General features: G+C 71.0%; 49 protein-coding genes (1 of these 49 cut by a window edge). 15 read left to right on the top strand and 34 right to left on the bottom strand.

Annotated elements, in window-relative coordinates; translation table 11 throughout:
- Positions 1-137 precede the first annotated feature (137 nt).
- On the bottom strand, positions 138-812 hold the full coding sequence (locus AC07DS_RS33485) for a helix-turn-helix domain-containing protein (RefSeq protein WP_479151478.1): 675 nt from the start codon (positions 810-812) through the stop codon (positions 138-140).
- 31 nt (positions 813-843) lie between these two features.
- Entirely contained in the window at positions 844-1,743 is a 900-nt protein-coding gene (locus AC07DS_RS33480) for a universal stress protein (RefSeq protein ID WP_479151419.1), read from the bottom strand.
- A gap of 207 nt (positions 1,744-1,950) precedes the next feature.
- Here AC07DS_RS33480 and AC07DS_RS33475 point away from each other — a divergent pair, with 207 nt between their 5' ends.
- Together AC07DS_RS33475 and AC07DS_RS33470 are read left to right on the top strand one after the other, a co-directional pair.
- Positions 1,951-3,672, top strand: coding sequence for a SulP family inorganic anion transporter (locus tag AC07DS_RS33475; protein ID WP_479151418.1), 1,722 nt, complete (start codon positions 1,951-1,953; stop codon positions 3,670-3,672).
- 105 nt (positions 3,673-3,777) lie between these two features.
- Positions 3,778-4,467 carry a response regulator gene (locus AC07DS_RS33470; RefSeq protein ID WP_479151416.1) on the top strand — a complete coding sequence of 230 codons (690 nt, stop codon included), beginning with the start codon at positions 3,778-3,780 and terminating at the stop codon, positions 4,465-4,467.
- Position 4,468: 1 nt separating this feature from the next.
- On the opposite strand, the gene AC07DS_RS33465 is transcribed toward AC07DS_RS33470, so the two are convergent.
- The gene (locus AC07DS_RS33465; RefSeq protein ID WP_479151414.1) at positions 4,469-5,662 is read right to left on the bottom strand and encodes an ABC transporter substrate-binding protein; all 1,194 of its coding nucleotides are present in this window, start codon (positions 5,660-5,662) and stop codon (positions 4,469-4,471) included.
- A gap of 181 nt (positions 5,663-5,843) precedes the next feature.
- A complete protein-coding gene (locus AC07DS_RS33460) occupies positions 5,844-7,283 on the bottom strand; it encodes a gamma-aminobutyraldehyde dehydrogenase (RefSeq protein ID WP_479151412.1) in 1,440 nt (479 codons plus the stop codon).
- Between the two features lie 170 nt (positions 7,284-7,453).
- Here AC07DS_RS33460 and AC07DS_RS33455 point away from each other — a divergent pair, with 170 nt between their 5' ends.
- The 7 genes from AC07DS_RS33455 to AC07DS_RS33425 all read left to right on the top strand — a co-directional run bounded on the left by AC07DS_RS33455 (position 7,454) and on the right by AC07DS_RS33425 (position 14,169).
- Positions 7,454-7,975: an Lrp/AsnC family transcriptional regulator gene (locus AC07DS_RS33455; protein ID WP_385167009.1), complete on the top strand. Its 522-nt coding sequence runs from the start codon at positions 7,454-7,456 to the stop codon at positions 7,973-7,975.
- A complete protein-coding gene (locus tag AC07DS_RS33450) occupies positions 7,960-9,342 on the top strand; it encodes an aspartate aminotransferase family protein (protein ID WP_479151410.1) in 1,383 nt (460 codons plus the stop codon). Before AC07DS_RS33455 ends, AC07DS_RS33450 begins: the two co-directional genes overlap by 16 nt.
- A gap of 191 nt (positions 9,343-9,533) precedes the next feature.
- On the top strand, positions 9,534-10,274 hold the full coding sequence (locus AC07DS_RS33445; RefSeq protein WP_479151408.1) for an ABC transporter ATP-binding protein: 741 nt from the start codon (positions 9,534-9,536) through the stop codon (positions 10,272-10,274).
- Entirely contained in the window at positions 10,256-11,623 is a 1,368-nt protein-coding gene (locus AC07DS_RS33440; protein ID WP_479151406.1) for a hypothetical protein, read from the top strand. Before AC07DS_RS33445 ends, AC07DS_RS33440 begins: the two co-directional genes overlap by 19 nt.
- A gap of 128 nt (positions 11,624-11,751) precedes the next feature.
- Entirely contained in the window at positions 11,752-12,159 is a 408-nt protein-coding gene (locus AC07DS_RS33435) for a VOC family protein (protein ID WP_479151404.1), read from the top strand.
- Between the two features lie 37 nt (positions 12,160-12,196).
- Entirely contained in the window at positions 12,197-13,321 is a 1,125-nt protein-coding gene (locus tag AC07DS_RS33430; RefSeq protein ID WP_479151402.1) for an LOG family protein, read from the top strand.
- 161 nt (positions 13,322-13,482) lie between these two features.
- Positions 13,483-14,169, top strand: a complete 687-nt coding sequence (locus AC07DS_RS33425; RefSeq protein ID WP_479151401.1) for an LAETG motif-containing sortase-dependent surface protein — start codon at positions 13,483-13,485, stop codon at positions 14,167-14,169.
- 65 nt (positions 14,170-14,234) lie between these two features.
- On the opposite strand, the gene AC07DS_RS33420 is transcribed toward AC07DS_RS33425, so the two are convergent.
- The 6 genes from AC07DS_RS33420 to AC07DS_RS33395 form a co-directional block, all read right to left on the bottom strand.
- A complete protein-coding gene (locus AC07DS_RS33420; RefSeq protein WP_479151400.1) occupies positions 14,235-15,029 on the bottom strand; it encodes a maleylpyruvate isomerase family mycothiol-dependent enzyme in 795 nt (264 codons plus the stop codon).
- 24 nt (positions 15,030-15,053) lie between these two features.
- Entirely contained in the window at positions 15,054-16,076 is a 1,023-nt protein-coding gene (locus AC07DS_RS33415) for an ABC transporter ATP-binding protein (RefSeq protein ID WP_479151398.1), read from the bottom strand.
- Entirely contained in the window at positions 16,076-17,677 is a 1,602-nt protein-coding gene (locus AC07DS_RS33410) for an ABC transporter permease (protein ID WP_479151397.1), read from the bottom strand. The genes AC07DS_RS33415 and AC07DS_RS33410 overlap by 1 nt, the downstream gene beginning before the upstream one ends.
- 41 nt (positions 17,678-17,718) lie before the next feature.
- Complete coding sequence (locus AC07DS_RS33405; RefSeq protein WP_479151396.1) at positions 17,719-18,828, bottom strand: thiamine ABC transporter substrate-binding protein; 1,110 nt, start codon at positions 18,826-18,828, stop codon at positions 17,719-17,721.
- A gap of 225 nt (positions 18,829-19,053) precedes the next feature.
- Positions 19,054-20,160 (bottom strand): dual-specificity RNA methyltransferase RlmN, encoded by a 1,107-nt coding sequence (rlmN, locus tag AC07DS_RS33400; protein WP_145885472.1) that lies wholly within the window; start codon positions 20,158-20,160, stop codon positions 19,054-19,056.
- A gap of 50 nt (positions 20,161-20,210) precedes the next feature.
- Positions 20,211-20,780 carry an ATP-binding protein gene (locus tag AC07DS_RS33395; protein WP_479151393.1) on the bottom strand — a complete coding sequence of 190 codons (570 nt, stop codon included), beginning with the start codon at positions 20,778-20,780 and terminating at the stop codon, positions 20,211-20,213.
- Positions 20,781-20,966: 186 nt separating this feature from the next.
- On the opposite strand from AC07DS_RS33395, the gene AC07DS_RS33390 reads away from it, so the two are divergent.
- From AC07DS_RS33390 to AC07DS_RS33380, 3 genes are all read left to right on the top strand, one after another.
- Complete coding sequence (locus AC07DS_RS33390; RefSeq protein WP_479151392.1) at positions 20,967-21,614, top strand: TetR/AcrR family transcriptional regulator; 648 nt, start codon at positions 20,967-20,969, stop codon at positions 21,612-21,614.
- Between the two features lie 160 nt (positions 21,615-21,774).
- On the top strand, positions 21,775-22,104 hold the full coding sequence (locus AC07DS_RS33385) for a deoxyxylulose-5-phosphate synthase (RefSeq protein WP_479151391.1): 330 nt from the start codon (positions 21,775-21,777) through the stop codon (positions 22,102-22,104).
- Positions 22,101-22,886, top strand: a complete 786-nt coding sequence (locus AC07DS_RS33380) for an SMI1/KNR4 family protein (protein ID WP_479151390.1) — start codon at positions 22,101-22,103, stop codon at positions 22,884-22,886. The genes AC07DS_RS33385 and AC07DS_RS33380 overlap by 4 nt, the downstream gene beginning before the upstream one ends.
- 32 nt (positions 22,887-22,918) lie before the next feature.
- Here AC07DS_RS33380 and AC07DS_RS33375 read toward each other — a convergent pair whose 3' ends face one another.
- On the bottom strand, positions 22,919-23,908 hold the full coding sequence (locus AC07DS_RS33375) for a helix-turn-helix transcriptional regulator (protein ID WP_479151389.1): 990 nt from the start codon (positions 23,906-23,908) through the stop codon (positions 22,919-22,921).
- 93 nt (positions 23,909-24,001) lie between these two features.
- Here AC07DS_RS33375 and AC07DS_RS33370 point away from each other — a divergent pair, with 93 nt between their 5' ends.
- Positions 24,002-24,400, top strand: a complete 399-nt coding sequence (locus AC07DS_RS33370; protein WP_479151388.1) for a VOC family protein — start codon at positions 24,002-24,004, stop codon at positions 24,398-24,400.
- Between the two features lie 167 nt (positions 24,401-24,567).
- Here the strand turns inward: AC07DS_RS33370 and AC07DS_RS33365 are convergent, their stop codons facing one another.
- The 5 genes from AC07DS_RS33365 to rpsB form a co-directional block, all read right to left on the bottom strand.
- Positions 24,568-25,746 carry a phosphatidate cytidylyltransferase gene (locus tag AC07DS_RS33365; RefSeq protein ID WP_479151386.1) on the bottom strand — a complete coding sequence of 393 codons (1,179 nt, stop codon included), beginning with the start codon at positions 25,744-25,746 and terminating at the stop codon, positions 24,568-24,570.
- Positions 25,746-26,303 carry a ribosome recycling factor gene (frr, locus tag AC07DS_RS33360; RefSeq protein WP_145883418.1) on the bottom strand — a complete coding sequence of 186 codons (558 nt, stop codon included), beginning with the start codon at positions 26,301-26,303 and terminating at the stop codon, positions 25,746-25,748. The genes AC07DS_RS33365 and frr overlap by 1 nt, the downstream gene beginning before the upstream one ends.
- A gap of 184 nt (positions 26,304-26,487) precedes the next feature.
- Positions 26,488-27,246, bottom strand: a complete 759-nt coding sequence (gene pyrH, locus AC07DS_RS33355; RefSeq protein ID WP_067010707.1) for a UMP kinase — start codon at positions 27,244-27,246, stop codon at positions 26,488-26,490.
- A 203-nt stretch (positions 27,247-27,449) separates the two neighbouring features.
- The gene (gene tsf, locus AC07DS_RS33350) at positions 27,450-28,286 is read right to left on the bottom strand and encodes a translation elongation factor Ts (protein WP_479151383.1); all 837 of its coding nucleotides are present in this window, start codon (positions 28,284-28,286) and stop codon (positions 27,450-27,452) included.
- A gap of 151 nt (positions 28,287-28,437) precedes the next feature.
- A complete protein-coding gene (gene rpsB, locus AC07DS_RS33345) occupies positions 28,438-29,373 on the bottom strand; it encodes a 30S ribosomal protein S2 (protein WP_479151381.1) in 936 nt (311 codons plus the stop codon).
- Positions 29,374-29,644: 271 nt separating this feature from the next.
- On the opposite strand from rpsB, the gene AC07DS_RS33340 reads away from it, so the two are divergent.
- Complete coding sequence (locus AC07DS_RS33340; protein WP_479151379.1) at positions 29,645-30,208, top strand: murein hydrolase activator EnvC family protein; 564 nt, start codon at positions 29,645-29,647, stop codon at positions 30,206-30,208.
- Between the two features lie 67 nt (positions 30,209-30,275).
- On the opposite strand, the gene AC07DS_RS33335 is transcribed toward AC07DS_RS33340, so the two are convergent.
- The 17 genes from AC07DS_RS33335 to AC07DS_RS33255 form a co-directional block, all read right to left on the bottom strand.
- Positions 30,276-30,833, bottom strand: coding sequence for a TetR/AcrR family transcriptional regulator (locus AC07DS_RS33335; protein WP_386576660.1), 558 nt, complete (start codon positions 30,831-30,833; stop codon positions 30,276-30,278).
- A gap of 64 nt (positions 30,834-30,897) precedes the next feature.
- Positions 30,898-31,740, bottom strand: a complete 843-nt coding sequence (gene whiG / locus AC07DS_RS33330; RefSeq protein WP_145883421.1) for an RNA polymerase sigma factor WhiG — start codon at positions 31,738-31,740, stop codon at positions 30,898-30,900.
- 263 nt (positions 31,741-32,003) lie between these two features.
- Positions 32,004-33,164 carry a DNA-processing protein DprA gene (gene dprA / locus AC07DS_RS33325; RefSeq protein ID WP_479151377.1) on the bottom strand — a complete coding sequence of 387 codons (1,161 nt, stop codon included), beginning with the start codon at positions 33,162-33,164 and terminating at the stop codon, positions 32,004-32,006.
- The gene (locus AC07DS_RS33320) at positions 33,161-34,786 is read right to left on the bottom strand and encodes a YifB family Mg chelatase-like AAA ATPase (protein ID WP_479151375.1); all 1,626 of its coding nucleotides are present in this window, start codon (positions 34,784-34,786) and stop codon (positions 33,161-33,163) included. The genes dprA and AC07DS_RS33320 overlap by 4 nt, the downstream gene beginning before the upstream one ends.
- A 1-nt stretch (position 34,787) precedes the next feature.
- Entirely contained in the window at positions 34,788-35,183 is a 396-nt protein-coding gene (locus tag AC07DS_RS33315; protein ID WP_479151373.1) for a YraN family protein, read from the bottom strand.
- A gap of 58 nt (positions 35,184-35,241) precedes the next feature.
- Positions 35,242-35,550, bottom strand: a complete 309-nt coding sequence (locus AC07DS_RS33310) for a DUF2469 domain-containing protein (RefSeq protein ID WP_003965949.1) — start codon at positions 35,548-35,550, stop codon at positions 35,242-35,244.
- 56 nt (positions 35,551-35,606) lie between these two features.
- Positions 35,607-36,131 carry an NUDIX hydrolase gene (locus AC07DS_RS33305; protein ID WP_479151371.1) on the bottom strand — a complete coding sequence of 175 codons (525 nt, stop codon included), beginning with the start codon at positions 36,129-36,131 and terminating at the stop codon, positions 35,607-35,609.
- Positions 36,121-36,903 (bottom strand): signal peptidase I, encoded by a 783-nt coding sequence (gene lepB, locus AC07DS_RS33300; protein ID WP_479151369.1) that lies wholly within the window; start codon positions 36,901-36,903, stop codon positions 36,121-36,123. The genes AC07DS_RS33305 and lepB (AC07DS_RS33300) overlap by 11 nt, the downstream gene beginning before the upstream one ends.
- A 65-nt stretch (positions 36,904-36,968) precedes the next feature.
- On the bottom strand, positions 36,969-37,859 hold the full coding sequence (lepB, locus tag AC07DS_RS33295) for a signal peptidase I (RefSeq protein WP_479151367.1): 891 nt from the start codon (positions 37,857-37,859) through the stop codon (positions 36,969-36,971).
- The gene (lepB, locus tag AC07DS_RS33290; protein ID WP_479151365.1) at positions 37,783-38,934 is read right to left on the bottom strand and encodes a signal peptidase I; all 1,152 of its coding nucleotides are present in this window, start codon (positions 38,932-38,934) and stop codon (positions 37,783-37,785) included. The genes lepB (AC07DS_RS33295) and lepB (AC07DS_RS33290) overlap by 77 nt, the downstream gene beginning before the upstream one ends.
- The gene (gene lepB, locus AC07DS_RS33285; RefSeq protein WP_479151363.1) at positions 38,927-39,622 is read right to left on the bottom strand and encodes a signal peptidase I; all 696 of its coding nucleotides are present in this window, start codon (positions 39,620-39,622) and stop codon (positions 38,927-38,929) included. Before lepB (AC07DS_RS33285) ends, lepB (AC07DS_RS33290) begins: the two co-directional genes overlap by 8 nt.
- 45 nt (positions 39,623-39,667) lie before the next feature.
- Positions 39,668-40,018 (bottom strand): 50S ribosomal protein L19, encoded by a 351-nt coding sequence (gene rplS, locus AC07DS_RS33280; protein ID WP_145883430.1) that lies wholly within the window; start codon positions 40,016-40,018, stop codon positions 39,668-39,670.
- Between the two features lie 135 nt (positions 40,019-40,153).
- Positions 40,154-40,987, bottom strand: a complete 834-nt coding sequence (gene trmD, locus AC07DS_RS33275; protein ID WP_479151361.1) for a tRNA (guanosine(37)-N1)-methyltransferase TrmD — start codon at positions 40,985-40,987, stop codon at positions 40,154-40,156.
- Positions 40,987-41,529, bottom strand: coding sequence for a ribosome maturation factor RimM (gene rimM, locus AC07DS_RS33270; protein ID WP_479151359.1), 543 nt, complete (start codon positions 41,527-41,529; stop codon positions 40,987-40,989). The genes trmD and rimM overlap by 1 nt, the downstream gene beginning before the upstream one ends.
- Positions 41,530-41,611: 82 nt before the next feature.
- Positions 41,612-41,851 (bottom strand): RNA-binding protein, encoded by a 240-nt coding sequence (locus tag AC07DS_RS33265; RefSeq protein WP_005479813.1) that lies wholly within the window; start codon positions 41,849-41,851, stop codon positions 41,612-41,614.
- A 5-nt stretch (positions 41,852-41,856) separates the two neighbouring features.
- A complete protein-coding gene (gene rpsP, locus AC07DS_RS33260) occupies positions 41,857-42,276 on the bottom strand; it encodes a 30S ribosomal protein S16 (protein ID WP_023546467.1) in 420 nt (139 codons plus the stop codon).
- 299 nt (positions 42,277-42,575) lie between these two features.
- The gene (locus tag AC07DS_RS33255) at positions 42,576-43,178 is read right to left on the bottom strand and encodes a hypothetical protein (protein ID WP_145883433.1); all 603 of its coding nucleotides are present in this window, start codon (positions 43,176-43,178) and stop codon (positions 42,576-42,578) included.
- 522 nt (positions 43,179-43,700) lie between these two features.
- On the opposite strand from AC07DS_RS33255, the gene AC07DS_RS33250 reads away from it, so the two are divergent.
- Entirely contained in the window at positions 43,701-44,561 is an 861-nt protein-coding gene (locus tag AC07DS_RS33250) for an SAM-dependent methyltransferase (protein ID WP_479151357.1), read from the top strand.
- Between the two features lie 27 nt (positions 44,562-44,588).
- Here the strand turns inward: AC07DS_RS33250 and ftsH are convergent, their stop codons facing one another.
- A protein-coding gene (gene ftsH, locus AC07DS_RS33245) for an ATP-dependent zinc metalloprotease FtsH (RefSeq protein ID WP_479151355.1) crosses the window boundary here: on the bottom strand, positions 44,589-46,010 show its 3' portion. Its footprint extends 519 nt past the window's final position; 1,422 of the gene's 1,941 nt are visible here — the last part of the coding sequence; the start codon falls outside the window, past its right edge; it ends in the stop codon at positions 44,589-44,591.

The raw sequence follows: 46,010 nt of genomic DNA, 5'->3' as shown, positions 1-46,010 counted from the left end.
CCTTGGGCCTTTGGGGTCGCTTTGGTAGGGGGGGGGGGTTCCCCCCCGCCCCCCCCCCCCCCCCCCCCGCCCCCCCCGGCCCCCCCCCCCCCCCCCCCCCCCCCCCCCCCCCCCCCCCCCGTACCGCCCCCTCCGCCTCACACGGTGATCCGGCGTCCGGTCATGGTGAACGGATCGATGCGCACCCACAGGCTGCGGGAGCCTCCGGCCCAGGGCGCACTGTGGGCACGTTCCGTGAGCCGGCGCCGCTCCTGCGGGTCGCTGACCGCGCGCGCGGGTCCGCGGACCAGGACGCTCCAGCCCTGGCTGAACGCGTCGTCGATGCGGTCGACCTCGAAGGCCACCTGGCAGCCGATGGCCAGGGCCGGCGTGGCGCCGCGCTCGGTCCGGAAGAGGATCGCACCGTCCACGACGCTGTAGTTGACGGGCACGATCACCGGACCCGAGGCCGTGCCGAGCGCGAGCCGCCCCACCCCGTGCGTCGCCAGCAGGGCCCGGCACTCGCCGGTGCGCAGCCGGGTGAACTCCGGTGCGGGCGCGGCGTGTCCGATACCCGGCGGCAGGTCGACGGCACCGCCGGTGAGTTCGGTGACGGTGGTCTCCAGTGCCGTGGCCAGGGTCATCAGCACGCCCGTGCCCGGCTTGGCCCCGGGATGCTCCTCCAGGTACCTGAGATAGCCGCCCGCCATCCCGGCGCGCGCCGCCGTCTCCCGCCGGGTGAGGCCGAGTTGGATCCGCCGGGCGGCGAGCCTGCGGCCCAGGTCGCCCAGCGGCGCCTCCGTCGCCGTGTCCGCTCTCGTCCGCTCGTTCATGATCATGACTTCTCCTCCTCGGGCCGGCGAGTCAGCCGTGCGCAACCACGGCGACGGGAGCGTCGGCGTGATGCAGGACGGCGTGCGTGACGTGGCCGATGTGTGCGCCGAGCCGGCTGGTGCGGATGCGCCGGCCGACGACGACCAGAGAGGCGTCGTGGGAGGCGTCGACCAGGACCGGCGCGGCATGGCCGGGCCGGCTCACCTCGGTCACGTCCACGTCCGGGAACTTCTGCAGCCAGGGGCGCGCCACCTCGGTCAGGGCGTCGGCCTCGCTGCGTGCGATCGATTCCCGCAGGTCGTAGACGGCGGACAGGGGGTCGACGGGCGGCGGTGTCCAGCCGTGCACGATGCGCAGCGGGGCCTCGCGGCGCGCGGCGGCGTCGAAGGCGAACCCGAGCAGTGTCTCGTCGGGGTCCTGGATGTCGAGGCCGAGGACGACGGGCCGGAAGGGTGCCGCGGCGCAGGGCACGCCCGCCGGGTCCATCCGGTGCTCGTCGGCGGCCTGTTCACCCGCCCTGACCAGCACCACGGGCCGTTCGACCCGGGCGATGACGGACAGGCTCACCGAGCCGACCAGGAACCCGCCGAGCCCGCCGAGGCCCCGCGAGCCGAGCACCAGCAGCTCGGCGGCCTCCGCCGCCTCGCACAGCACGTCGGCCGGTATCCCGGTGCGCTGCTCGGCGGTCACGTCGAGACCGGGGTGGCGCAGCCGGACGCCCTCGGCGGACTCACGCGGAACCCGCTCGGTCCAGTACGGGTGGGTCTCCGTTCCCAGCAGCGGCGCCTGGCCGGTCAGCTCGGGCGCGGGCTCCCAGACATGGACGATCTTCAGAGGCAGGCCTCTCAGCACTGCTTCACGGGCCGCCCATTCCGCTGCGGCCCGGCTCTCGGGCGAGCCGTCGAGACCTGCCGTGACCGGTCGGGTCATGCTCTCCACCTCCAGGGGCGAGGAACCACTTCCACCGATTCCACTGTCCTCCGTCCGGAGCCGCCGGGAGCAGGGGCCACTCGTCCCCGGCCGGGACCGACCGGCCTTGAGCGAGCGGACAGCCGAGGGGGCGCGCGGCGGGGCCAGCACGCCTCGCGGTGGCCGGCGCCCCGGTGGATGCTGGGGGCGGACGGCGGAGGTCGGCGCATGGCCAAAGGACGGGCCGGGCGGGTTCCGGGGCCGTGCGGTCCCGTGCCCGGGCCCGGTGCACTTCTCGCGCGCCTGTGGAACCGGCTCCGGGGCGACCTGCCGGCGGGCGTGACGGTGGCCGCGTACCTCGTGCCGCAGTGCATGGCGTACGCGGGCGTGGCCGGCCTGCCACCGGTCACCGGACTCTGGGCGATCCTCCCGGCGCTCGGCCTCTACGCGCTGCTCGGCTCCTCACGTCTGCTGTCGGTCGGCCCGGAGTCCACGACGGCCCTGATGACGGCCACGGTGGTGGGCCCCCTGGCCGCCGGAGACCCGGGCCGCTACGCCGCGCTGGCGGCCGCCCTCGCCGTCACGGTCGGGCTGCTGTGCCTGGCGGCCCGCGCGATCCGGCTGGGCTTCCTCGCGGACCTGCTCTCCCGCCCGGTCCTGGTCGGCTACCTGGCGGGCGTGGCCCTGATCATGGCGGTGGACCAGTTGACCAGGCTCACCGGAGTACGGACGAGCGGCACGGACTTCTTCCCCCAGCTGTGGTCCTTCTGCACCCGTCTCGAGGACGCCCACCCGGCGACCGTGGCCCTCTCCGCGGCCGTACTGGTGTTCCTCTTCGCCGTCGCCCGCTTCTTCCCCAAGCTCCCCGGACCGCTGCTGGCGGTGGTCCTCGCCACGGTGGCCGTCGTGGTCCTCGACCTGGACGGCCGGTACGGCGTCGCGGTGATCGGCACCGTGCCCTCCGGCCTTCCGGACCTCGCCCTGCCGGATCTCTCCGAGGTGCCGGGCCTGGTGCTGCCCGCGCTCGGTGTGCTGCTGGTCGCGTACACCGACATGATCCTCACCGCGCGGGCGTTCGCGGACCGCAGCGACGAGAACGCGCTGGACGCCGACCGGGAGTTCCTCGCCCTGGGCGCCACCAACCTCGGCGCCGGTGTGCTGCACGGCTTCCCGGTCAGCAGCAGCGCCAGCCGTACGGCGCTCGCGTCCTCCGCGGGCGCCCGCAGCCAGCTGTACTCGCTGGTCGCGGGGGCGGCGGTACTGGCCGTCCTGCTGTTCCTCAGCCCGCTGCTGTCCCGCATGCCCTCCGCCGCGCTCGGCGCACTCGTCGTCTACGCCGCCGCCCGCATGATCGACGTCGCGGGCTTCCGCCGGCTCGCCTCCTTCCGGCGCCGCGAGCTGTTCCTCGCCCTCGGCTGTCTGGCGGGCGTGCTCACCCTGGGCATCCTGTACGGGGTGATCGTGGCCGTCGGCCTGTCGGTCGCCGAACTGCTGACCCGGGTGGCCCGGCCCCACGACGCGGTCGAGGGCCTGGTCCCCGGGATGGCCGGCATGCACGACGTCGACGACTACCCGCAGGCGCACACGGTCCCCGGTCTGCTCGTCTACCGCTACGACTCGCCCCTGTTCTTCGCCAACGCGGAGAACTTCCGGCGCCGGGCGCTGGACGCCGTGGACGAACAGACCGAACCCGTACGGTGGTTCGTCCTCAACACCGAGGCCAACGTGGAGGTCGACATCACGGCTCTGGACGCCGTGGAGGACCTGCGCCAGGAGCTCACGGGGCGAGGCATCGTCTTCGCCCTGGCCCGGGTCAAACAGGACCTGCTGGACGACCTCGAGTCGTACGGCCTCGCGGAGTCCGTCGGCGCCGGCCACATCTTCCCGACGCTGCCGACGGCGGTGGCCGCGTACCGGGAGTGGAGCCGCGACCACGACCGCGACCACTGACCGAGTAGGGCCGTTCGGCCCTGGTGCATACGGCTCCGGCGGACGATGATCGGCTTCGGGGGCAGTCCTCAGGCTGCCCCGACCGGGGAACGAGGGGTCGTCGTCATGACCGAGGCACACACCTTCACCGAGCAGCACCCGATCCGGGTGTTCCTGCTGGACGACCACGAGGTCGTACGACGCGGCCTGGCCGACCTGCTCGACGCCGAACCGGACATCTCCGTGGTCGGCGACGCGGACACCGCCGAGCACGCCCTGACCCGCGGCCCCGCGCTGCGCCCGCACGTCGCCGTGCTCGACGTCCGGCTGCCCGACGGGGACGGCATCTCGGTCTGCCGCGAGCTGCGCAGCCGGATGCCGGAACTGGCCTGCCTGATGCTGACCTCCTTCGACGACGAGGACGCCCTGCTCGACGCGATCATGGCCGGGGCGTCCGGGTACGTCCTGAAGCAGATCAAGGGCTCCGACCTGGTGTCGGCGGTCCGCACGGTCGCCTCGGGCCAGTCGATGCTGGACCCCGCGACGACCGCCCGCCTCATGCGGTCCCTGCGGACCGGGCCCGCCGAGACCCCCGCGCTGCCCCCCGAACTGGCGAGTCTGTCCCCGCGCGAACGCGACATCCTCGCCCTGATCGGCGACGGCCTGACCAACCGCGAGATCGGCAACAAGCTGTACCTGTCCGAGAAGACCGTCAAGAACCACATCTCCCGCCTGCTGGCCAAGCTGGGCGTGCAGCGCAGGGTCCAGGCAGCGGTCCTGGCCTCGCACCTGGAGCAGCACGGCGACCAGGGCTGAGCTACAGCCCCACGATCCGGTTCCACCGCTTCGCGAACTCCACCCGCTCCTCGGAGGTGATGTCCCGGGCGATGGCCAGCCGCTTGCGCATGGTGTCGTCCGGGAAGATCAGGGGGTTGCCGGCCAGGGCCGCGGTGTCCTTGTCCTTGGCGGCCGCCAGCACCTCCCTGGCCGCCGGGACCGGGCAGACGTAGTTGACCCAGGCGGCGAGCTTCGCGGCGACCTCGGGGTCGCAGTAGTAGTCGACCAGGCGCTCGGCGTTGGTCTTGTGGCGGGCCCGGTTGGGGATCATCAGGGAGTCCGACCACAGCTCGGCGCCCTCCTCGGGGACGACGAAGCGGATGTCGGGGTTGTCCGCCTGGAGCTGGATGACGTCGCCCGAGTAGGCCTGGCAGGCGAGGACGTCGCCGCTGACCAGGTCCTTGGTGTAGTCGTTGCCGGTGAAGCGGCGGATCTGACCGCGGTGGACCTCGCGCTCCACCTGGTCGCAGACCCGGTGGAAGTCGTCCGCGGTCCACCGGGTGACGTCCACGCCGTTGCCCTGCATCAGCAGCGCGAACGACTCGTCCAGGCCGGAGAGCAGGGTCACGCGGCCCTTGAGGTCGCCCGCCCAGAGGTCCGAGACGTGGCGTATCTCGCGGCCGAGCTTGCGGCGGTTGTACGCGATGCCGGTGATGCCGGACTGCCAGGGCACCGTGAACATGCGGCCCGGGTCGAAGGCCGGTGAGCGCAGGAGCGGGTCCAGGTACTTCGCCACGTTGGGCTGGTGGGCGCGGTCCATCCGCTGCACCCAGCCCAGGCGGACGAAGCGCGCGCACATCCAGTCACTGATGACGATCAGGTCGCGGCCGGTCGACTGGTGGTTCATCAGCGCGGGGCTGATCTTGCCGAAGAACTCGTCGTTGTCGTTGATCTCCTCGACGTAGTCGACGGAGATGCCGGTGCGCTTCCCGAAGGCCTCGAGGGTGGGCCGACTGTTGGGGTTGTCGTCATCGGTGTCGATGTACAGCGGCCAGTTCGCCCAGGTCAGCTTCTTGTCGGTGGCGGACACGTCGGTCACGGCACGGTCGCCGGGCTTGACGTAGGCGGCGGGCACCCCGCAGCCGGCCAGGGCGCCGAGCGCGGCGGTGCCGCCGAGCGCGCGCAGCAGGGAACGGCGGGAGACGGGACGCGGCAGCGAGGATGTCTGGGGCACCAAGGCAGGATGCCGTGGGGCCCCGTGCGCGGACAATCGACGCTGCGTCGATCCCACCGGGTGGGACCCGACACCTTGTCGATCACCGCCGTGAGAGCGACCGGCGCCGTACGGCAAAAGGGCGCGGCCCCGGACGGGGAGGTGAACCCGTCCGGGGCCGCGCATGTCTGTTCTCGGACTGCTACGAGTCGAGCGACGTCATCACGTGCTTGATCCGCGTGTAGTCCTCGAAGCCGTACGCCGACAGGTCCTTGCCGTAGCCGGACTTCTTGAAGCCGCCGTGGGGCATCTCGGCGACCAGCGGGATGTGGGTGTTGATCCACACGCAGCCGAAGTCGAGCTTCTTGGACATGCGCATCGCGCGGCCGTGGTCCTTGGTCCACACCGAGGAGGCGAGGGCGAACTCGACGCCGTTGGCCCACTCGACGGCCTGGTCCTCGTCGGCGAAGGACTGGACGGTGATGACCGGGCCGAAGACCTCGTTCTGGACGATCTCGTCGTCCTGCTTCAGGCCGGAGACGACGGTCGGGGCGTAGAAGTAGCCCTTGTCGCCGACCTGGTGGCCGCCCGCCTCGACCTTGGCGTGGGCGGGCAGGCGCTCGATGAAGCCGGAGACCTGCTTGAGCTGGTTGGGGTTGTTCAGCGGGCCGAAGAGCACGTCCTCGTCGTCCGGCTGGCCGGTCTTGGTCTCGGACGCGGCCTTCGCCAGCGCGGCGACGAACTCGTCGTGGATGGACTCCTGGACGAGGACGCGGGTCGCGGCCGTGCAGTCCTGGCCGGCGTTGAAGTAGCCCGCCACCGAGATGTCCTCGACGGCCTTGGCGATGTCGGTGTCCTCGAAGACGACGACCGGGGCCTTGCCGCCCAGCTCCAGGTGGACCCGCTTGAGGTCCTTGGAGGCGGACTCGGCGACGGACATGCCGGCGCGTACGGAGCCGGTGATGGAGGCCATCGCCGGGGTGTCGTGCTCGACCATCGCGCGGCCGGTCTCGCGGTCGCCGCAGATGACGTTGAAGACGCCCTTGGGCAGGATCGAGCCCATGATCTCGGCGATCAGGACGGTCGAGGCGGGGGTGGTGTCCGAGGGCTTCAGGACGACCGTGTTGCCCGCGGCGATGGCCGGGGCGAACTTCCACACGGCCATCATCATCGGGTAGTTCCACGGCGCGACCTGCGCGCAGACGCCGACCGGCTCGCGGCGGATGATCGAGGTCATCCCGTCCATGTACTCGCCGGCCGAGCGGCCTTCGAGCAGCCGGGCCGCACCCGCGAAGAAGCGGATCTGGTCGACCATCGGCGGGATCTCCTCGGAGCGGGTCAGCCCGGTCGGCTTGCCCGTGTTCTCCACCTCGGCCGCGATCAGCTCCTCGGCCCGCTCCTCGAACGCGTCCGCGATCTTCAGGAGGGCCTTCTGCCGCTCGGACGGAGTCGTGTCGCGCCAGGCCGGGAAGGCCGCGGCGGCGGCCGCCATGGCCGCGTCGACGTCCGACTGTCCGGACAGCGGAGCGGTGGCGTACGCCTCGCCCGTCGCGGGGTTGACCACCTCGGTGGTCCGTCCGTCGGCGGCGTCCCGGAACTCACCGTCGATGTAGTTGCGCAGACGACGCAGCTCGGTGCTCACTGCCGGCCTCCTGGTCTGGTTCAAGCTGTCCAATCACTGAGACACCCACCCTAGTCGCCGCACCCACGTTTTCAACACCCCCATCCCGGCCTCTTCTGCGAAATCCGCAAGACTGGGACTCTCAAACAACGAATTTCATCGATACGGCCTTGCGAAACCGTCGAGACGTCGTGCACAGTGAGGTCGTGGCCAGTCGAAGCGCAGACCAGAGGGACTCGTCCCGCGAGTCCAGGAACGGCAACAGTCCCCAGCTGGACGCCGTCTCCCTCGCCATCATTCAGCAGCTCCAGGAGGACGGCCGCCGGCCGTACGCCGCGATCGGCAAGGCCGTCGGCCTCTCCGAAGCAGCCGTGCGCCAGCGCGTCCAGAAGCTGCTGGACCAGGGCGTGATGCAGATCGTCGCCGTCACGGACCCGCTCACCGTGGGCTTCCGCAGGCAGGCGATGGTCGGGATCAACGTCGAGGGCGATGTCGAGTCGATCGCGGACGCGCTGACCGGCATGTCGGAAGTCGAGTACGTGGTGATGGCCGCGGGCTCGTTCGACATCCTCGCCGAGATCGTCTGCGAGGACGACGACCACCTGCTGGACGTCATCAACAAACGCATCCGGGCCCTGCCCGGGGTGCGCTCCACCGAAAGCTTCGTTTATCTGAAGCTGAAGAAGCAGACCTACATGTGGGGAACCCGATAACCGTGACCCAGAAGGACCTCAGCCGCACCGCGTACGACCACCTGTGGATGCACTTCACCCGCATGTCCTCGTACGAGAACTCTCCCGTCCCGACCATCGTCCGGGGCGAGGGCACTTACATCTACGACGACAAGGGCAGGCGCTACCTCGACGGTCTCGCCGGTCTGTTCGTGGTCCAGGCCGGTCACGGCCGCACGGAACTCGCCGAGACCGCCTTCAAGCAGGCCCAGGAGCTGGCGTTCTTCCCGGTGTGGTCCTACGCCCACCCGAAGGCCGTGGAGCTGGCCGAGCGCATCGCCGACTACGCTCCCGGCGACCTGAACAAGGTCTTCTTCACCACGGGCGGCGGTGAGGCGGTCGAGACCGCCTGGAAGCTCGCCAAGCAGTACTTCAAGCTGCAGGGCAAGCCGACCAAGTACAAGGTCATCTCGCGTGCGGTCGCCTACCACGGCACCCCGCAGGGCGCCCTGTCCATCACCGGCCTGCCGGGCCTGAAGGCCCCCTTCGAGCCGCTGGTGCCGGGCGCGCACAAGGTGCCGAACACCAACATCTACCGCGCCCCGCTCTTCGGCGACGACCCGGAGGCCTTCGGCCGCTGGGCCGCCGACCAGATCGAGCAGGAGATCCTCTTCGAGGGCCCGGACACCGTCGCCGCGGTCTTCCTCGAGCCCGTGCAGAACGCCGGCGGCTGCTTCCCGCCCCCGCCCGGCTACTTCCAGCGCGTGCGCGAGATCTGCGACAAGTACGACGTGCTGCTCGTGTCGGACGAGGTCATCTGCGCCTTCGGCCGCCTGGGCACGATGTTCGCCTGCGACAAGTTCGGCTACGTCCCGGACATGATCACCTGCGCCAAGGGCATGACCTCGGGCTACTCCCCGATCGGCGCCTGCATCGTCTCCGACCGGATCGCCGAGCCGTTCTACAAGGGCGACAACACCTTCCTGCACGGCTACACCTTCGGCGGCCACCCCGTGTCGGCCGCGGTGGGCCTGGCGAACCTGGACCTGTTCGAGCGCGAGGGCCTCAACCAGCACGTGCTGGACAACGAGGGCGCGTTCCTCTCCACGCTGCAGAAGCTGCACGACCTGCCGATCGTCGGCGACGTCCGCGGCAACGGCTTCTTCTACGGCATCGAGCTGGTGAAGGACAAGCACACCAAGGAGTCCTTCAACGAGGAGGAGACGGAGCGCGTCCTGTACGGCTTCCTCTCCAAGGCCCTGTTCGAGAACGGCCTGTACTGCCGCGCCGACGACCGTGGTGACCCGGTCATCCAGCTCGCCCCGCCACTGATCTCCAACCAGGAGACCTTCGACGAGATCGAGCAGATCCTGCGGGCCACCCTCACGGAGGCGTGGACCAAGCTCTGATCATCCGACTGGATGACCGACACCGGCCCCGGTGCCGTCCGTTCGAGTGAGAACGGCGGCCCGGGGCCGTGTGCTGTCCGGCCTCCCGGTAGTGGCTGCCTAGCGTTCCAGTGACCGATCGGCCCAGCCTTCGTTCCCCCGGACGGGGGACGGAGCAAGGGAACAACGGATCAGAACCGAGGTGTACGCCCATGGAGGCCCCGCCGGACAACGACGTGCTGTGGGCACGCTCCCTGCACTTCACGCACCGCGACGGCTCGCCAGGCCTGGCCGGTGTCTCGCTCGAGGTGCGGCAGGGCGAGATCCTCGCCGTCAGCGGCCCGCGCGGCAGCGGCAAGACCACGCTCCTCAGGTGCCTGTCCGGTCTGCTGCGGGCGCAGCAGGGCGAGGTCTGGTTCAACAGCGCGCCCCTGCACACGCTGGGGCCGATGGCCCGTGAACGGCTGCGCCGCGACCGCTTCGGCTGGATCGACCCGTCCCCCGCGCTCGTACCGGAGCTGAACGTCTGGGAGAACGCCGCCCTCCCGCTGATGCTGCGCGGCACCAGCCGCCGCCGGGCCAAGGTGGCCGCGCTGGAGTGGCTGGAGCGGCTGGACGTCGGCGACCGGGCCCGCAGACGCCCGCACGAGCTGCAGCAGGCGGAGCGCCAGCGCGTCTGCATCGCCCGTGCGCTCGCCCCCGGGCCCACGGTCCTCTTCGCGGACGAGCCGACGGCCCCGCTGCACCGCGCCGACCGCGCCCATGTGCTGCGCACGCTCACCACGGCGGCCCGCTCGCACGGGATCACCGTCGTGCTGGCCACGCACGACTCCGACACGGCGGCCCTCGCCGACCGTGCGCTCGCCCTGCTGGACGGGCGCCGTGTGAAGACCGTGCACCTGCCGGACGCCCCGGAGACGGAAGGCCGGGCCGCGTGCTCGCTCTCCGCCTGACCCGCGCGGCCCGGCCCGCCGTCCAGCTGCGCCGTCTGCTGGTCGCCGCCGCCTCGGGGGGCACCGGCTTCCTGCTGCTCGGCACCCTGGGCTACGCGCTGGGCCACCCGCAGACCCCGGGCGCGGCCGTGCTGCGCCTGGCCTGGTGCCTGGTCCCGCTCGCCGCCACCGTGTACTTCGCGCTCGCGGTGGCCCGCACGGACCCCGGCACCAGACCCCGGCAGAACCTGTCCGCCGTGGGCCTGGGCCCGGCCCGCCTGACGGCGATCTCGGCGCTGACGACGGCCCTGTCCACCACTCTGGGCTCGATGCTGGCGCTGCTGGTCTTCCTGCACCTGCGCGGTGATCTGACGGGCATGCCCTTCGACGGCGCGGCGGCCCAGTTCCTGGCCGTGGACCAGCCCCTCCCGGTGCCGGCGGCCCTGACCCTGCTGGGCCTGGTCCCGGTGTCCGCCTCGACGGCGGTGGCTGTCGCCCTGCGCCCCAGGGACCCGCGTCGGCCTGCCAGGGCAACCCGCGCCTCCGGCCGCTCCGGTGCGCACGGTCACTCGGCAGCGCGAGAGACGTCCGGGGTGCGCGGGAGGCTCGGGGTGCGGTTGCTCGCCCCCGCGGGGCCGCGTGCTGCCGCCGGGGAGCAGGAGACCGCCCGGCAGACTCCGCCCGAGGCGGCTCACTCCGGGGTCACCGACTCCGAGGCGCCGGAACAGGACGCCGCCGAGCCCGACATCCCCGCCGCGCTCCCGCCGCCCCGTGAAGCCCCCGTGGGCCTGCCCTGGGGCATCACCACCGTCGCCGCGGGCCTCGCCGTGCAGGCCTACGCCGGTCGGACCACCCCCGCCCCGGACCTCACCGACCTGCCGGTCGAGGCCTTCACCGTGCTGGTCGGCTGGGTGCTGACCGCCCTCGGGCTCGTCCTCGCCTCCCCCGGCCTCACCCATCTGTGCGGGCGCGTCCTGCAGTCCGTCCGGCCGGGCGCGCTCAGGCTGCTGGCCGGCCGGGGCCTGATGGCGGAGGCCACCCGGATCGGCCGCCCCCTCGGCGTGGTGTGCGCGGTGGCGTCCGCCGGCTACGCCCTGACCGCCCTGTACAACGGCCCCGAACCCTCCTTCGGCCCGCTGACGACCCTCGGCGCGCTCGTGGTCACCGGCAGCACGGTGGCGACCCTGCTGACGGCGGCCACCGAGGCCCGCCAGTGCCGTGCCGACACGGTGGCCGCGCTGCTGCGCCTCGGCGCCCCCGCCACGATGCTGCGCAGCGCCGCCGCCCTCCGAGCGGCCGCGCTGCTCGCCGTGTTCGGCCCGCTCACCCTGGTGATCGCCGATCTGGCGGCGCTGCCGATGGCCCACTGAGCGTCCGCCGAGAAGGTCTCCCGGAGAACCTCCCGGGAAAAACCTCCGGCCGCCGATGAGTTTCGCGGCGGCCAGGCGTCCAACCCGGCGAACGGCAGCAAGCGCACGGACCCGAGGGAGACAGACCCATGTACCAGCAGATGATCTTCGTGAACCTGGCCACCGCCGACGTCGAGGCGTCCAAGAAGTTCTTCACCGCGCTCGGCTACACGATCAACCCCCAGTTCAGCTCCGACGACTGCACCTGCGTCGTGATCAGCGACACGATCGTCGCGATGCTGCTCAGCAAGAAGCACTACGCCACCTTCACCAAGAAGGCGATCGTCGACTCGACGACGTCCAGCGAGGTGCTGGTGTGTCTGAGCGCCGAGAGCCGCGAGAAGGTCGACGAGCTGGTGGACAAGGCGATCGCGGCGGGCGGGAAGCCGAGCGGCGAGACGCAGGACCACGGCTTCATGTACGGCCGTGCCTTCGACGACCTCGACGGCCACACCTGGGAGGTCATGTGGATGGACCCGGCGGCGGTCCAGGGCTGACCCGGTCCGTTCGCACAGACGTGCCTAGCATGGGCGGGTGCATCCGACACCCGCCCAGCCGCTCGACGGCTCCCACGACCGCGAGATCGAGTCCCTGGCCGAGTTCGACGAGGTGGTCGCCGAGCGCGGCTCGCTGGCCCACCATCGTGTCCAGGCCGTCGATCTGACGGGCCGTACGAAGACTCTGCTCACCCTCGACACCACGGGCGCCGTCTTCCTCGGCTGCCCGATGGACCCCGAGGCGGCCGCCCACGTCCGGTCGTCCGGCGCCCTGGTGTTCCCGCCGGTCCCGGGGCTCCCCTTCGACCCGTACCGCGGCTTCGCCTACGCACCCGAGGAGTTGTTCGCGTCGCTGAAGGAGGGCTACGAGGCGACGCCGGACGCGCGGGCCTACGCCTGGTTCCAGCGCACCAGGGCCGACGGTGACGTCTTCGCCTCCATGCTGCGCGCGATCCACGACGACGCCGTCTCCGACGCCCTGGACGAACTCCTCGCCGGCGCCCGAGTGGTGGGCGTCATGGGCGGCCACGCGATGGCCCGCGGCACGGCCGCTTACGCCGGAGCCGCCCGGCTGGGCCGGGAGCTGGCACGCGCCGGGTTCACGGTCGCCACCGGCGGCGGCCCCGGAGCGATGGAGGCGGCCAACCTCGGCGCGTACGCCGCCCCCTTCGACGACGGCATGCTGGAGGAGGCGCTCCGGCTCCTCGCCGGGGCGCCCTCGTTCCGGCCGTCCGTCACCGAATGGGCGCGGGCCGCCTTCGAGGTGCGCGAACGCTGGCCCGGCGGCGGCGAGTCGGTGGGCATCCCCACCTGGTTCTACGGCCACGAGCCGCCGAACGCCTTTGCCGCGCACATAGCCAAGTACTTCGCCAACGCCACCCGTGAGGACGGCCTGCTGGCCCGCTCCACCGCCGGGGTGGTGTTCCTGCCGGGCGCCGCCGGCACCGTACAGGAGATCTTCGACAACGCGACGCCGAACTACTACGAGTCGCGGGGCGAGCCCACGCCCATGGTCCTGGTGAACGAGGAGCACTGGACCCGCGAACTGCCGGCCTGGCCGCTGCTGCAGTCGCTGGCGCGGGGGCGGTCCATGGAGTCCCGTATCGCCCTCGTTGACCGGATCGAGCAGGCTCCGGAGGTGTTGAAACGTCTCTGCAGTTAATAAGCAGGCAAAGCCAAGGGCCGCCACAGGCATATGCATTGACACTCTTATGGAGCGCTTATAAACCTGTGAGCCTCCTGGGGGTGCTGGGGCATCACCTCGCCCCTCGCCCCATCTCCCCCTCAGCCCCCCGCAGTTCTGCACTCTGTAAAGGACAGCCGTTGTCCATAACCCGCCGTAGCGCCCGCCGTTCCGTGCGCATCCTGGGTGTTGCCTCCGCCTCCGCCGCGCTGGCCCTCGGTGTCGCCGGCCAGGCCCTCGCCTGCAACATCACCGAGTTCTCCGCCGAAGCCCAGTGCGACGGCAACAAGGGCGTCATCGTCGTCACCGACAAGGACGCCTCCGGCACCCCGGCCACGATCACCGTCTTCTCGAAGAACGCCGCCGGTGTCGAGAAGCAGGTCGGCGAGCCCCAGGACATCAAGGGCTCCGCCAAGGGCACCACGGTGAACTTCCAGGAGAACTGGAAGCCCAACGCCACCTACCGCGTCCACGTCAAGGCCGGCGACCAGGTCGACGAGGACGTCAAGCCCGACCTGGTGACCCCGTCGACGGCCTGCAAGAAGGAGGAGTCCCAGGCTCCGACGCCGCCGGCCACCCCGAAGCCGAAGCCGTCGACGTCCACCTCCACCTCCACCCCGACTCCGTCGGCCTCCGAGAGCAGCTCCGCCCCGGCGGGCGCGCCGAGCAACGCGCCGTCCCCGGCGGCCGCCGACTCGAACCTCGCCGAGACCGGTGCCAGCTCCAACACCGGCCTGATCGCCGGTGTCGCGGGCGCCCTGGTCGTCGTCGGCGGTGGCGCGGTCTACTTCGGCATGCGCCGCCGTGGGGCGAGCAGCGGCCGCTGACGCCTCACTTCGCACCTCACCCGGCCCGTCCCCGATCCCCAGGGGGCGGGCCGCGGTCGTCCTCGTCAGAACGCGGACCGCTCCAGCCAGAACTCCAGCACCTCGCGCTCGCCCAGCACCTCCAGGCCGGGAGCGTCCAGCGGCAGCCGCCGGTAGAAGGCGAGCAGGAGCGGGGTGAGCGGGCCGCGCAGGGCGACGGTGGCCTTCTCGTGGCCGCGGCGCCAGCTGACGCCGTCCGCGGCGAGTTCGACGATCCACTCGGCGTGCAGCGCCGGGTCGCTGTCGGTGGCGTGGAGGTGGATGGTACGCGGGGGCCCGTCCAGCCCGAGGGCCCCCTCAGCGCCACGGTGCCGCTGGACGAAGAGCGCGATGTCCAGCCACTCGTCCAGCGCGTCGGCGGCGACCTCGGGTGCCACCTCGTAGGGCACCCCGGCGGTGAGCGTGGCGTCCGCGCGGTGGACGGTGATCTCGTGGGTCATCCGGCGGGCCCAGAAGGCCGCGTCGGACATGCCGATCCAGGACCACACCTCGGTGTCCGGTCCGGCCTCGCGCAGGGCGCCCACGACCAGTTCGCCGGTCTCCGCCAGCCATTTGTCCAGGGCCGCCGCGTCGCCCCGCTCCTCGGGTCCGGCACCGAACGGGATCTGCTCCTGCGGGATGTTCTCCTGCGCCCGGCTGCGCACCAGGGCGTCCACCCAGCGCAGGGCCCTGCCCACATGGAGTACGAGGTCCTCCAGCGACCAGTCCGGGCAGGTCGGCACGGTGGCCGCGAGGTCGGTGCCGGAGGTCAGCACCGCCCTCAACTGCCCCACCTGGTGGGCGATTTCGTCGCAGTAACGGTCATGGGTGAGCAAAGTCATGCCGCTCACCCTAGGGGTGAGTGATCAGCCGAGCACCACGATTTCGGCCGCGTCGAACGCAACCCCCAGCTCGGCCCCGGCCTCCGGCGCGTCCCGGAGTGCGCAGGCCGCCTCCAGACGCGGGCCGCCGTCCCGGGGCCGGAGATGGACGGCCACATGGGTGCCCTTGAAGGTGCGGGCGGTCACCGTGCACGGCAGGCCCTCGTCGGCCGCGACGAGCCGTACACCGGCGGGCCGGACCAGCAGCGAGCGGTTGCCCCGGGGCGAGCCGTCGGGCACGGGCAGCTTGCCCCACGGGGTGGCCGCCGCCGTGTCGCCGACGGTCGCCGGGACCACATTGTCGAAGCCGAGGAAGCGGGCCACGAACTCGTCCGCGGGCCGCTGCCAGACCTCCAGCGGCGTCCCGGACTGGGCGATCCGCCCGTCCCGCATCACCACCACCCGGTCGGCCAGCGCGAAGGCCTCGCCCTGGTCGTGGGTGACGGCGAGCACGGTCGTACCCAACCGGCCGAACAGTTCTTTGAGTTCGACCACCAGCCGCTCCCGCAGCGAGCGGTCGAGCTGCCCCAGTGGTTCGTCCAGCATGAGCAGCCGGGGCCTGGGCGCGAGCGCCCGGGCGAGGGCCACGCGCTGCTGCTCGCCGCCGGACAGTCCGGCGACGGCCCGCCCGGCCGCTCCCGGCAGCCCGACCAGCTCCAGCAACTGCCCGACCTCGGCGTCCCGTCCGCCCCGCGGCACACCGTGCATCCGCAGCCCGAAGGCCACGTTGCCGCCGACGTCCCGCTGCGGGAAGAGCTGGTGGTCCTGGAACATCAGCCCGACGCCCCGCCGGTGCGCGGGCACGCCCGCCTGGTCCCGGCCGTCGAGCAGCACCCGGCCCGAGCTCAGGGGCTGCAGTCCGGCCACCGCCCTGAGCAGCGTCGACTTTCCGCTGCCGCTGGGTCCGAGCACGCACACCACCTCGTGCTCGGCGACGTCGAGGCCGACCGCGTCGAGCACGGGCCGCCCGCCGAGGCGCACGGTCGCGTCCGCAAGGCTCAGCAGCATCAGAACTCCCCCGTCCGGTCGGTGCGCAGCCGCTCCAGGAGCAGCAGGGCCGCCGCGCACACCACCATCAGAATCGTCGACAGGGCCATCGCCTGCCCGTAGTTGAGGTCACCGGGCCGGCTCAGCAGCCGGGCCACGGCGACCGGGAGCGTCGGGTTGTCGGGCCGCGCGATGAACACGGTCGCCCCGAACTCCCCGAGAGACACGGCGAACGCGAACCCGGCCGCGATCAGCAGCGCCCGCCGCACCAGCGGCAGGTCGACCTCTCGCCAGACCCGCCAGGGCGAGGCACCGAGCACGGCCGCCGCCTCCCTGAGCCGTCCGTCCACCGCCCGCAGCACGGGCAGCATGGTCCGTACGACGAAGGGGGCGCCCACCAGCGCCTGCGCGAGCGGGACGAGGATCCAGGACTGCCGCAGATCCAGCGGGGGCCTGTCCAACGAGATGAGGAAGCCGAAGCCGACGGTCACGGCGGAGACACCGAGGGGCAGCATGAGCAGCGCGTCGAAGCCGCGCACGAGCCGTCCGGCGTCCCTGCGGGCCAGCGCGGCGGCCGCGAGTCCCCCGATCAGCACGGCGACGGCGGTGGCGGCGAAGGCGTACTCGAGCGAGGTCCACACGGCGTGCAGGGGTGCCACGAGGAAGGTGCCGCCGTCGGCGTCGGTGAGCGCCCGGTAGTAGCCGAAGCCCGGCGCGTCGAGGGAACGCTGCACGAGCACGCCGAGCGGCAGCACCAGCAGCAGGGCCACGGTGACCAGGACCCCGGCGAGCAGCGCCCACTGCCCGGCGCCGCGCGGCCGGCGGGCGGTCACCTTCGGGTCGACGAGCCGCAGGGCGGTCTCCCGGCGCCGTACCGTCCAGGCGTGCACGGCGAGGATCGCGCCCACCGCGACGAACTGGACGAGGGTGAGGACGGCGGCCGTGGACAGGTCGAAGACCTCCGAGGTCTGGCGGTAGATCTCCACTTCGAGGGTGGAGAAGGTGGGCCCGCCGAGGATCTGCACCACGCCGAAGGAGGTGAAGGTGAACAGGAACACCATCAGCGCGGCGGCGGCCACGGCGGGTGCGAGGGCGGGCAGCGTCACCTTCCGCCAGGCCCGCAGCGGGGACGCGCCGAGCATCCGGGCGGCCTGTTCCTGCCGCGGGTCGAGCTGGGCCCACAGCCCGCCGACCGTGCGGACGACGACCGCGTAGTTGAAGAAGACGTGCGCCAGCAGGATCGCCCACACGGTGGTGTCGAGCCGTACGCCCCACAGGTCGTCGAGCAGGCCGCCGCGGCCGACGAGTGCGAGGAACGCCGTACCGACGACGACGGTGGGCAGCACGAACGGGACCGTGACGACGGCCCGCAGCAGGTGTCTGCCCGGAAAGTCCAGGCGGGCGAAAACATAGGCGGCGGGCAGGGCGAGCAGCAGGGTGAGCACGGTGGAGGCGAGCGCCTGCCAGGTGGTGAACCACAGCACGTGCCGGATGTCCGGCTGAGTGGCGACGTCCGCCATCCGCCCGAACTGCCAGACGCCGTCCACCTTCAGCCCGCGCGCGACGATCGCGGCGACGGGCCAGGCGAAGAAGACGGCGAAGAACGCGACGGGCAGGGCCATGAGCCCCAGCCGCGCCGCGCTCCCGCGCCTTTGCCCCGTGGCTACTTCAGTACGAGAGACGTCCACGACTTGACCCACTGGTCGCGGTTGGCGGCGATCTTGCCGGGGGCCATGGTCTCGGGGGCCTTGGCGGCCGGCCCGTACTTGGTGAAGTCGTCGGGCACCGCGGCGCCCTGCACCACCGGGTACACGAACATGTTCAGCGGCATGTCCTGCTGGAACTCCTTGGAGAGCAGGAAGTCGATGAACGCCTTGGCACCCTTGGTGTTCTTCGCGTTGCTCAGCAGCCCGGCGAACTCGATCTGCCGGAAGCAGGTGCCGGTCGCGACGCCGGTCGGGGCGGTGCTGGGCCGCTTCTTGGCGTAGATCACCTCGGCGGGCGGGGAGGAGGCGTACGACACCACGAGCGGCCGGTCGCCGCCCGCCTTCCTGCCCTCGGAGGAGCCGGAGAACTCCTGGCGGTAGGCCTGCTCCCAGCCGTCGACGACCTTGACCCCGTTGGCCTTGAGCTTCTTCCAGTAGTCCTGCCACCCTCCCCCGCTCTCGGCTTCGCTCGAGCGGGAGGTGCCCCCATCGCCGTACTGCGCGGCGCTGCCGAGCAGGAAACCGAGGCCGGGCGAGGAGGTGGCCGCGTTCTCGGTGACGAGGAGGTTCTTGTACGCGGGCTTGGCGAGGTCGGCGAAGGTCTGCGGCGGGGTCAGCTTGTGCTCGCTGAAGTAGGCCTTGTCGTAGTTGACGCAGATGTCGCCGTAGTCGACGGGCGTGACCCGGTGCTTGTCCTTGTCCAGCTGGTAGGCGGCGCCGACGGTGCCGAGGCCCTTCGCCTGGTACGGCTGGAACAGCCCGTTGTCGAGAGCCCGGGACAGCAGGGTGTTGTCGACGCCGAAGAAGACGTCGCCCTGCGGGTTGTCCTTGGTCAGGATCGCCTTGTTGACGGCCTGACCGGCGTCGCCGCCCGGCAGTACCCGGACCTTGTAGCCGGACTGCTGCTCGAAGTCCTTGAGCACCTTCTTGGACACGGCCCACGAGTCGTGGCTGACGAGGGTCACGGTCTTGGAGTCAGCTGAGCCCTTGCCGTCCGTCGATCCGCACGCGGACAAGGTGAGCAGGCCGAGGCCGACCGCCGCGGCCACGAGGGTCTTGGTGTTCACGTGAGTTGTCCTCCTGGGGTTGGCCAGGAAGAACGCGGCCCTGCCCGGTCCTTCTGAGAAGAACCCGGGCAGGGCACGACAGCATGAGTGGTGACCGAACTTCCTACCCAGAATGACCTGGGCGAGGTTCAGAGGGTCTGCGGCCCGCTTGCCGCACTCTCAGCGCTGTGGCGCTCCCCTGTCGGAATATGAAGATGTGATGAGACGTGATGGAACGCAGCCAGATTACCGCTCGGTGGCCGCGAGCTGACCACACGCCCCGTCGATCTCCTGCCCGCGGGTGTCCCGGACGGTGACCGGCACGCCGTGGGCGGCGATCGCCTCGACGAACGCCTTCTCGTCCTCGGGCCGCGAGGCGGTCCACTTGGACCCCGGCGTCGGGTTCAGCGGAATCAGGTTGACGTGCACGGGCTTGCCCCTGAGCAACCGCCCGAGGCGGTCACCGCGCCAGGCCTGGTCGTTGATGTCGCGGATGAGCGCGTACTCGATCGACAGCCGGCGCCCGGACTTCTCGACGTAGTCGAACCCGGCGTCCAGCACCTCGCGCACCTTCCACCGCGTGTTCACGGGGACGAGGGTGTCGCGCAGCTCGTCGTCGGGGGCGTGCAGGGAGATCGCGAGCCGGCACTTGAAGCCCTCGTCGGCGAACCGGTGGATGGCGGGCACGAGGCCGACCGTCGAGACCGTGATCCCGCGCTGCGAGAGCCCGAGTCCGTCCGGCGCGGGGTCGGTGAGCGCGCGGATGGCTCCCACGACCCGGTTGTAGTTGGCGAGCGGCTCGCCCATGCCCATGAAGACGATGTTGGAGAGCCGCGCGGGCCCGCCGGGCACTTCGCCGTCCCGCAGCGCCCGCATGCCGTCCACGATCTGGTGGACGATCTCGGCGGTCGACAGATTCCGGTCGAGCCCCGCCTGCCCGGTGGCGCAGAAGGGGCAGTTCATCCCGCATCCGGCCTGCGAGCTGATGCACATGGTCACCCGGTCCGGGTACCGCATCAGCACCGACTCCACGAGCGTGCCGTCGAACAGCCGCCACAGCGTCTTGCGGGTCGTTCCCTGGTCGGTGGACAGATGCCGGACGACGGTCATCAGGTCCGGGAACAGCGCCTCGCGCAGCCGGTCCCGCGAACCGGCCGGGATGTCGGTCCACTGCTCGGGGTCGTGCGCGTACCGCGCGAAGTAGTGCTGCGAGAGCTGCTTGGCACGAAACGGCTTCTCGCCGACCTCGGCCACCGCCTCCTTGCGCTGGGCGGGCGTGAGGTCGGCAAGGTGCCGCGGCGGCTTCTTGGCTCCGCGCGGGGCTACGAAAGTGAGTTCTCCGGGCTTAGGCATGGCTGTACCAGTGTCGCAGATCCAATTGGGTGACCCGGGGCGGTCGTGCCTCAGGTCACCGTCGTCACGGTGTTCACGCCACTCGCAGAGTGGCCCTCCGCGTGCAGCTCGAACCAAATGGTCTTGCCCGTCCCCGTCCGAATGCTGCCCCAGTCATCGGCGAGCAGGTCGAGGAGTTCGGTGCCGCGGCCGCCCTCCGCGTCCGAGTCGACCGCCGTGAGCACAGGACCGGCGGACTCGGTGTCCTCGACCTCGCACAGCAGGCGCGAGTGACGCAGCCGCAGGTTGAGCCTGAGCGGGCCGCGCGTATGCCGCAGGGCGTTGGTGACCAGCTCGCTGACCAGGAGCTCGGCGGTGTCGGCCAGGTCGTCCAACGCCCAGTCGCCCAGTTGCGCGGTCACCAGACGGCGGGCCCGGCGCGCGGAGGTCAGGTCCCGTTGCAGGGGCCAGGAGGCGTCCCAGACGGTGGCGCGTCCGCGCGGCGAATCCAGAGGTCGCAGCGGCTCGAGCGTGCGGGACCAGAGGGCCCACTGCCTGGCGAGCCACGAGGACGCGATGACACGTGAGGACCGATCTCTCCGGCGAGAGCCGATGGCGTGGCCGATGGCCTGGATGACCATGAGATCTGTCCTTTCTTGCAGGTGGCGGAGGGCCCGCCGGTGAACGCGCCCGGCGTGTGCCAGGAGCTGCATGTAGCAGTCGCTACACCTAAAATATATACGAAGCGGTTGCTACAGTAAAGACCTGCCCAAAAGTGAAAGAACGGACAGACGGCAGTCATAGCCCTCACACACCCGGGAGCCCGCATGCCTCGCCCGCCCGATCCGGCCAAGCGGCGCGATCTTCTCGACCGGGTCCGCGAGTACGTGTTGCGCAACGGCCTCGCGGATCTGTCCCTGCGCCCGCTGGCCAAGGCCCTGGGCACCAGCGACCGCATGCTCCTGTACTACTTCGGCACCAAGGAGCGGATGATCGCCGAGGCCCTCGCCATCTACGAGCGCCGGCCCCTCCTGCGCGCCCGCGAACTGCTGAAGACCGTCGGCCGGCCCACGACCCCGGCGGGGCTGCGCCGCTTCATCGAAGAGGTGTGGCGGCAGTTCAAAGACCCCGACGTACGCGCCACCCTTCCTCTGTATCTCGAGATCATGAGCGCCAGCGTGCTGCACCCGGACCGCTACGGGCCCGTGATGCACGACATCGTCACCGAGTGGACGGCCCTGCTCACCTCTGTCTTCCGTGAGCTCGGCATGGGCCCGGATCGAGCCCGGAACCAGGCCACCCTCCTGACCGACGCCAGCGTCGGCCTCTTGCTCGCCCCACTGGCAGACGACCACTGGGACCACGCCGACACGGCCTTCCGTGCCCTTCTCGACAGCCTGGAACCCGGATGGCACACCCCGGGGCCGGCTGCACCTGGCGTTCAAGATCATGGCGGGCACTGCCTGCAGGAATGAGCGTCCGGATTCCGTGCGCCGACCGGCGGTCCTTGCCTCAACAGCCCTGATGCCGGTCGGCCGAAGGATTCACTCGGGAGCCCGGCGAGTGTCTGGGCCGCCTCCCAGCCGAACCGGAAACCCGCTTGGCCGGGGTCACGGTGCTCCCTAGTCTGGCCGCATGTCTGCCGCCAAGACCTCGTACGTCTGTCTGTCCTGCCGGGTGTCGTACAAGCAGTGCTACGACCCGTGGCGGGAGCGGACCTGCCCGCGCTGTGCGCGTGCGCTGATGTACGCGGGCTCCGCCTTCGCGGCGCCCCCGAAGCGGGACAGAGCCGCCTGGCGGGTGCTCACCGTGCTGTTGAACGCGGGTGTCGGTTTCCACAAGAGCTGCTGCGGTGGGCCGGGCTACCGGCCGCGGACGCTGCGCGAGGTGCGGGAGCGGATGGCGTTCGCCCGCCGTACCGGGGAGCCGGCCGCGACGGCGCTGCGCCGGGCCGAGCTGCCGTGACGGGTCTGGACGCCCTGGTCCGGACCGTCTCCCCGCCGGCCGGCCCGGTCGACGCCCGCGGGGACTGGGCCGAGGCGGAGGCACGGCTCGGGGTGCGGTTGCCCGGCGACTACAAGCAGCTGGTCGAGACGTACGGGTGGGGTGAGTTCTGCGACTACCTGTACCTGCGCACGCCCTTCGGCACGAGCCCGTACAACCGCCTGGAGCGGCACGACGGCCTGCTGGTCTGGGGTGCCACGACGGACGCCGACCGGCTGTGCTGGCGCACCGAGGGAGACCCGGAGGAGTGGCCGGTGGTGGTGCGGGGCCGGAGCATCGGGCGGGAGGAGTTCGCGCCGGGTGCGGCCGGGTTCGTCGAAGGGTGGGTGACGGGACGGGTGAGCTCCGCCGTCCTGGCCGACATGGAGCCCGGCCTGGCGCCCTGGTTCAACGCCTTCCGGCCCCGGCTGCACCGGTGTCTGCGGCTGTCCGAGGGCCCACGGCCGTACGACGAACGGCTGCGGATACTCCGGGACGTGCTGACGCCGACCGCGGACCGGGGATCGTGGCAGTCCGACGACGGTGCGCACGGCCAGGACCACTTCGCTACCGCCGACACGGACTGGCACCTCACCTACGACCGCTCGCGCCCGCACCAGATCCGGATCTCCTTCCCGCCCGCGGACCGCGCGGCGGCCCGCGACCGTCTCTTCGCCGCCGTACGCCTCATGGGCTGCACGGTCCTGGAGATCACCACGGCCGATGGACTGCCGCTGCCGGACTGGAGCGCCGACGACGCCTAGGTGTGCCATCTCATGACACTGGTTCCTCGCGGTCAGACTTGGCGGGCGCAGGACGCAAGGCGATCGGCGAGCGCGGTGACGAGGTCGCGCAGTTCATCGGGGCGCTCGATGACGAACGGCCGGTCGAGTGCGGCGAGTACCGGAGGCAACCAGTCGAGCCGCTCCGCCCGCAGCTCGACGCGCAGCCAGCGCTCGGTCGCCCGGTCCTGGCCTGCCTCGGGCGCGTACTCCTCCAGGCTCGCGACGCTGACGGGAAGGTGGGCGCGGATCTGCGCGACCGTCCCGTGGATCCGCAAGGTCACCTCATGCCGGTACTCGGCCGTGGCGAACGCCGACAACACGCGCTGTGCCGGACCGGGACCCACGGGCACTTCGAATGAGCCCGGCAGGGTCCGCGCGTCTGCGATGCGATCGAGCCGGAAGGTTCGGTCCTGGCCGATCTGGGCGTCCTTGCCCGTGACGTACCAACGGCCCGCATGGGCGACGATGCCGTATGCGTGCAGCATGCGTTCGCTGCGCCGTCCGTCGCGGTCGGTGTAGCGGATCGAGACCGGTCGGCGGTGGCGCACCGCATCGGCGACGGTGAGCAGGACCCCGGCGTCCGGGGTGTCGAGATCACCGGGCTGATCCGTGAAGGCGAGAGCTTCCAGGAGTGTGTCGAGCCGACGGGCGATGTGCTTGGGCAGTACCCGCCGGATCTTCGCCGACGCCGTCTCGCTCGCCGTGTGCTCCGTCGTCGTCAGCCCTGCTCGGCGGCCTGCGACCAGGCCGAGCAGCACGGCCAGCGCCTCGTCGTCGCTGAGCATGAGCGGAGGCAAGCGGTACCCGGGAGCGAGCCGGTACCCGCCGTAGCGGCCGCGCACCGATTCCACGGGCACGTCCAGGTCGATCAGCTGGTCCACGTACCGCCGCACGGTGCGCCCTTCGACGCCGAGCCGGTCGGCGAGTTCGGCCACCGTCCGGGTGCCGCCCGACTGCAGCAGCTCCAGGAGTGTCAGCACGCGGGCGGTGGGTCGGGGCATGTTCGCAGCATAACGCGAATACAGGACCGATTCTGTCCACTATTTCTCCTAGCCTGCGACGTGCCCGCCTCCAGCAGAGCCAAGGAGATTCCCATGGACTTCGTCTCGATCCGCATCATCACCGGCGACGTGGCGCGCCTCGTCGAGTTCTACGAGCGAGCCACAGGGGCGCGGGCGACGTGGGCCACCGAGGACTTCGCCGAACTCAGGACCGCGTGCGCCACCCTCGCGATCGCCGGCACCCGCACCGTCCCGCTGTTCGCCCCGGGCTCTGCCCGCCCGGCGGACAACCACAGCGTGATCACCGAGTTCCTCGTCGACGACGTGGACCGTGTTCACCAGAGCCTGACCGGCTTCGTCACCGAATTCGTCACCGGGCCCACCACGATGCCCTGGGGCAACCGGTCGCTGCTGTTCCGCGACCCCGACGGCAACCTCGTCAACTTCTTCACCCCCGTCACCCCGGCGGCCATCGAAAAGTTCGCACGCTGACGCCACGCAAAGCCGCTCACGCGCCTGCGGATCGACGCCGGACGTCCGATCCCGCACGTGGCTGCGGAAGCCGGAATCTCCAGCCGCTCCTTGAGCAGCCCGCCCGGTACGACGACGGGCCCCGTCCCATGTTCAGGACGGGGCCCGGAAGCCGTGACGAGCAGGACTCACGCGGAGCCGACGAACAGCACCATCAGCAGCCACACCACCGGAGCGGTCGGCAGCAGGGAGTCCAGGCGGTCCATGATGCCGCCGTGCCCGGGGAGCAAGGTGCCCATGTCCTTGATGCCCAGGTCGCGCTTGATCATGGACTCGCCGAGGTCACCCAGGGTGGCGCTGGCCGCGACCGCGAGGCCCAGCAGCAGGCCCTGCCACCAGCTGCCGCCGTCGATCAGGAACTGCATGCACAGCGCGCCCGCGACCATGGCGAACAGCACCGCGCCGAGCAGGCCCTCACGGGTCTTGCCGGGGCTGATGCGCGGGGCGAGCTTGTGCTTGCCGAAGCGCCAGCCGACCGCGTACGCGCCGGTGTCGCTGACCACCGTCAGGAGCAGGAAGGTCAGAACACGCCAGGAGCCGTCGTCGGCGGTGAGCATCATGGCGACGAACGTCGCCAGGAACGGCACGTAGAACGCGGCGAAGACGCCGGCCGTGACGTCCTTGAGATAGCCCTCCGGCGGCTCGGTCATACGCCAGACCAGGACGGCCAGCGCCGTCAGGGCCATGGCGACCCAGGCACCCTCGGCACCCCGCACGTACCCGGCGACCACCATCGCCGCACCGCCGAGCGCGAGCGGCACGAGCGGCGCCTTGATGGCCTTGCGCTCCTGCAGCCTGCTGGTCAGCTCCCACAGACCCACGACCACCGCGACCGCGACCACACCGACGAACACGGCCTTGTAGATGAACAAGGACGCGATGATCACCACGCCGAGCCCGACACCGACCCCTATGGCCGCGCTCAGGTCACGGCCCGCGCTCTTCTTCTGCGGCGCGGGCGCCGGCTGCGGGGCGTCGGGCATGGGCTCCGGATTCTGCGTGTCGTGTTCGAACGTGTTGCCGTGGAACGTGCTGCCTTGGAACGTGTTGCCTTGGAACGCGCTGTCCCGGAACGTCTCGTCTGGGAACAAGGGGCCGTTCAGGCGAGCAGCCCCCCGGTCGTCGTCCTGGTCTCCGCCATGCGCGGGTACGTCGGGCACGATGGGCATGGGGCGAGTGTGCTGCGCCTCAGGCGCATCGTACGCGGGACCCGCCGGGGCAGCCCCCTGGACAGGCCCACCCTCGGTGGGCCCCCAGTACCCGGCCTGCCCCGCCGTCGGCGGTGCCCCCCAGGAAGAGTCGCTCATCAGACTTCGAGCAGCTCCGCTTCCTTGTGCTTCAGGAGCTCGTCGACCTGAGCCACGTACTTGTGGGTGGTGTCGTCCAGCTCCTTCTCCGCACGGCGGCCCTCGTCCTCGCCGATGTCGCCGTCCTTGATCGCCTTGTCGAGGGCGTCCTTGGCCTTGCGGCGCACGGAGCGGATGGAGACCCGGGAGTCCTCGGCCTTGCCCTTGGCGACCTTGATGTAGTCGCGACGACGCTCCTCGGTGAGCTCCGGGAACACCACACGGATGATGTTGCCGTCGTTGCTCGGGTTGACGCCCAGGTCGGAGTCGCGGATCGCCTGCTCGATGTTGCGCAGGGCGCTCTTGTCGAACGGGGTCACGACCGCCATGCGCGGCTCCGGCACGGAGAACGAGGCCAGCTGGTTGATCGGCGTCAGCGCGCCGTAGTAGTCGGCCACGATCTTGTTGAACATCGCCGGGTGCGCACGGCCCGTGCGAATCGCGGCGAAGTCCTCCTTGGCGACCACGACGGCCTTCTCCATCTTCTCCTCGGCCTCGAGGAGGGTCTCTTCGATCACCACTTGCTCCTGCGTGTCTTGAGTAAGGCCCGGCTGCGGTTCCTCGTCGGGGCGGCGGCCGGCTGCGTCGCGTCTTCTTCCTGCACGGTTCCCGACCGGCAGGACATTGTCCATCCCCCGGCCAGGGTGCGTCCCGTCCGTCCCCCGGACAGGTGGCGTACCCCGGGTGACGGGGGTGTGCCGGTCAGGCCCGGCTGCCCTGGTCACCCACCAGCGTGCCGATCTTCTCACCCTTGACCGCTCGGGCGATATTGCCCTCCGCGAGCAGCTCGAAGACGAGGATCGGCAGCTTGTTGTCACGGCACAGCGTGATGGCGGTGGCGTCGGCGACCTTGAGGTCGCGGGTGATGACCTCGCCGTAGCCGAGGGCGTCGAACTTGACGGCGTCGGGGTTGGTCTTGGGGTCGGAGTCGTAGACCCCGTCCACCCCGTTCTTGCCCATGAGCAGCGCCTCGGCGTCGATCTCCAGGGCGCGCTGGGCGGCGGTGGTGTCGGTGGAGAAGTACGGCATGCCCATACCGGCGCCGAAGATGACCACGCGGCCCTTCTCCAGGTGGCGCACGGCGCGCAGCGGGATGTACGGCTCGGCGACCTGGCCCATCGTGATGGCGGTCTGCACCCGGCTGTCGATGCCCTCCTTCTCCAGGAAGTCCTGGAGGGCGAGGCAGTTCATCACGGTGCCGAGCATGCCCATGTAGTCGGAGCGGGCGCGGTCCATGCCGCGCTGCTGCAGTTCGGCGCCCCGGAAGAAGTTTCCGCCGCCGATGACGACCGCGATCTCGGCGCCGTCGCGGACGACGGCGGCGATCTCACGGGCGATCTTGTGCACCACGTCCGGGTCCACGCCCAGGCCCCCGCCACCGGAGAAGGCCTCTCCGGACAGCTTCAGCAGAAACCGGCCGCGTACTTTGCCGTCGTCGCTCTTCTGGGCCTTGGTGGTCATGGAGATCCCGCCTCTTTCACGTGTTGCACATACGAAGAAGGCCATTGCCGGTGGGGTCGCTTTTCGCTCCCATGCGCGGCAATGGCCTCCTCGTCAGATCTGCTGCCGTCCGCCACGTGCCTGGGTGTGGCGGTGTGCCCGGACGACTGCTTTCGACCCTATCGAGAATTCTCCTCGGGTCGCGCGTCGATCGCGGTACGGACTCAGATGCCGACCTTGATGCGCGTGAAGCGCTTCAGGGTGACACCGGCCTCGTCCAGGACCTTCTGGACCGACTTCTTGTTGTCCAGCGCGTACGGCTGGCCGAGCAGCGTGGCGTCCTTGAAGAAGCCGTTGAGGCGACCCTCGACGATCTTCGGCAGGGCGGCCTCGGGCTTGCCCTCGGCGCGGGTGGTCTCCTCGGCGACGCGGCGCTCGGACTCGACGACCTCGGCCGGCACGTCGTCCTTGGAGAGGTACTTCGGCGCGAAGGCGGCGATGTGCTGGGCGATGCCCTTGGCGACCTCGGCGTTCGGCTTGTCCAGCTCGACCAGGACACCGATCTGCGGGGGCAGGTCGGGCATGGTGCGGTGCATGTAGGCGAGCACGAAGCCGTCCGCGAACTGCGCGAAGCGGTCCAGGACGATCTTCTCGCCGAGGTTGGCGTTGGCCTCGTCCACGAACGCCTGGACGGTCTTGCCGGCCTCGATCTCGGAGGCGAGCAGGGCCTCGAGGTCGGCCGGGGAGGTCTTGGCGACGTACTCGGCGATCGCGGTGGCGACGGCCTGGAACTTGTCGCCCTTGGCGACGAAGTCCGTCTCGCACTTCAGCTCGACGAGGACGCCGGAGGAGTTGTCGTCGGCGATGATGGAGACCACGGCGCCGTTCTCGGCGGAGCGGCCCTCGCGCTTCGCGACGCCCTTCTGGCCCTTGATGCGCAGCGCCTCGACGGCCTTCTCGACGTTGCCCTCGGCCTCGTCCAGCGCCTTCTTGCAGTCCATCATGCCGGCGCCGGTGAGCTCACGGAGCTTCTTGACGTCGGCGGCGGTGTAGTTCGCCATGAGTCTGTGAGTCTTTCTCGAAGTCTTGGAAGATCGGAGATCGGTACGGTCTGCGATCCACATGTGAACGCGGATCACGGACTGCGCGCCGACCTACAGGTGAACAGCGGGGGCGGACTTCATGTCACCGCCCCCGCCGTCAACACTGACGTCAGGCCTGCTCGCCCTCGGCGGCCTTCTCCTCGACCGGAGCGGCCTCAGCCTCGACCGGAGCAGCCTCAGCCTCAGCGGCCGGAGCAGCCTCGGCCTCAGCGGCCGGAGCAGCCTCGGCCTCGGCGGCCGGAGCAGCCTCAGCGGCCGGAGCCTCGTCCTTCTTCTCACCCTCGAGCAGGTCACGCTCCCACGCGGCGAGCGGCTCGCCCGCACCCTTGTCGCCCTTGTCACCGGTGGCGACGCGCGAGCGGGAGATGAGGCCCTCGGCGACGGCGTCGGCGATCACGCGGGTGAGCAGGGTGACGGAGCGGATCGCGTCGTCGTTGCCCGGGATCTTGTAGTCGACCTCGTCGGGGTCGCAGTTGGTGTCGAGGATGGCGACGACCGGGATGTTGAGCTTCCGGGCCTCACCGACCGCGATGTGCTCCTTCTTGGTGTCCACGATCCAGACGGCGCTGGGCACCTTCTGCATCTCGCGGATACCACCGAGGGTCTTCTCCAGCTTGGCCTTCTCGCGCGAGAGCACGAGAAGCTCCTTCTTGGTCAGACCGGAGGCGGCGACGTCCTCGAAGTCGATCTGCTCGAGCTCCTTGAGGCGCTGCAGACGCTTGTAGACGGTCGAGAAGTTGGTGAGCATGCCGCCCAGCCAGCGCTGGTTGACGAAGGGCATGCCGACGCGGGTGGCCTGCTCGGCGATGGCCTCCTGCGCCTGCTTCTTCGTGCCGACGAACATGACCGTGCCGCCGTGGGCGACGGTCTCCTTGACGAACTCGTAGGCGCGGTCGATGTACGACAGCGACTGGAGCAGGTCGATGATGTAGATGCCGTTGCGCTCGGTGAAGATGAAGCGCTTCATCTTCGGGTTCCAGCGACGGGTCTGGTGACCGAAGTGGACGCCGCTCTCCAGCAGCTCCCGCATCGTGACGACGGCCATGGCCGTATCTCCTTGAATTTCTCGGTTGTGCCGCGGATGCCGGACGGCTCCCGCGCCTGACGCCCACCTGCGCCGTGCCACGAAGGACCGAGGAGCGCTGACACCGGCTTGTGATCACCAGGTGTCGGGGCGTGCGAAGTCGACCCGGTGACCCGGATCGCCAGAAGAAGTGTACGGGACCGTGGGAGCGCCGGGTGACGCCGCTCTCCACAACCGGGGAGTAATCCACAGATCCCGGCCGTGATCGGCGGGGGTACGGGAGGGTCTTCGCATGCGACGAGTGATGCGGTGCGTGGGCGTGTGGGCGGGATTGCTGCTGGCCTCGGCGGCGACGGCGCCGACTCCCATGGCCTGGGCATCCCTGCCCCCACCTGCCACGGAGGAGCGGGTTCCGGCCATCGCCCGGGCCTGGCCGGTGGGCGTCCGCCCGCTGGTGCTACGGGGCTGGCAGCCCCCGGCGACGGTCTACGGCCCCGGCCACCGGGGCGTGGACCTGGCCGCGTCCCCAGGCGCTCCGGTACGGACGGTGGCGCCCGGGCGGGTGACCTTCGCGGGCCGCGTGGCCGGGCGTGGCGTGGTGTCCGTCCGATTGGCGGGCACGGACCTGCGCACGACGTACGAGCCGGTCAGCCCCTCGGTGCGGAAGGGGGACACGGTGGGGACGGCCGAGGTGGTGGGCACGGTCGAGGCGACGGGGTCGCACTGCTCGGGCACGTGCGTGCACTGGGGCCTGCTGAGAGACGAGACGTACCTGGACCCGCTGTCCCTGCTGCCGCCCTGGCTGCTGCACAGGGGGCCGTCGAGACTGCTGCCGGTGCTGGAAGTGCCTGCGTAGCACCGGCCGTGACTGCGGGCACCCCGCCGGGCGGCCGAAGACCCACCCCGCCCGGCAGCAGGGAACCTCAGCCCTTCACACCCCGTAGCGCCATGGCCACCGCGGCATCCGTCACCACGGAGGGGTCCTCGGCGGCACCGAGCTCGATCCGCCGCACAGCCGCGTCCACGACCCCCTGCAGCAGCATCGCCGCCAGCCGAGGCTGCCCGTGCCCCATCTCCCCCAACGCCTCGACGACCATCGCGACCAGCCCGCCGTGCGCGGCCCGGATCTTCTCGCGCGCCCCCGCGTCCAGCTCACTCGCCGAGATCGCCACCACAGCCCGGTGCCGCCGGTCCCCGACCAGCGCCAGCTGCTGCCGCACATACGCCTCGACCTTGTCCTCGGCCGACGACGCCCGCTCCATCGCCGCCGCGACCTCCGCCGCCCACACGGGGAAGTCGACCTCGCACAGCTCCTCGACCACGGCGGCCCGCGAGCGGAAGTACTCGTACACGGACGACCGCGCCAGTCCCGTCCGCTCGGCGAGGGCCGGGAAGGTCAGCGCCTCCGTCCCGCCCTCGGACAGCAGGGACCGAGCCGCGTCCAGCAGGGCGGCTCGCTGCATCGACCGGTGCTCGGCCACGGAGGCCGCTCGAATCCTTGGCACGTCAACCACTTTACGGACACCCCACCCCGGAAGGGAGGACTCAGCGCCCGAAGCTCGCCAGCTTGGCCCGCAGCTGCAGCACCGACTTGGTGTGGATCTGGCTGACCCGGCTCTCGGTGACCCCGAGCACATTGCCGATCTCGGCGAGGGTGAGCCCCTCGTAGTAGTAGAGCGTGACGACGGTCTTCTCCCGCTCGGGCAGCGTGTTGATCGCCCGCGCCAGGAACCGCCGCAGCTCCCGGTCCTCGGCCACCTCCACCGGATTGTCGGCGGCGGTGTCCTCCAGCGTGTCCATGAGGCTGAGCCGGTCCCCGCCCTCGCCGCCGACATGCAGCAGCTCCTCCAGGGCGACCACGTTGGCCAGCGACAACTGGCTGAACACCGCGTGGAGTTCGTCCACCTCCATGCCCAGCTCGGTGGCGACCTCCCCTTCCGTCGGCGTCCGCCGCAGCCGCGCCTCCAGGGTGGCGTAGGCCCGCTCGACGTTGCGCGCCTTCTGCCGGACGGACCGGGGGATCCAGTCCAGCGCCCGCAGTTCGTCGATCATCGCGCCCCGGATCCGGGTGATCGCGTACGTCTCGAACTTGATCTCCCGGTCGATGTCGAACTTCTCGATCGCGTCGATCAGCCCGAACACCCCGGAGGAGACGAAGTCGGCCTGCTCCACGTTGGGCGGCAGGCCGACGCTCACCCGGCCCGCCACGTACTTGACCAGCGGCGAGTAGTGCAGGATCAGCTGCTCCCGCAGCCGGTCGTCCCCCGTCTCCTTGTACGACCGCCACAGCTCGTCGAGCGTCGAGGGAGCGGGCGGTCGCACGCTGCCACCGTCGCGGGCGGCCGCGGGGATCGCCGTCCGGTCGGACCCGGAGGTGTGCTGGGGCATTCGTCGCCTTGTGCCGTTCTGCCGTACCTGGGTGAGCTGTCGGTCTGATGTCGAGATGGCGCGGTCTGCGCCCGGGCTTTCGTGAGCGTAGCGTGACTGAGGAGTCGCGGTGTGCGAACAAGGAGGGTCCACCCCTGCGCGGACCTCTGCTGTCGTCCGCGCCGCCGCGCCCGGCAGCTCGCTCTGCGTGACCGGGCAAAGGGGTCAACTCCGCGAAATCCCAAGGGCGTAGGGGATTCCCTCGGACGGCCGAACACCCTCGGTCAGCACGGACCGTGACAGCTCCGGGCCGAGATCATCGCCTGGCGTGTCAACTTCCAGCCGTCGCCGTGTCGTTCGACGTATCCAAGTGCTCGGAGTTCGTACAGCCTCGCGATCGCGTCGTCCGGCGTGGTGCGCGCACCGCAGGCGATCTCCACGACGGGGGCCGCACGGCTTCCGGGCAGGGCGGCGAGGACGGCCCGGGCGTCCGGTTCCAGCAGGTCACGCGGGAGTACGGGGCCTCTCCGGGGCGGGGCCAGCTCGCCGATGTCGCCCACGAGTTCGACGACGTCCGCAGCGTCGGTGACCAGGACGGCCTCTCCGCGCAGCAGTTCGTGCACGCCGGCGGAGAGTCCGCTGGTGACGGGCCCGGGCACACCCATGGTGAACCTCCCGAGCCGGGCCGCCGCACGGGCCGTGGCCAGCGAACCGCTGCGACAGGCCGCCTCCACGACGACGGTGCCCCTGGTGAGCGCCGCGATCACTCTGTTCCGCAGGATGAACCGGCTCGGAGTCGGATGATCACCGGGCGGCAACTCCCCCACCACCAGCCCCTGTTCCGCGATCCTGTCGATCAGGGCGGTGTGGCCGCGGGGGTAGGGCCGGTCGACGCCGCAGGCCAGGACCGCGACGGTGGCTCCGCCGGCGGCGAGGGTGCCTCTGTGGGCGGCGCCGTCGATCCCGTAGGCACCGCCCGACACGACGACCCAGCCGCGCTCGGCCAGGCCCGAGGCCAGGGTGGCCGCGGCATGGGCGCCGTACTCGGTGCAGGCGCGTGCTCCCACGACGGCCACGGACCTGAGCGCCCACATCCGCAGACCGGCCCGCCCCCGCACCCACAGTCCGGTGGGCCGCCCGTCCCCGAGGTCATCGAGCTGCCCCGGCCACTCGGCGTCCCCCGGACGGACGAACCGTATTCCGGCGGCCCGCGCCACCTGCAGATCCCGCTCCGGCTCGGCCCGCCGGGCCCGCTCGACCAGCCCTCCCCACCGAGTCCCGCTCACCCCCGGCAGCGGCTCCCCGCCGTCGCGCAACCGCCGTACGACCTCCCCCACGCCGAACTCCCGCAGCCACCGCCCGCCGACCTCGTCCCCGGGCTCGATGACCCGGGCGAGAAAGACCCGGTCGAGCAGTTCCCCGTCCGGGTCGGGTCCTGTGGTCACGTCAGGGCCCCGAGGGCCATGGGCACGCCGCGCGGCACTCCGGTGCGCAGTTGCAGGGCGAGGCAGACGTCGGTGGCGTCCGGGCGGTCGTGACCGACGAGGTCCGCCACCGTCCAGGCGACGCGCAGCACCCGGTCGATGCCGCGGGCGGTGAGCACGCCCCGCTCGAGGTTGCGTTCGGCCTCGTCCATGGCGTCGGCGGCGGCATGGAATCGGCTGCGCAGCTCCCGTCCGGGCACCTCGCTGTTGGTGCGCCAGGGGGTGCCGGTGAGCCGGAGGGCCGCCCGCTCCCGGGCCGCCCTGACCCGGTCGGCGACGGTCGCACTGGACTCGCCGCAGGCGCCGGGTTCGGTGAGCTGGGCGCGGGTGACCGGGTCGACCTCGACCCGCAGGTCGACCCGGTCCAGCAGCGGGCCGGACAGCCGGGCCTGGTAGCGGCGGATCGCGGACGGCGGGCAGTCGCACAGGGAGTCCCGCTGCGAGAAGCGTCCGCACGGGCAGGGGTTGGCCGCCAGGATCATGAGGAACCTCGCCGGGAACCGGACCACGCCCGCGCTGCGCGCGATCACCACGTGTCCGGACTCCAGGGGCTGCCGCAGCGCGTCCAGCGTCTGGCTGTGGAACTCGGGTGCCTCGTCGAGGAACAGCACACCCCGGTGGGCGAGGGAGACGGCTCCGGGCCGTGCGACGCCCGGGCCGCCGCCGACGAGTGACTGCATCGTGGCCGAGTGGTGCGGGGCGCAGTAGGGGGCGACGTCGATGAGCGGCTTGCCCGGAGGCAGCAGCCCGGCCACCGAGTGGACTGCGGTGACCTCCAGTGACTCCTCCCGGGTGAGCCGGGGAAGCACGGCGGGCAGGCGCTCGGCCAGCATGGTCTTGCCCGCGCCCGGCGGGCCCTCCAGGAACAGATGGTGCCCTCCGGCCGCGGCCACCTCCACGGCCGTGCGCGCCGAGGTCTGGCCCACGACATCGGCCAGGTCGTGGTCCTGGTCGTGCTGTGCCGCACCGACGCTGTGCATGCCGGTGGCGGCGCCCGTGCCCGGCATCCGGAGGCCGGCCAGCAGGGGGTCCGGGCGTCCCTGGTCGTCCGGTTCCTCCACGGGCACGGGCTCGTCGGTCAGCACGGCGATCAGCTGCCGAAGGCTGCGGATGCCGAGCACCGACACGCCGGGCACGAGCGAGGCCTCGGCGGCGGCACACTCCGGTACGACCACCTGTTCGTAACCCGCGTCGGCGGCCGCGAGGACCGCGGGCAGGATGCCCCGCACGGGCCGCACCCGGCCGTCCAGTCCGAGTTCTCCGATCATGACGATGTCGGCGAGGACCCGGGGGTCGATGCGCTCGGCGGCGCCGAGCACCGCGCAGGCGACGGCCAGGTCGAAGCCGGAGCCGGCCTTGGGTACGGACGCCGGGCTGAGTCCGACGGTGAGCTTCTTCTGCGGCCATTCGCCGCCCGAGTTCACCACCGCCGCCCGAACCCGGTCCCTGCTCTCCGTCAGGCTCTTGTCCGGGAGGCCCACCAGGGCGAAGGCGGCCACTCCCGGTTCCAGGTCGGCCTGGACCTCGACGACCACCCCCTCGACGCCGACCAGGGCCACGGAGCACGTACGGGCGAATCCCACCTCAGGCCACCCCCCGCGCGTGCTCGACGGACGGGGCGCCCCGGCGGGGCAGGAGAACGCCGATCAGGTCGATGCGGACGCCTCCGGGCGGGGCTCCTCCGTGGGTCTGGATCCAGCGTTCGGCCAGGGTCAGCAGCCGTTGCGCCTTCTGGGCCGTGACGGCGGCCATCGGGTGCTGGAAGGCGCCGCCCCTGCGCGTCTTCACCTCGCAGACGACCAGCGTGCTCCCGTCCCGGGCCACGATGTCGATCTCGCCGGACCGTCCGCAGCGCCAGTTGCGCTGCAGGATCGTCATCCCGGCCTCGGCCAGCCGCCGCGCGGCCAGATCCTCGCCGTACCTGCCGAGTCCACTGCGTGCCTTGCTCATGTCGGCACCACCTCCGGCGCCAACCGTCACGCATCCCGCCCCGAGAAATGGATCTTGGTGGACTACTCGGCGGTTGTGGAAAACTCCGTCACCCGCCCGGGAGCTCCAGGTCGCTCTTGTTCAGCTCCTCAATGTTCACGTCCTTGAACGTGAGGACGCGGACCTGCTTCACGAAACGGGCCGGCCGATACATGTCCCAGACCCAGGCGTCCGCCATCGACACCTCGAAGAACACCTCGCCCTGGACCGAGTGCACCTGCATCTCGTAGTCGTTGGTGAGGTAGAAGCGCCGTTCGGTCTCGATCACGTATTTGAACAGACCGACGACGTCTCGATACTCCCGGTAGAGCTTCAGCTCCATCTCGGTCTCGTACTTCTCGAGGTCCTCGGCGCTCATGGCATGTTCCCCTTCAGCCGTGCGATCCCACCATTGTGCGCCAGTCCGACGAGCCTTCAGACGATTTCCGTGTCAAGGGTCACGGGCCTGGCCGGGGGACCTTCGTCGAGCAGCGTGCGCAGCAGCTCGGCGAGTCTGGTCGGATACACCGTCTCATGTGCCCGGGTCAGTTCCTGACACGTCCACCAGCGCGCTCCGGCGACGCTGCGCCGCTCGAGATCCGTCAGGCCCTGGGCCTCGGTCTCCGTCTGGGTCGTACGGGCCAGGTAGTACCACTCGTCCTGGTCCCAGCGCCGGCCCGCGAACGGGAAGGAGCACTGCCGGCGCCACAGCACGGGCCCGAGTTCGACATCAGTGATGCCGGTCTCCTCGGCGAGTTCCCTGAGCGCCGCCTCCTCGCGCGTCTCGGTCCCCTCCAAGCCGCCGCCGGGGGTGAACCACCAGTCGTCGGCCGGATCCTCCGGCTCATGGCCGTGCAACAGGAGGATGCGGTCCTCGGGGTCGAGCAGGACCACCCGGGCGACCTTGCGCAGCCCGCCCTCGTAAGTGTCCTCGCCGGTCCGCGTGGTCTCAGCGGGCACCGGCGGTCTCCACGCCGGTGCGGCCGCGGGAGCGGCCCAGCCGCTTGGCGATCGGGCCGTAGGCACCGCCGCCCAGCACCAGGACGGCACCGGCGACGATCATGAGTTCGATGGTCCGGAGCGGGCCCGGCTGGGACAGGGTGCCCAGGGCCTCGAAGCCGGTGGGGCGCTTGAGCAGGCCCTTCATGGGCCAGACGACGGAGTCGACGCGGGCGGCGACGGCATCCCGGGACACCGTGCCCTTGGCGGCGTCGGTGAGGTGGGCGGTGGAGTCCAGGGAGCCCTGGCGTTCGTCACCGAGGAGGAAGAGCCGGCCCTTGGGGACGGTCACGGTCGGGAAGTTCTGGTTCTCGGCCAGGCTGCCGACGGGCAGATACGGCTCGTCGATCTGCTTGCCGTTGACGGTGAGCTTGCCGTTCGTGCAGCAGGAGACGGTGTCGCCGCCGACCGCGACGACCCGCTTGACCACGTTGGCGTTGGTGACCCAGCTCTTGTCGCGGAAGACGACCACGTCACCGCGCCGGACCTCGTTGCCGTCGACGCGCTGGGCCAGCACCCGGTCGCCGATGGCGATCGTCGGGCTCATCGAGCTGGTGGGCACGGTGTACGGCCGGTAGACCAGTGCCGCCCAGCCGAAGCCCGCCAGGAACAGCACCAGGCCCAGCGCCATGGCCACCCCGGACAGCCGGTTCCCGATCCGGCTGCCACCGGCCTGTACCGTGCCTGCGCCCGCGCTGCGCGGGGCCGTACGCGTCGTGCTCTCGCCACCCATGGACCCGCACCCTACCCGGCGGTACCGAGCAGGGGCAGCCCCTCTTTCGCGGCCCGGGCCACTGCTTACCTGTTCTTGGACTCCAGGCGGTCCGACCGCCTGCGCCGCCACACCGCCACCGGCAGGACCGCGGCCACCGCGACACCCGCGGGCGCCACCGACAGCGACGCCGAGGCGGAGGACTTCTGGTCCAGGCCCTGGTCGAAGGTGTCCGGGACCGGCAGGGTGCCCCAGCGGTTGATCGGCCAGGCCTTGACGATGGCACGGCCGACGACCTTGTCGACGGGGACCATGCCGTGGTTCTTGTCGGACTGGTTGTAGCGCGAGTCACGGGAGTTCTGGCGGTGGTCGCCCATCACCCAGATGTAGCCCTTGGGGACCGTCACCTTGAACTGACCGCCCTGGTCGTCCTGGCTGCACGGCGTGTTGCCGGGGTAGACGTACGGCTCGTTCAGCGCCTTGCCGTTGACCGTCAGCGGGCCGGTGCCCTTGCACTGGATCGTGTCGCCGCCGACTCCGATCACACGCTTGATCAGGTCCTTCTCCTCCGCGGACGGCATCAGGCCGATCCAGCTGAGCACCTTCTGCACCGCGTTCGGGTTGGGCGCCGGCTCACCCGCCAGCCAGTTGTCCGGGTCGTGGAAGACGACGACCTCGCCGCGGTCGGGCTCGGAGCCGAACCACGGGGTGAGCTTGTCGACCAGGACGCGGTCACCCTGCTGGAGGGTGTTCTGCATCGAGTCCGACGGGATCGAGAACGCCTGCACCAGGAACGTCTTGATCAGCAGCGCCAGAACCAGCGCGATGCCGATCAGGATCGGCAGCTCCTTCCAGAAGGAGCGCGGCTTCTTCGGCGGGCGTGCGGCCTCGTCCGAACCGTCACTCCCGGCCCGAGGCTCCTGCTCCTCGGGCGTGCCGTCGTCGGCCGCCGAGAACTCGGAGGTCCCGGAGGTCACGGACCCGTCCGGAGCCGGGACGTTCCCGTCCACGGGGTGACCGCGGTGCTCCTCGCCGTCGTGTCCCGACCGTGCGCCAACCGCCACATCCCCCACGCCAACTCCTTACTCTGTGCCGCCGCCTGCGCCATCCGCGGTGCAGGCCCACCACTCCCATAACGAGCGGGAGTTCCGCAGGGGTCGGGAGTCGGGTCAATGCGTTCGGATCGTCGGAGGCAACCCTATGCGACGGCGGAGAGGCCGCGGACGACCCCGACACGGAGTTGGAAACGCTTGCGAAGGTTTTAGGTTCGTCGAGGCTGGTCCAGTGCCCGACGGGCCAGCCGATGACCATGGCGCGGCCGACCACGGAGTCCTCGGAGACCGTGCCGCCGTACGAGGTGTTCTGGTGGGCGCGGGAGTCCGCCGAGTTGTCCCGGTGGTCACCCATCACCCACAGGCGGCCCTTGGGCACGGTGATGTCGAAGGGCGTGGAGGAGGGCGAGTTGCCCGGGTACAGGTAGTCCGCCTCGGTCAGCGGAACGCCGTTGACGGTGACCCGGCCCTGCGCGTCACAGCACTTGACGTGGTCGCCGCCGACCCCGATGACCCGCTTGATCAGGTCCTTCTCGTTGTCCGAGGGCAGCAGGCCGATGAAGGTGAGGCCTTCCTTGAACTGCTTGACGACGACCGGGTCGTGCTTCTTGGCGGTCTGCTCGCCGGCCAGCCAGCCACCCGGGTCGTGGAAGACGACGACGTCCCCGCGCTGCGGCTTCGAGCCGAACCACGGGGTGAACTTGTCGACCAGGACGCGGTCGCCGATCCGGATCGTCTGCTCCATGGAGCCCGACGGGATCACGAACGCCTGGACGAGGAAGGTCTTCAGGACCAGCGCTATGAGGACGGCGACACCGACCAGAAGGGGGATCTCCCGAACGGCTGACCGCCTGCGCTTGCGCTTCACCTTGCGCTGCAGCTTGCGCCGCTCCGCGCGCGTGCGGCCACCGCCGGGCGTGGAGGTGCGCCGCGAGCCGGTGGGCAGCAGGTCCTCGGCGGGCGTGCCGGGCACCCCGCGCGGTTTTCCGCGGTTACCCATGCGCACCGTCCGCAGCGGGCACGCGCGCGTAGGCGGACGGCCGCGTCAGGTGCGTCCAGTGGGCGTACGGCCAGGCGATCCAGTCGGCCCGGCCGATCACGTCGCCGACGGGGATCATGCCGCCGCCGGGCGAGCCGAGGTGGTCGCGGGAGTCGCTTGAGTCGCTGCGGTGGTCCCCGAGGACGAACAGGCGGCCCGCGGGCACGACGACGTCGAAGGGGACGGAGGACGGGGTGTCCCCGGGATAGAGGAACGCCGTCTCGTCGACCGGCCGGCCGTTCACCTCGAGCCTCCCCTCCTTGTCGCAGCAGACCACATGGTCTCCCCCCACCCCTACAACGCGCTTGATGTAGTCGGCGTCCCCGAAATACCCGGTCCCGTCGAAGACAACCACGTCACCACGGTGCGGCCCGGCACCGAAACGGTACGCCAACTTATTTACGAGAACGCGGTCGCCGATCCTCAATCCCTGTTCCATGGATCCGCTCGGAATCTGGAACGGTTGCACCACGAAAGCGTTGAGGAGCAGCAAAAACGCCAGGCAGGCGAAGAGGGTGAGGGTGATCCTGCCGCCCGGCAGCCACTCGGCGAGCCGCGACACCAACGCGAAACGCGACCGGCCCTCCGGCCCCGGAGTACCGGGGTGGGAGGAGCGGTCGCGTTCCGTCGGCTGTGCTTCGGTGTCCATCGGAGCCAGATGTTATCCGGCCCCGCTGTGACCCCGGGAAGGCACTCAGCTGTCGCGCTTCTCCTTGATCTTCGCGGCCTTGCCGCGCAGGTCACGGAGGTAGTACAGCTTGGCGCGGCGCACGTCACCACGGGTGACGAGCTCGATCTTCTCGACGATCGGGGTGTGCACCGGGAAGGTGCGCTCGACGCCGACGGAGAACGAGACCTTGCGGACCGTGAAGGTCTCGCGGACACCACTGCCCTGGCGACGGATCACAACGCCCTTGAACTGCTGCACACGGGAGCGGTTGCCCTCGATGACGCGCACGTGGACGTTGACGGTGTCACCCGGGCGGAAGGCCGGGATGTCGCTGCGCAGCGACGCGACGTCGACGGAGTCGAGCAGGTGAGACATTTCGTCTGCTTTCTTCGCTGATGCCACAGGTCATCAACGGGAGCTAGGTGTTTGCATGAAGCCGTGTGCGGGTCGGAACGGGCGTCGTGTCCCCCTGCGGCAGGGGCGCACGCCGGACGGACGCACAACAGCGGTCTATTCTTCCACGCCCTCGGCCCGGCGCCAAAATCGGCCGTACGGCTTCCCGTCCGGGTCGGGTTCCCAGCCCAGGATGGAGAGCATCTCGCGGTCCTTCTTGTCGAAGGCCTTGGGGTCGCAGCGCTCGATCAGGTCGGGCCGGTTGGCCGTCGTGCGCTTCAGGGCCTCGTCGCGGCGCCAGCGGGCGATCTTGCCGTGATGGCCGCTGAGCAGCACCTCGGGGATGTCCCGGCCGCGCCAGACGGGCGGCTTGGTGTGGACGGGGCCTTCCAGGAGGTTGGCCATCGCGCCGGGCGCGAAGGAGTCGTCCCGGTGGGACTCGGCGTTGCCGAGGACGCCGGGCAGCAGCCGGGCCACGGCCTCCGTGACGACCAGGACGGCCGCCTCGCCGCCGGCGAGCACGTAGTCGCCGATGGAGACCTCGTAGACGGGCATCCGGGTGGCGTACTCGTCCATGACGCGCCGGTCGATGCCCTCGTAGCGGGCCGGGGTGAAGATCAGCCAGGGGCGCTCGGAGAGTTCGACCGCGAGTTCCTGGGTGAAGGGGCGGCCGCTCGGGGTCGGCACGATCAGCGCGGGAGCCTGCGCGCCCGACTCGTAGCCGTCGGCGAGGACCGTGTCCAGGGCGTCGCCCCAGGGGTCGGTCTTCATGACCATGCCGGGGCCGCCGCCGTACGGGGTGTCGTCGACGGTGTTGTGCCGGTCGTACGTCCAGGACCGCAGGTCGTGCACGTGCACGTTCAGCTGTCCGCGCGCGCGTGCCTTGCCGACCAGGGAGACGTTCAGCGGCTCCAGGTACTCGGGGAAGATCGTGACGACGTCGAGGCGCATCAGGACTCGTCCCGGGTCGAGTCGATCACCGCGCGGTCGTCGATCAGGCCCGGCGGAGGGGAGATGACTGCCTTCTGCTCCTCCAGGTCGATCTCGGTGACGATCTCCTCCACGAAGGGGATCATCACCTCGCTGCCGTCCGGGCGCTCGACGATGAAGAGGTCCTGGGAGGGCAGGTGCGAGATCTCCGTGATCCGGCCGACCTCCGCGCCGTCCTCGGTGACCACGTCGAGGTCGATGAGCTGGTGGTCGTAGTACTCGTCCTCGTCCTCGGGGAGTACCTCGGGGTCGATCTCGGCGATCAGCAGGGTGTTGCGCAGGGCCTCGGCGGCGCTGCGGTCGCTGACGCCCTCGAAGCGCAGGAGCAGGCGGCCGCTGTGGACGCGGCCGGTGGCGATGGTGAGGGGCCCGGTGGAGGCCGGGTCGGTGGCCAGAACGGCGCCCGGGGCGAGCCGCAGCTCCGGCTCGTCGGTACGTACCTCGACGGTGACCTCGCCCTTGATGCCGTGGGCGCGGCCGATCCGCGCGACTACCAGCTGCACGTGTACAGATCTCCTGTCATACGACTGCGGGCCGGGGACGGCCCAGTGGCCCTCCCCGGCCCGAGCCGGTTGCGATGAAGCGTCAGCGGACGTGGTCCACGTCGACGAGGTCGACGCGGACACCGCGGCCGCCGATGGCGCCCACGACGGTACGCAGAGCGCGCGCGGTGCGACCGTTGCGGCCGATCACCTTGCCGAGGTCGTCGGGGTGGACCCGGACCTCCAGCACGCGCCCGCGGCGCAGGTCGCGCGAGGCGACCTGCACATCGTCAGGGTTGTCGACGATGCCCTTCACGAGGTGCTCAAGCGCCTCTTCGAGCATGCTGCTCAGGCCTCGGTCGACTCGGACTCGGCAGCCGCCTCGTCCTTCTTCTCAGCCTTCTTCTTCTGGGTGATCGCCTCACCCTTACCCTCGTCGTCACCGCCGAGAGCCTCGAACGACGGACGGGCCGGCTTCGGCTCGGCGACGAGCAGCGGCGCGGGAGCCGGCTCGCCCTTGAACTTCTGCCAGTCGCCGGTCTTCTTCAGGATGGCGAGGACGGGCTCGGTCGGCTGCGCGCCGACACCCAGCCAGTACGCCACGCGGTCGGCGTCCACCTCGATGACCGACGGGTTGTAGGTCGGGTGGTACTTGCCGATCTCCTCGATCGCACGGCCGTCACGGCGGGTGCGGGAGTCGGCGACGACGATGCGGTAGTGAGGCGAACGGATCTTGCCCAGACGCTTCAGCTTGATCTTGACTGCCACGGGAGTGGATTCTCCTGATTTTGACGTGGTTGGGCACGGCGAGCTGCCGCGTGGGGTTGCGGTACCCGAATGCCCGATGGACGCGTCAGCCGGAGGAGAGAGGGGTCCTGTGCGGCTGTCGAGTACAGCTAGCCATTGTGCCATACCCCGCGGGTCGCCTCCGGCCGAGGGGGGCGGGGTGCGGCCGGGCACGGGCCGGCGGCACCCGGCGTGGAGGTGAGGTCACGTCGGGTGCGCCGCCTGGTGCTGTGAAGTTGCCGTGCCCGAGTGGAATGCGGCTGCCACGAGCAGTCGCAGTCTCAGCTCGCCGCCGCCCCCACGATCTCCGGGATGCGGAACGGCTTGCCGCAGCCGCCGCACACGATGGGAGCCTGGGCCAGGACCGACGGGACCACCCGGACGTTGCGCCCGCAGTCGCAGACGGCCTTCACGCGGACACCGCCTCCGGAGGAGCCGTGCCGGGCCGCCGGACCGCGGAAGGTGCGGGAGGTGTCGGCGGAGGTGGCCACCGTGTGGGCCTTCAGCGCGCGCTGGAGCCGCTCGATGGTCGGGCGGTAGCGGCGCTTGGCCTCGGGGTTGAGCGTGACCAGGGAGAAGCCGCTGCTGGGGTGCGGTTCCTCGGGGTGGTCCAGGCCCAGCTCCTCGGCGATCGCGAGGAATCTGCGGTTGTGGTAGCGGCCGGCCCGGGAGGTGTCGCGTACGCCGCGCGCGGCGGCGATGCCGTGGACTGCCTCATGGAGCAGTCGCTCGAAGGAGAGTTCGTGACCGCACGCGGACGACGACTCCCCGATCAGGGACTCTGGCGCGGCAAGGTCCGGCAGCTCGGGGTGGTACCGCTGAATGTCGGCCCACGCCTGCGCCAGCTCTGCGGCGAGAACAGGTGGTGTCTGTGTCGTGCTCACGTAATGACAACGAGCGGGGGTGCCGCTGTGTTCCTATTCCGGGCCATCCCAAATAATTTGCACGTACCCGTCAGTTGGCACTGATGCGTCCTGACGAGGGCGGGTGCGCTGATCTGCGGAGAAGCCGCACAGCTCATACCAAGCCGGTGCGTAGCCTGACGTACGAACCGCCCTGTAGCGGCGGGGAGACGGTGGGCGGCGGATGCGCAAGATGTGTTTCGGACGCTCTCGCACGAGGCCGTCACCTCTGTCAGCGTCCGCGACGCCCGTGACGTTACCGGGTCCGAAGGCGCCCCCGGCCACCGGCTCGTCCCGGGCGGGTGGACACCGTACGGTCGCCCAGATTGCGTGGATGTGAAATCTCGCCACACTCGGCACTGGCCCCCAAGCCGGGGCCCACGACCCCTGGACGGCACCGCGAGCCGGGAGTTACCTGGCATACGTGGATAGTGCGAGCGCACGGCACGGGGGCCACGCAATCGGGCACTGCGGCGAACTGTCGGCGGAATGGGGCGCTTACCTATGACACCTACGCTCGTGCGGGAACACCTGTCTCACCCGGGCTCCGTACCGCCCCGGGTGAACCTGTGCGCACGCGCGCGTGACTGGTCCGAGATCCAGGAGCGGATGCTGGTGCCGCTCTACGAGACCGTCTACGAGCGACTTGAGGTCGGCCCTGCCACGAGGCTGCTGGGCCTGCGCTGCGGTTCCGGGCTCGCCCTGCTGATGGCGGCCTCCAGAGGGGCCGCGGTCACCGGTGTCGATCCCTCCCCCGCGCGGCTCGCCCTCGCACGCGAGCGCCTGCTGCCGGACGATCCGCGCGCTGCACGCGCGCGTGCCGGTACGAGACTCGTCGAGGGCACTCCCGAGGACACGGCCGACGCGGAGACGCCCCCGTACACCCTGGTGACCGTCTTCGAGCCGGTCGGCTGTCTGGCGGGCGACTCCGAGGGTCTCGGCGAGCTGCTGGCGGGCGCGCTGCCGTCGGCCGGGCACGGCGCGGCCGTGGTGCTGGCCGGCTGGGGCCCGCCCGAGCGCTGCGCGACCTCCTCGGTGCTGCGGGTGGCGACGAAGCTGGCCGATCCCCTGCGCAGCGCGGGCAGCTGGCGCCCCGCCCGGCGCGACGACCTGGAGGAGGTCGCCCAGCGGGCCGGCCTGAAGCCGGACGGCTCGGGGCGGGTGGCCTGCCCGTTCGGGTACGCCGACCTCGACAGCGCCGTACGCGGTCTGCTGTCGACGGGCCTGTTCGACGCGGCGGTCGCGGCGACCGACCGCAAGCAGGTGGACAAGGAGCTGACGGAGGCGCTGCATCCGTACCGGCGCCCGGACGGCACCGTCTGGATGCCGAACGTCTTCCGGTACCTGATCGCCCGCGTGCCCTAGAGGGCCCGCCGGACAGGTCGACGGGTCCTAGCCGTCGATGTCCTTGGTGAGGCGTGTGATGCCGGCGATCCGGTAGGCGTCGGCCTCCTCCAGCGTCTCGTTCTCCAGCAGGGCCTGGGCCAGGGCGTCCAGTTGCCCGCGGTGGTCGCGGAGCTTGCGGCACGCTTCCTCGTAGCACTCGTCGACGATCCGGCGCATCTCGGTGTCGATCACGTCGAGGGTCTGCGGGGCGGCGGCGAGGCCGTAGGCCTGCTGGGCGTCGTTGGGCAGGGCGGAGAGGCGGCCGACCTCCCGGCTCATGCCCCAGCGGGACACCATTCCGCGCGCGACGTTGGTGACCTGTTCCAGATCGCTCTCGGAGCCGGTGGTGACCACGCCGTAGACGACCTGCTCGGCCGCCATGCCGCCGAGCGCGCCGATGATCCGGCCGCGCAGGTAGTCCTCGGTGTACGCGTACCGGTCCGCCTCCGGGGTGGACAGCGTGACGCCCAGCGCGCGGCCGCGCGGCACGATGGTGATCTTGCGGACCGGGTCGGCGCCGGGCTGGAGCATGCCCAGCAGCGCGTGGCCGCTCTCGTGGTAGGCGGTGCGCCGGCGTTCTTCCTCGGGCATCACCAGCGGGCGTTCGGCGCCCAGCTGGACCTTCTCCAGGGCCTCCGAGAGGTCGGTCTGCGTCACCTGCTGCTGCTTGCGCTTCACGGCGAGCAGGGCGGCCTCGTTGGCGAGGTTGGCCAGTTCCGCGCCCGTCATGCCCGGGGTCGTCCGGGCGACCTGGGCGAGGTCGACGCCCTGGTGGAGCGGGATGTCACGGGTGTGGATCTCCAGGATGGCCTCGCGGCCGCCGCGGTCCGGGGGCGAGACCTGGACGACCCGGTCGAAGCGGCCGGGGCGGGTGAGCGCGGGGTCGAGGATGTCGGCGCGGTTGGTGGCCGCGATGACGATGACGCCCTCCGAGCCGGAGAAGCCGTCCATCTCGGTGAGGATCTGGTTCAGGGTCTGCTCGCGCTCGTCGTGCCCGCCCACCCCGGAGCCGCCGGCACGGGCCCGGCCGATGGTGTCGATCTCGTCGATGAAGATGATGGACGGGGCGACCTTGCGGGCCTCCGCGAACAGTTCCCGTACCCGGGAGGCGCCGACGCCGACGATCATCTCGATGAACTCGGAGGCGGAGGCCGAGAAGAAGGGCACGCCCGCCTCCCCCGCGACCGCCCGCGCGAGCAGGGTCTTGCCGGTGCCGGGCGGGCCGGCGAGCAGCACACCGCGGGGCATCCTGGCACCCATGCGCCGGTAGGCGTCGGGGTTCTTCAGGAAGTCCACGACGTCGTTCAGCTCGCCCTCGACCTCGTCGATGCCGGCCACGTCGGCGAAGGTGGTGCGCTTCTCCCCCGGCACCAGCTCCACCGGTTTCGGCGGTGCCTTGCGGCCGAGCATTCCGCCCGCGCCGCCCAT

The organism is Streptomyces sp. NPDC044064 (genome assembly GCF_056434245.1).
The sequence above is the reverse complement of the archived record's forward strand: the minus strand, read 5'-3'. Positions and strand labels throughout refer to the sequence as shown.

Coding starts and splice junctions, on each gene's coding strand:
- AC07DS_RS33485 (WP_479151478.1), bottom strand. CDS start 812: ATGAACGAGCGGACGAGAGCGGACACGGCGACGGAGGCGCCGCTGGGC.
- AC07DS_RS33480 (WP_479151419.1), bottom strand. CDS start 1,743: ATGACCCGACCGGTCACGGCAGGTCTCGACGGCTCGCCCGAGAGCCGG.
- AC07DS_RS33475 (WP_479151418.1), top strand. CDS start 1,951: ATGGCCAAAGGACGGGCCGGGCGGGTTCCGGGGCCGTGCGGTCCCGTG.
- AC07DS_RS33470 (WP_479151416.1), top strand. CDS start 3,778: ATGACCGAGGCACACACCTTCACCGAGCAGCACCCGATCCGGGTGTTC.
- AC07DS_RS33445 (WP_479151408.1), top strand. CDS start 9,534: ATGGAGGCCCCGCCGGACAACGACGTGCTGTGGGCACGCTCCCTGCAC.
- AC07DS_RS33435 (WP_479151404.1), top strand. CDS start 11,752: ATGTACCAGCAGATGATCTTCGTGAACCTGGCCACCGCCGACGTCGAG.
- AC07DS_RS33420 (WP_479151400.1), bottom strand. CDS start 15,029: ATGACTTTGCTCACCCATGACCGTTACTGCGACGAAATCGCCCACCAG.
- AC07DS_RS33415 (WP_479151398.1), bottom strand. CDS start 16,076: ATGCTGCTGAGCCTTGCGGACGCGACCGTGCGCCTCGGCGGGCGGCCC.
- AC07DS_RS33410 (WP_479151397.1), bottom strand. CDS start 17,677: ATGGCCCTGCCCGTCGCGTTCTTCGCCGTCTTCTTCGCCTGGCCCGTC.
- rlmN (WP_145885472.1), bottom strand. CDS start 20,160: ATGCCTAAGCCCGGAGAACTCACTTTCGTAGCCCCGCGCGGAGCCAAG.
- AC07DS_RS33395 (WP_479151393.1), bottom strand. CDS start 20,780: ATGGTCATCCAGGCCATCGGCCACGCCATCGGCTCTCGCCGGAGAGAT.
- AC07DS_RS33390 (WP_479151392.1), top strand. CDS start 20,967: ATGCCTCGCCCGCCCGATCCGGCCAAGCGGCGCGATCTTCTCGACCGG.
- AC07DS_RS33385 (WP_479151391.1), top strand. CDS start 21,775: ATGTCTGCCGCCAAGACCTCGTACGTCTGTCTGTCCTGCCGGGTGTCG.
- AC07DS_RS33375 (WP_479151389.1), bottom strand. CDS start 23,908: ATGCCCCGACCCACCGCCCGCGTGCTGACACTCCTGGAGCTGCTGCAG.
- AC07DS_RS33370 (WP_479151388.1), top strand. CDS start 24,002: ATGGACTTCGTCTCGATCCGCATCATCACCGGCGACGTGGCGCGCCTC.
- AC07DS_RS33365 (WP_479151386.1), bottom strand. CDS start 25,746: ATGAGCGACTCTTCCTGGGGGGCACCGCCGACGGCGGGGCAGGCCGGG.
- pyrH (WP_067010707.1), bottom strand. CDS start 27,246: ATGACCACCAAGGCCCAGAAGAGCGACGACGGCAAAGTACGCGGCCGG.
- tsf (WP_479151383.1), bottom strand. CDS start 28,286: ATGGCGAACTACACCGCCGCCGACGTCAAGAAGCTCCGTGAGCTCACC.
- rpsB (WP_479151381.1), bottom strand. CDS start 29,373: ATGGCCGTCGTCACGATGCGGGAGCTGCTGGAGAGCGGCGTCCACTTC.
- AC07DS_RS33340 (WP_479151379.1), top strand. CDS start 29,645: ATGCGACGAGTGATGCGGTGCGTGGGCGTGTGGGCGGGATTGCTGCTG.
- whiG (WP_145883421.1), bottom strand. CDS start 31,740: ATGCCCCAGCACACCTCCGGGTCCGACCGGACGGCGATCCCCGCGGCC.
- AC07DS_RS33310 (WP_003965949.1), bottom strand. CDS start 35,550: ATGAGCGCCGAGGACCTCGAGAAGTACGAGACCGAGATGGAGCTGAAG.
- lepB (WP_479151369.1), bottom strand. CDS start 36,903: ATGGGTGGCGAGAGCACGACGCGTACGGCCCCGCGCAGCGCGGGCGCA.
- lepB (WP_479151365.1), bottom strand. CDS start 38,934: ATGGGTAACCGCGGAAAACCGCGCGGGGTGCCCGGCACGCCCGCCGAG.
- lepB (WP_479151363.1), bottom strand. CDS start 39,622: ATGGACACCGAAGCACAGCCGACGGAACGCGACCGCTCCTCCCACCCC.
- rplS (WP_145883430.1), bottom strand. CDS start 40,018: ATGTCTCACCTGCTCGACTCCGTCGACGTCGCGTCGCTGCGCAGCGAC.
- trmD (WP_479151361.1), bottom strand. CDS start 40,987: ATGCGCCTCGACGTCGTCACGATCTTCCCCGAGTACCTGGAGCCGCTG.
- AC07DS_RS33265 (WP_005479813.1), bottom strand. CDS start 41,851: ATGCTCGAAGAGGCGCTTGAGCACCTCGTGAAGGGCATCGTCGACAAC.
- AC07DS_RS33250 (WP_479151357.1), top strand. CDS start 43,701: ATGACACCTACGCTCGTGCGGGAACACCTGTCTCACCCGGGCTCCGTA.